60 protein-coding genes and 2 tRNA genes (1 of these 62 cut by a window edge) are annotated in these 54384 nt (G+C 61.2%); 38 read left to right on the forward strand and 24 right to left on the reverse strand.

What is annotated here, in order from left to right:
• Positions 1-43: 43 nt before the first annotated feature.
• Positions 44-119: transfer RNA gene (locus tag AC2YB9_RS02645), tRNA-Glu, on the reverse strand.
• A gap of 91 nt (positions 120-210) precedes the next feature.
• On the opposite strand from AC2YB9_RS02645, the gene AC2YB9_RS02650 reads away from it, so the two are divergent.
• Genes AC2YB9_RS02650 through AC2YB9_RS02670 form a run of 5 tightly spaced genes read left to right on the forward strand, consistent with a single transcriptional unit; the run spans position 211 to position 4344 of the window.
• Positions 211-561, forward strand: coding sequence for a metallopeptidase family protein (locus AC2YB9_RS02650; RefSeq protein WP_487267207.1), 351 nt, complete (start codon positions 211-213; stop codon positions 559-561).
• Positions 554-1228, forward strand: coding sequence for a pirin family protein (locus AC2YB9_RS02655; protein ID WP_487267208.1), 675 nt, complete (start codon positions 554-556; stop codon positions 1226-1228). Before AC2YB9_RS02650 ends, AC2YB9_RS02655 begins: the two co-directional genes overlap by 8 nt.
• A gap of 5 nt (positions 1229-1233) precedes the next feature.
• Complete coding sequence (aroQ, locus tag AC2YB9_RS02660) at positions 1234-1659, forward strand: type II 3-dehydroquinate dehydratase (RefSeq protein WP_487267209.1); 426 nt, start codon at positions 1234-1236, stop codon at positions 1657-1659.
• A gap of 25 nt (positions 1660-1684) precedes the next feature.
• Positions 1685-3058 (forward strand): FAD-binding oxidoreductase, encoded by a 1374-nt coding sequence (locus AC2YB9_RS02665; protein WP_487267210.1) that lies wholly within the window; start codon positions 1685-1687, stop codon positions 3056-3058.
• Entirely contained in the window at positions 3055-4344 is a 1290-nt protein-coding gene (locus AC2YB9_RS02670) for a class I SAM-dependent methyltransferase (RefSeq protein ID WP_487267211.1), read from the forward strand. The genes AC2YB9_RS02665 and AC2YB9_RS02670 overlap by 4 nt, the downstream gene beginning before the upstream one ends.
• Before the next feature lie 80 nt (positions 4345-4424).
• Here the strand turns inward: AC2YB9_RS02670 and AC2YB9_RS02675 are convergent, their stop codons facing one another.
• Positions 4425-5210 (reverse strand): exodeoxyribonuclease III, encoded by a 786-nt coding sequence (locus AC2YB9_RS02675; RefSeq protein ID WP_487267212.1) that lies wholly within the window; start codon positions 5208-5210, stop codon positions 4425-4427.
• Positions 5211-5296: 86 nt separating this feature from the next.
• Between AC2YB9_RS02675 and AC2YB9_RS02680 the strand changes: the two genes are divergently transcribed.
• A complete protein-coding gene (locus tag AC2YB9_RS02680; RefSeq protein ID WP_487267213.1) occupies positions 5297-5887 on the forward strand; it encodes a hypothetical protein in 591 nt (196 codons plus the stop codon).
• A 71-nt stretch (positions 5888-5958) separates the two neighbouring features.
• On the opposite strand, the gene AC2YB9_RS02685 is transcribed toward AC2YB9_RS02680, so the two are convergent.
• Positions 5959-6801 carry an SDR family oxidoreductase gene (locus AC2YB9_RS02685; protein ID WP_487267214.1) on the reverse strand — a complete coding sequence of 281 codons (843 nt, stop codon included), beginning with the start codon at positions 6799-6801 and terminating at the stop codon, positions 5959-5961.
• 118 nt (positions 6802-6919) lie between these two features.
• On the opposite strand from AC2YB9_RS02685, the gene AC2YB9_RS02690 reads away from it, so the two are divergent.
• A complete protein-coding gene (locus AC2YB9_RS02690) occupies positions 6920-7747 on the forward strand; it encodes an exonuclease domain-containing protein (protein WP_487267215.1) in 828 nt (275 codons plus the stop codon).
• A 52-nt stretch (positions 7748-7799) separates the two neighbouring features.
• Positions 7800-8978 (forward strand): acyl-CoA dehydrogenase family protein, encoded by a 1179-nt coding sequence (locus AC2YB9_RS02695; protein ID WP_487267216.1) that lies wholly within the window; start codon positions 7800-7802, stop codon positions 8976-8978.
• Here the strand turns inward: AC2YB9_RS02695 and AC2YB9_RS02700 are convergent, their stop codons facing one another.
• The 4 genes from AC2YB9_RS02700 to AC2YB9_RS02715 form a co-directional block, all read right to left on the reverse strand.
• Positions 8979-9827 carry an alpha/beta fold hydrolase gene (locus AC2YB9_RS02700; protein ID WP_487267217.1) on the reverse strand — a complete coding sequence of 283 codons (849 nt, stop codon included), beginning with the start codon at positions 9825-9827 and terminating at the stop codon, positions 8979-8981.
• Positions 9828-9985: 158 nt separating this feature from the next.
• Positions 9986-10684, reverse strand: coding sequence for a lysoplasmalogenase (locus tag AC2YB9_RS02705; RefSeq protein WP_487267218.1), 699 nt, complete (start codon positions 10682-10684; stop codon positions 9986-9988).
• 49 nt (positions 10685-10733) lie between these two features.
• Positions 10734-11492 carry a lysophospholipid acyltransferase family protein gene (locus tag AC2YB9_RS02710; RefSeq protein ID WP_487267219.1) on the reverse strand — a complete coding sequence of 253 codons (759 nt, stop codon included), beginning with the start codon at positions 11490-11492 and terminating at the stop codon, positions 10734-10736.
• On the reverse strand, positions 11489-11713 hold the full coding sequence (locus tag AC2YB9_RS02715) for a hypothetical protein (RefSeq protein WP_487267220.1): 225 nt from the start codon (positions 11711-11713) through the stop codon (positions 11489-11491). The genes AC2YB9_RS02710 and AC2YB9_RS02715 overlap by 4 nt, the downstream gene beginning before the upstream one ends.
• Positions 11714-11767: 54 nt before the next feature.
• On the opposite strand from AC2YB9_RS02715, the gene AC2YB9_RS02720 reads away from it, so the two are divergent.
• The 4 genes from AC2YB9_RS02720 (at position 11768) to AC2YB9_RS02735 (ending at position 15899) form a co-directional block, all read left to right on the forward strand.
• Entirely contained in the window at positions 11768-12001 is a 234-nt protein-coding gene (locus AC2YB9_RS02720) for an RNA-binding S4 domain-containing protein (RefSeq protein ID WP_487267221.1), read from the forward strand.
• A gap of 713 nt (positions 12002-12714) precedes the next feature.
• Positions 12715-14601 (forward strand): putative nucleotidyltransferase substrate binding domain-containing protein, encoded by a 1887-nt coding sequence (locus AC2YB9_RS02725; protein ID WP_487267222.1) that lies wholly within the window; start codon positions 12715-12717, stop codon positions 14599-14601.
• Positions 14580-15221 carry a 3'-5' exonuclease gene (locus tag AC2YB9_RS02730; RefSeq protein ID WP_487267223.1) on the forward strand — a complete coding sequence of 214 codons (642 nt, stop codon included), beginning with the start codon at positions 14580-14582 and terminating at the stop codon, positions 15219-15221. The genes AC2YB9_RS02725 and AC2YB9_RS02730 overlap by 22 nt, the downstream gene beginning before the upstream one ends.
• Positions 15222-15371: 150 nt before the next feature.
• Positions 15372-15899: an SOUL family heme-binding protein gene (locus tag AC2YB9_RS02735; protein ID WP_487267224.1), complete on the forward strand. Its 528-nt coding sequence runs from the start codon at positions 15372-15374 to the stop codon at positions 15897-15899.
• Between the two features lie 136 nt (positions 15900-16035).
• Here AC2YB9_RS02735 and heR read toward each other — a convergent pair whose 3' ends face one another.
• The 4 genes from heR to AC2YB9_RS02755 form a co-directional block, all read right to left on the reverse strand.
• Positions 16036-16833, reverse strand: a complete 798-nt coding sequence (gene heR, locus AC2YB9_RS02740; RefSeq protein WP_487267225.1) for a heliorhodopsin HeR — start codon at positions 16831-16833, stop codon at positions 16036-16038.
• A gap of 280 nt (positions 16834-17113) precedes the next feature.
• Positions 17114-17977, reverse strand: coding sequence for a class I SAM-dependent methyltransferase (locus AC2YB9_RS02745; RefSeq protein ID WP_487267226.1), 864 nt, complete (start codon positions 17975-17977; stop codon positions 17114-17116).
• A 306-nt stretch (positions 17978-18283) separates the two neighbouring features.
• On the reverse strand, positions 18284-18544 hold the full coding sequence (locus tag AC2YB9_RS02750; protein ID WP_487267227.1) for a type II toxin-antitoxin system RelE family toxin: 261 nt from the start codon (positions 18542-18544) through the stop codon (positions 18284-18286).
• Complete coding sequence (locus AC2YB9_RS02755; protein WP_487267228.1) at positions 18541-18789, reverse strand: type II toxin-antitoxin system Phd/YefM family antitoxin; 249 nt, start codon at positions 18787-18789, stop codon at positions 18541-18543. Before AC2YB9_RS02755 ends, AC2YB9_RS02750 begins: the two co-directional genes overlap by 4 nt.
• A gap of 432 nt (positions 18790-19221) precedes the next feature.
• On the opposite strand from AC2YB9_RS02755, the gene AC2YB9_RS02760 reads away from it, so the two are divergent.
• The 8 genes from AC2YB9_RS02760 (at position 19222) to AC2YB9_RS02795 (ending at position 27561) form a co-directional block, all read left to right on the forward strand.
• Complete coding sequence (locus AC2YB9_RS02760; RefSeq protein WP_487267229.1) at positions 19222-19935, forward strand: AAA family ATPase; 714 nt, start codon at positions 19222-19224, stop codon at positions 19933-19935.
• A 189-nt stretch (positions 19936-20124) separates the two neighbouring features.
• Positions 20125-20574 carry a bleomycin resistance protein gene (locus AC2YB9_RS02765; RefSeq protein WP_487267230.1) on the forward strand — a complete coding sequence of 150 codons (450 nt, stop codon included), beginning with the start codon at positions 20125-20127 and terminating at the stop codon, positions 20572-20574.
• Between the two features lie 685 nt (positions 20575-21259).
• Positions 21260-21916, forward strand: coding sequence for an ArdC family protein (locus AC2YB9_RS02770; protein ID WP_487267231.1), 657 nt, complete (start codon positions 21260-21262; stop codon positions 21914-21916).
• 117 nt (positions 21917-22033) lie between these two features.
• A complete protein-coding gene (locus AC2YB9_RS02775) occupies positions 22034-23185 on the forward strand; it encodes a tyrosine-type recombinase/integrase (RefSeq protein WP_487267232.1) in 1152 nt (383 codons plus the stop codon).
• Positions 23178-25649 carry a tyrosine-type recombinase/integrase gene (locus AC2YB9_RS02780; protein ID WP_487267233.1) on the forward strand — a complete coding sequence of 824 codons (2472 nt, stop codon included), beginning with the start codon at positions 23178-23180 and terminating at the stop codon, positions 25647-25649. Before AC2YB9_RS02775 ends, AC2YB9_RS02780 begins: the two co-directional genes overlap by 8 nt.
• A gap of 5 nt (positions 25650-25654) precedes the next feature.
• Entirely contained in the window at positions 25655-25972 is a 318-nt protein-coding gene (locus AC2YB9_RS02785) for a hypothetical protein (RefSeq protein ID WP_487267234.1), read from the forward strand.
• A 474-nt stretch (positions 25973-26446) separates the two neighbouring features.
• Positions 26447-26755: a ribbon-helix-helix protein, CopG family gene (locus AC2YB9_RS02790; RefSeq protein WP_487267235.1), complete on the forward strand. Its 309-nt coding sequence runs from the start codon at positions 26447-26449 to the stop codon at positions 26753-26755.
• A gap of 374 nt (positions 26756-27129) precedes the next feature.
• The gene (locus AC2YB9_RS02795; protein ID WP_487267236.1) at positions 27130-27561 is read left to right on the forward strand and encodes a hypothetical protein; all 432 of its coding nucleotides are present in this window, start codon (positions 27130-27132) and stop codon (positions 27559-27561) included.
• Between the two features lie 373 nt (positions 27562-27934).
• On the opposite strand, the gene AC2YB9_RS02800 is transcribed toward AC2YB9_RS02795, so the two are convergent.
• Complete coding sequence (locus AC2YB9_RS02800; protein ID WP_487267237.1) at positions 27935-28183, reverse strand: hypothetical protein; 249 nt, start codon at positions 28181-28183, stop codon at positions 27935-27937.
• Positions 28184-28252: 69 nt separating this feature from the next.
• Here AC2YB9_RS02800 and AC2YB9_RS02805 point away from each other — a divergent pair, with 69 nt between their 5' ends.
• The 3 genes from AC2YB9_RS02805 to AC2YB9_RS02815 all read left to right on the forward strand — a co-directional run bounded on the left by AC2YB9_RS02805 (position 28253) and on the right by AC2YB9_RS02815 (position 30189).
• Positions 28253-28699: a hypothetical protein gene (locus AC2YB9_RS02805; RefSeq protein ID WP_487267238.1), complete on the forward strand. Its 447-nt coding sequence runs from the start codon at positions 28253-28255 to the stop codon at positions 28697-28699.
• The gene (locus AC2YB9_RS02810; RefSeq protein ID WP_487267239.1) at positions 28700-29002 is read left to right on the forward strand and encodes a hypothetical protein; all 303 of its coding nucleotides are present in this window, start codon (positions 28700-28702) and stop codon (positions 29000-29002) included.
• A 590-nt stretch (positions 29003-29592) separates the two neighbouring features.
• Positions 29593-30189, forward strand: coding sequence for a GNAT family N-acetyltransferase (locus tag AC2YB9_RS02815; protein WP_487267240.1), 597 nt, complete (start codon positions 29593-29595; stop codon positions 30187-30189).
• Between the two features lie 717 nt (positions 30190-30906).
• On the opposite strand, the gene AC2YB9_RS02820 is transcribed toward AC2YB9_RS02815, so the two are convergent.
• Together AC2YB9_RS02820 and AC2YB9_RS02825 are read right to left on the reverse strand one after the other, a co-directional pair.
• Positions 30907-31950, reverse strand: a complete 1044-nt coding sequence (locus AC2YB9_RS02820) for a transposase (RefSeq protein ID WP_487267241.1) — start codon at positions 31948-31950, stop codon at positions 30907-30909.
• Positions 31947-32405, reverse strand: coding sequence for a transposase (locus tag AC2YB9_RS02825; protein ID WP_487267242.1), 459 nt, complete (start codon positions 32403-32405; stop codon positions 31947-31949). Before AC2YB9_RS02825 ends, AC2YB9_RS02820 begins: the two co-directional genes overlap by 4 nt.
• 822 nt (positions 32406-33227) lie before the next feature.
• Between AC2YB9_RS02825 and AC2YB9_RS02830 the strand changes: the two genes are divergently transcribed.
• Together AC2YB9_RS02830 and AC2YB9_RS02835 are read left to right on the forward strand one after the other, a co-directional pair.
• Positions 33228-33875, forward strand: coding sequence for a hypothetical protein (locus AC2YB9_RS02830; protein WP_487267243.1), 648 nt, complete (start codon positions 33228-33230; stop codon positions 33873-33875).
• Positions 33876-33900: 25 nt separating this feature from the next.
• Positions 33901-34086 (forward strand): hypothetical protein, encoded by a 186-nt coding sequence (locus AC2YB9_RS02835; RefSeq protein ID WP_487267244.1) that lies wholly within the window; start codon positions 33901-33903, stop codon positions 34084-34086.
• 797 nt (positions 34087-34883) lie between these two features.
• Here the strand turns inward: AC2YB9_RS02835 and AC2YB9_RS02840 are convergent.
• Positions 34884-34956 (reverse strand) — tRNA-Lys (locus AC2YB9_RS02840).
• Between the two features lie 244 nt (positions 34957-35200).
• Here AC2YB9_RS02840 and AC2YB9_RS02845 point away from each other — a divergent pair.
• From AC2YB9_RS02845 to AC2YB9_RS02895, 11 genes are all read left to right on the forward strand, one after another.
• Positions 35201-36418, forward strand: coding sequence for an SPFH domain-containing protein (locus AC2YB9_RS02845; RefSeq protein WP_487267245.1), 1218 nt, complete (start codon positions 35201-35203; stop codon positions 36416-36418).
• A gap of 9 nt (positions 36419-36427) precedes the next feature.
• The gene (locus tag AC2YB9_RS02850) at positions 36428-37762 is read left to right on the forward strand and encodes a hypothetical protein (protein WP_487267246.1); all 1335 of its coding nucleotides are present in this window, start codon (positions 36428-36430) and stop codon (positions 37760-37762) included.
• Between the two features lie 16 nt (positions 37763-37778).
• Positions 37779-38057: a hypothetical protein gene (locus AC2YB9_RS02855; protein ID WP_487267247.1), complete on the forward strand. Its 279-nt coding sequence runs from the start codon at positions 37779-37781 to the stop codon at positions 38055-38057.
• Between the two features lie 211 nt (positions 38058-38268).
• A complete protein-coding gene (locus AC2YB9_RS02860) occupies positions 38269-38856 on the forward strand; it encodes a hypothetical protein (RefSeq protein ID WP_487267248.1) in 588 nt (195 codons plus the stop codon).
• A 192-nt stretch (positions 38857-39048) separates the two neighbouring features.
• Positions 39049-39249, forward strand: a complete 201-nt coding sequence (locus tag AC2YB9_RS02865) for a hypothetical protein (RefSeq protein WP_487267249.1) — start codon at positions 39049-39051, stop codon at positions 39247-39249.
• Positions 39250-39329: 80 nt separating this feature from the next.
• Entirely contained in the window at positions 39330-42527 is a 3198-nt protein-coding gene (locus tag AC2YB9_RS02870; RefSeq protein ID WP_487267250.1) for an AfsR/SARP family transcriptional regulator, read from the forward strand.
• A gap of 105 nt (positions 42528-42632) precedes the next feature.
• Positions 42633-43106, forward strand: a complete 474-nt coding sequence (locus tag AC2YB9_RS02875; protein ID WP_487267251.1) for a hypothetical protein — start codon at positions 42633-42635, stop codon at positions 43104-43106.
• 52 nt (positions 43107-43158) lie between these two features.
• Positions 43159-43797, forward strand: coding sequence for a class I SAM-dependent methyltransferase (locus AC2YB9_RS02880; RefSeq protein ID WP_487267252.1), 639 nt, complete (start codon positions 43159-43161; stop codon positions 43795-43797).
• A gap of 1 nt (position 43798) precedes the next feature.
• Positions 43799-44140 (forward strand): RNA polymerase sigma factor, encoded by a 342-nt coding sequence (locus AC2YB9_RS02885; protein ID WP_487267253.1) that lies wholly within the window; start codon positions 43799-43801, stop codon positions 44138-44140.
• Positions 44137-44415 carry an anti-sigma factor gene (locus AC2YB9_RS02890; RefSeq protein ID WP_487267254.1) on the forward strand — a complete coding sequence of 93 codons (279 nt, stop codon included), beginning with the start codon at positions 44137-44139 and terminating at the stop codon, positions 44413-44415. Before AC2YB9_RS02885 ends, AC2YB9_RS02890 begins: the two co-directional genes overlap by 4 nt.
• Positions 44415-45830, forward strand: coding sequence for a dihydrolipoyl dehydrogenase family protein (locus AC2YB9_RS02895; RefSeq protein WP_487267255.1), 1416 nt, complete (start codon positions 44415-44417; stop codon positions 45828-45830). The genes AC2YB9_RS02890 and AC2YB9_RS02895 overlap by 1 nt, the downstream gene beginning before the upstream one ends.
• Here AC2YB9_RS02895 and AC2YB9_RS02900 read toward each other — a convergent pair.
• Genes AC2YB9_RS02900 through AC2YB9_RS02925 form a run of 6 tightly spaced genes read right to left on the reverse strand, consistent with a single transcriptional unit; the run spans position 45787 to position 51075 of the window.
• On the reverse strand, positions 45787-46473 hold the full coding sequence (locus AC2YB9_RS02900; RefSeq protein ID WP_487267256.1) for a TVP38/TMEM64 family protein: 687 nt from the start codon (positions 46471-46473) through the stop codon (positions 45787-45789). The genes AC2YB9_RS02895 and AC2YB9_RS02900 overlap by 44 nt on opposite strands.
• Entirely contained in the window at positions 46470-47513 is a 1044-nt protein-coding gene (locus AC2YB9_RS02905) for an ABC transporter ATP-binding protein (RefSeq protein WP_487267257.1), read from the reverse strand. The genes AC2YB9_RS02900 and AC2YB9_RS02905 overlap by 4 nt, the downstream gene beginning before the upstream one ends.
• On the reverse strand, positions 47510-48289 hold the full coding sequence (locus AC2YB9_RS02910) for an ABC transporter permease (RefSeq protein WP_487267258.1): 780 nt from the start codon (positions 48287-48289) through the stop codon (positions 47510-47512). The genes AC2YB9_RS02905 and AC2YB9_RS02910 overlap by 4 nt, the downstream gene beginning before the upstream one ends.
• The gene (locus tag AC2YB9_RS02915) at positions 48286-49173 is read right to left on the reverse strand and encodes an ABC transporter permease (RefSeq protein WP_487267259.1); all 888 of its coding nucleotides are present in this window, start codon (positions 49171-49173) and stop codon (positions 48286-48288) included. Before AC2YB9_RS02915 ends, AC2YB9_RS02910 begins: the two co-directional genes overlap by 4 nt.
• A gap of 7 nt (positions 49174-49180) precedes the next feature.
• The gene (locus AC2YB9_RS02920) at positions 49181-50425 is read right to left on the reverse strand and encodes an ABC transporter substrate-binding protein (RefSeq protein WP_487267260.1); all 1245 of its coding nucleotides are present in this window, start codon (positions 50423-50425) and stop codon (positions 49181-49183) included.
• 23 nt (positions 50426-50448) lie between these two features.
• The gene (locus AC2YB9_RS02925) at positions 50449-51075 is read right to left on the reverse strand and encodes a CDP-alcohol phosphatidyltransferase family protein (RefSeq protein ID WP_487267261.1); all 627 of its coding nucleotides are present in this window, start codon (positions 51073-51075) and stop codon (positions 50449-50451) included.
• A gap of 233 nt (positions 51076-51308) precedes the next feature.
• Here AC2YB9_RS02925 and AC2YB9_RS02930 point away from each other — a divergent pair, with 233 nt between their 5' ends.
• On the forward strand, positions 51309-52031 hold the full coding sequence (locus tag AC2YB9_RS02930; protein WP_487267262.1) for a hypothetical protein: 723 nt from the start codon (positions 51309-51311) through the stop codon (positions 52029-52031).
• Between the two features lie 39 nt (positions 52032-52070).
• On the opposite strand, the gene AC2YB9_RS02935 is transcribed toward AC2YB9_RS02930, so the two are convergent.
• The 3 genes from AC2YB9_RS02935 to AC2YB9_RS02945 all read right to left on the reverse strand — a co-directional run bounded on the left by AC2YB9_RS02935 (position 52071) and on the right by AC2YB9_RS02945 (position 54221).
• Positions 52071-52991, reverse strand: coding sequence for a haloalkane dehalogenase (locus AC2YB9_RS02935; RefSeq protein WP_487267263.1), 921 nt, complete (start codon positions 52989-52991; stop codon positions 52071-52073).
• Between the two features lie 68 nt (positions 52992-53059).
• Positions 53060-53788, reverse strand: coding sequence for a mycothiol-dependent nitroreductase Rv2466c family protein (locus AC2YB9_RS02940; RefSeq protein WP_487267264.1), 729 nt, complete (start codon positions 53786-53788; stop codon positions 53060-53062).
• 34 nt (positions 53789-53822) lie between these two features.
• Entirely contained in the window at positions 53823-54221 is a 399-nt protein-coding gene (locus AC2YB9_RS02945) for a MerR family transcriptional regulator (protein WP_487267265.1), read from the reverse strand.
• Positions 54222-54324: 103 nt separating this feature from the next.
• On the opposite strand from AC2YB9_RS02945, the gene AC2YB9_RS02950 reads away from it, so the two are divergent.
• Positions 54325-54384, forward strand: partial view of a SulP family inorganic anion transporter gene (locus tag AC2YB9_RS02950; protein ID WP_487267266.1) — the 5' end (the start) only. The gene runs 1527 nt beyond the window's last position; only the first 60 of its 1587 coding nucleotides appear in the window; its start codon is at positions 54325-54327; its stop codon lies beyond the right edge, outside the window.

The following is a 54384-nucleotide window of genomic DNA, read 5'->3' on the forward strand; positions in this document are numbered from 1 at the left end:
TAGAGGCTGAGGGCATCTCCGCAGGTCAGCCGCTCTATATTAGTGGTACCCCCAACGGGATTCGAACCCGTGCTACCGCCGTGAAAGGGCGGCGTCCTAGGCCGCTAGACGATGGGGGCCAGGCGCTTGTGAAGCGGGTCAAGCATAAGCGCATGCGGCCGTGAGCCCCAAACCGGGCATGCCGATTAAGTGATCGGGCAGACTGGACCCATGATCGAAGTCAGCGACGAGCGATTCGACGAGCTCGTGGAGGCCGCATTCGCGGCGATTCCCGAAGCGCTGATCAACCGCTTGGACAATGTTGTTCTGTTCATCGAGGATGACGCGCCCGCCGCCGACCCGAACTTGCTCGGGCTCTATGACGGCATCCCGTTGACCGAACGCGATTCGATGTATGGCGCGGTGTTGCCCGACCGGATCTTTGTCTACCGCCGACCCACGCTCGAGATCTGTACGACCGAGGCGGACGTGATCCGAGAAGTCGGTATCACTGTCGTGCACGAGGTCGCCCACTATTTTGGCATCGACGACGAACGACTGCATGAGCTCGGTTATGCCTGAAATTACGGTTCACCGCGCCGAGGATCGCTTCCTCACGGTCGGCGACGGCAGCTCGACGCGACACAGCTTCTCCTATGGAGCGCATTACGACCCCGATAACGTCGGCTTCGGCTCGCTGCTCGCGGTCAACGAGGAGACGATCGATCCGGGTCAGGGTTATGACCTGCACCATCACGCATACGTCGAGATCGTCACCTGGGTACTTGAGGGCGAATTGCGCCATGAGGATGCGATCGGCAACAGCGGTGTGATCACGCCGGGACTGATACAACGACTCAGCGCTGGCGACGGCGTCCAACACAGCGAACGCAACGCGTCCGAGAGCGAACCGCTGCATTTCGTCCAGATGATGCTCCGCTCGGACAACGCGGGCGAGCCGGCATACGTACAGCGCACGGTCGAGCCCGGCCGCCTCGTTCCGACAATTCCGGTCAACCGAGAGCACGCGATGCTGCTGCTGGTGCGTTGCGGGCCGGGCGAAATGGCGCACATTCCCGCCGCCCCGCTGTCATATCTGCACGTCACGCGCGGCCGGGTCTCGGCGGCCGAATACCTGCTCCGCCCGGGTGACTCGCTGCGCCTGACCAGCGCCGGTGCGTACGATGTCTGTGCCGCCGGGATCGGTGGGCAAACGACCGAAGTCTTGATCTGGCAGATGCAAAGGTGACCTCCATGACCGTCCACGTGCTCAACGGGCCCAACCTCGGTCGATTGGGGATCCGTGAACCCGATGTCTACGGCTCGGCGACGTATGCCGATCTGGTCACCCGCTGTGAAGCCGTCGCCGATGAGACCGATCAGACCATCGATGTGCGTCAGACTGATGACGAGGCCGAAATGATCGGCTGGCTGCATGCGGCCGCCGATGCGGGCGAGCCGGTGATCCTGAACGCGGGCGCCTGGACGCATACCTCAGTGGCAGTCCGGGACGCCGCGGCACAACTCTCGGCACCGTTGATCGAGGTCCACCTGAGCAACGTTTACGCGCGTGAAGCGTTCCGACATACGTCCTATTTGAGCGATATCGCGACCGTGGTGATCGTGGGTATGGGAATTGAAGGCTATGCCGCAGCGTTGAGGTTCCTGAAAGTTGCATAACGCACCGATGTGAAAGAGTGGGGCTATGAAGGGTTGGGAGTCCCATCGGACCGCCGTAGCTGTCTTGGTCGAGTCGTATCGTGCGATCGGCCCGGATGCACCTATTCGGCTGGCCAAGAAGACGTCAAATCTGTTTCGCCCGCGCGTGGCCACCGATCAGCCAGGCCTCGATGTCACGGGTCTTGGCGGGGTCATCGCGATCGATGTTGCCAACCAGATCGCAGACGTCCAAGGCATGTGTACTTACGAAAATCTGGTCGACGCGACGCTGCCACACGGACTCATCCCCTATGTCGTCCCGCAACTGCGCACGATCACCCTCGGCGGTGCGGTCACCGGTCTTGGCATCGAGTCGACCTCGTTCCGCAACGGCCTGCCGCACGAATCAGTGCTCGAGATGGACATCCTGACCGGCAGCGGCGAGATTGTCACCGCGACGCAGGAGAATGAGCACGCCGATCTGTTCGACGCGTTCCCCAACTCATACGGCAGCCTCGGCTATGCAACGAGGCTGCGGATCCGGCTTGAGGCCGTTCCCGACTTCGTCAATCTGCGGCACGTGCGCTTCAACGATCCGGCCGAGACGGCCAAGGCGATCGGGCAAATCATTGCCGACGGAGCCTGGGAAGGCGTCCGCGTCGACGGACTGGACGGTACGTCGTTCAGCCCGACCGAGCTCTATTTGAGCCTCGCAACGTTCGTCGAGACACCCGACTCCGGCGGTCAGGGAACGCCCAGCGACTACACCGGGCAAAACATCTATTATCGCTCGATTCAGGCCCGTTCGCTCGACACATTGACGATGTATGACTACCTCTGGCGTTGGGATACCGACTGGTTCTGGTGCTCGAGTGCCTTCGGCGCCCAGCAGCCAATCGTCCGCCGGCTCTGGCCGCGCAAGTGGCGGCGCAGCGACGTATTCCACAAATTGATTGCCCTGGATGGCCGCTTCAACATCAGCGGCAAACTCGATCGGATCAAGAAAGTCGAGGGCCGTGAGCGAGTGATCCAGGACATCGAAGTGCCGCTGGACGCGCTCGGCGAATTCCTCGAATGGTTTGATGATTCGGTTGGCATGCGCCCGGTATGGCTCTGCCCGTTGCGGGTCCAACGACCATGGCCGCTTTATCCGCTCGGTGTTGGCGATATCTATGTCAACGTTGGCTTCTGGGGCACCGTCGAGGTCTCGGCCGACAGCCCCGACGGCGCCGTCAATCGCATGATCGAGTCGAAGGTGTCGACTCTCGGCGGGCACAAATCGCTCTATTCGGAATCTTTTTACGACCGAACGACTTTCAATTCTATGTATGGTGGCAAGACCTTGGCCGCGGTGCGCAAGCGCTACGACCCGCACAGCCGCCTGACCGACCTCTACGACAAAGCGGTGAGAAACACATGACAATCGACCTCGACACAAAAATCAGCATCGCTGGGGCACTCGAACGATTGATGAAAGGCGGGCTGCCGTTCCGGTTCTCGGCCTATGACGGCAGCAGCGCCGGTCCGGCCGACTCGCCGGTCGGGCTGAAGCTGCTCAACGAGCGTGGACTCTCCTACCTGATGACTGCGCCGGGCGACCTCGGCTTTGCCCGTGCGTATGTCTCGGGCGACATCGAGCTCGAGGGCGCGCATCCGGGCAATCCATATGACGCGATGGTCTTGTTGCAGAGCAATCTGAAGGTCAAGATGCCGCCGCCGGCAGAGATGCTGCAGATCATCCGCAGCCTAGGGTTCAGCAATCTCAAGCCCCCGCCGCCCCCGGCAGAGGAGCACCTGCCCAAATGGCGTCGTGCGCTCGAGGGTCTGCGGCACAGCAAGACCCGTGACGCCGAGGCGATTCATCACCACTACGACGTATCCAATCGGTTTTACGAACTCGTGCTCGGATCGGCGATGACCTACACCTGTGCGGTGTTCCCCACTCCGGATGCGTCAATCGAGGAGGCGCAGTTCGAGAAGTACGACCTGATTGCCCGCAAGCTCGATCTTCAACCGGGCCAGCGGTTGCTTGACCTTGGTTGTGGTTGGGGCGGCATGGTGCGGCACGTTGCGAAGCATTATGGCGTCAAAGCAATCGGGGTGACACTGTCTGAGGAGCAGGCTGCCTGGGCACAGGAGGCAATCAAACGTGACGGCTTGGACCATCTGGCCGAGGTCCGTTTCATGGACTATCGCGATGTCACCGAGATGGGATTCGACGCGATCAGTTCGATCGGGCTGACCGAGCACATTGGCATACGCAACTACGACTCCTACTTCGCGTTCATCCACGACCACCTCAAGCCAGGCGGCCGTATGCTCAACCACTGCATCACGCGGCCCGATAATCACTCGACCGATACCGGTGCGTTCATCGATCGGTATGTGTTTCCTGACGGCGAGCTCGCCGGTGTTGGCCGGATCACGACGTCGGTTCAGAACAGCGGACTTGAAGTTCGGCATGTTGAGAATCTCCGTGAGCACTACGCGTTGACGCTCAAGGGCTGGAGCGAGAATCTCGCCGCGCATTGGGACGAGTGCCTCGAAGAGGTCAGCATCGGCCGGGCCAAGGTGTGGGGGATCTACATGGCCGGCTCACGCTGGGCATTCGAGACCAACGACATCGAGCTGCACCACGTACTTGCGGTCAAGGCCGATGAGGCCGGCAATTCCCATTGGCCGCTTCGCCCAACCTGGGGCAGCTAAGCCACGTCGACCCCCCGATTTGAAGCCTTTGGCGCCTAAAACGTCGATTTATAGGTGTCAAAGGCTTCAAATCGTGTCGGCTAGTTCAGGTCGACTATCACCGGGGCGTGATCGCTGGCGCCTTTGCCCTTCCGTTCGTTCCGGTCGATTGAGGCCGTCTCGACGCGGGCCGCGAGCGCGGGGGAGCCGAGAACGAAGTCGATGCGCATCCCCTGCCGCTTGGGGAAACGCAGTTGTTGGTAGTCCCAGAACGTGTAGACCCCCGGGCCGGGCGTATGCGCGCGCGTGACCTCGGCGAAGCCGGCGTCGATGACGCCTTGGAAGGCGGCCCGTTCGGGTGCCGAGGTGTGAGTCGTCCCGACGAATATCGAGGGGTCCCACACATCCTCATCAAGCGGCGCGACATTCCAGTCACCGGTCAGCGCAATTTGCGCCTCGGGGTTCGCCGCCAGCCAGCCGGCTGCTGATTCGGACAGCTTCGCGAGCCAATCAAGTTTGTATGTGTAGTGCTCATGCTCAAGGTCGCGGCCGTTGGGGATATACAGACTCCACATGCGGATACCGCCACAGGTCGCGCCGATCGCCCGCGGCTCAAGCACGTCAGCGAACTGCGGCTGATTGTCGGCAAAGGATCGGGCGACATCTTCGAGCCCGACACGGGAGATGACAGCGACGCCATTCCATTGATTGATGCCGAAATGGGCGACCTCGTAGCCGAGTTCGTGCAGCCGGTCGAAGGGGAACTGTTCCTCCTTACACTTCGTTTCCTGGATCGCCAAGACGTCGCAGTCAGAGCGTTCGAGCCAGGCCGCAACCCGGTCGATTCGCGAGCGGATGGAGTTGACGTTCCAGGTAGCAATGCGCACGTGCCCAAACTACCGGGTTTCACAACGCGCGGCTTCGAGCGCCCGTCAGACTCGTCAACGGCACCAAATCGCGACATGATTACCGTATGAGCGAAGAATCGTCCGACAGAGTCGAGCCATCCCCGCGCAACCCGTCCGCGTATGATCCGGGCAGGATTGGGACGCAGAAATGGGTACGTCGGGCGGTGGTTGGGCTACTGGTGATCGTTGCGGCAGTCATCATCTACAAGATCGCTGCATCGTTCCTCCCCAGATGGTGGGCGCAACGGGTTGCCGATCAAACCGGTGGCGGTATGGGCAATGGCACGATGTGGGGCTTCTTCTACGGCTTCGTCTTCACCTTCATCCCCGTTCTGCTGATCTTCCAAGCCCGGCGCAAACTGTTCAGCTGGAAGGCGAAACTTGGCGTTATCGTCGTGGCGCTCGTTCTGGCCGCACCGAACTGGCTGACCCTCGGGGTGGTTGTTGGCACGAACAACGCTGCCCACGCAGGTGAGCGCATCATGGATGTCGAGGCACCCGGGTTCCGCTGGGCGACCCTTATCGGCGTGATCGTCGGCGGCCTATTGGCGGTTGTCTTCTCGTCCACGTCGATCATGTTGTCCCGGCGTCGCAAGCAGGTCAAAACACTCAAAGAGGAGATCAAACAGGGACGTACGAAACCGGATGAGCACTGATCTCCAGTGTCGGCGGTGCCTCAGCAACCTTATAGGGCTCGGTTACGTTGCTCAGACACCGCCCATTGGGGTTAGCCTGCCGCGAGTAGCCCAGCAACCTTCGCGTTGAGTTTGCGCATCGCCTTGCGATAGCCGTATGGGAACCAGCGCTGCGCCCAGTGCCCGATCCGGATGTCATTCGACGTGAACACGAGATAGGTGCCGCGCTTGACGCCTTTGATGATCGATCCCGCCGCCTGATCGGGCGTCACAGAATGCTTCTGGAAGTCCGCGGCCGCACGCTGCAACCTCGGATCGTCACGGTCGATGCCGACAATGTCGACAGTGCCGACCAGCGGGGTGTCAACAGCGCCGGGGCAGACCAGCGTGACGCCGATCCCGTATTGTTCAAGGTCGAAGCGAAGTACTTCGCTGACACCACGTAGGCCGAATTTCGCGGCGCTGTATGGGGCGTGCAGCGGCAACCCAAACAGGCCTGCGGCCGATGACACGTTGACCAGATGGCCGCCCTTGCCGGCCGCGATCATCGGCGGAATGAATGCCGACATGATGTGGATCGGCCCCATGAGGTCGATGTCGACCGTACGGCGCCAATGCGAGTGATCAAGGTCCTGGATGCGTCCCCAGGTTGAGATGCCGGCGATGTTCATCACGATATCGAGCGGGCCGACTTCGGCGTCGACGTGCGCGGCAAAGGCGTCGACGGCGATGTGGTCGGCGACGTCCAGGGCTTCGGAGCAGGCCACCGTGCCACCGGAAGCGGTGATCGTGGCGACGGTGCTGGCGAGCAGTTCAGCGTTGATGTCGGTTAGGACGAGGATTGCGCCCTCACTGGCGGCCTGGCGCGCGGTCGCTTCGCCGATCCCGCTGGCAGCGCCGGTGATCAGAGTCTTTTTGGCGGCAAAACTGGTCATGTGTGGCCTTCCGGTGTGACTGGCCGGTCTGGCCGAAACGAATCTGTACAAATGTATCACTTGATTGGTTGTCTGCACTGTCGGCAGGTAGCACTACGGTGACCTCAGGAGGTTCGTCATGGCGACCAACAAGTTCCGCAAGCAGTGTTCCGGGTGTTCGACCTGGGTCGAGGTGGGGGCCGGCATCATCGTGGGTCCGCACGGTGGTTGGAAGACCTATTGTCCCAGCTGCAAACCGCAGCCGCCGGCTCGTGCCGATCACCCGGGCTGGCATACGGCTCCGCTGGCGTCATTCGACTTCGAGACGACCGGTGTCGATCCATTCACCGACCGCGTCGTGAGCTACGGCCTACTGGATGATCGAGGCGAAGAGTTCGTTGGCCTGATCAATCCAGGCGTGCCGATCCCGCCACAATCCTCCGCGGTGCACGGCTTCGGCGATGCCGATGTCGTCGATGCGCAATCGGCCGCGGCCGGCATCGCCGTGGTGGCCCAATGGGTTCAAGGTGTCATCGACCGCGGTGCGGGCCTGGTCGTCTTCAACGGGGCATACGACCTCACCATGCTGCGGGCCGAGGCTGAACGGCACGGCGTCGAGCAGCCCGACTGGGACCGGCTCTTCGTCGTTGACCCCTACGTCATTGACTGGGGGATCGAGCGCGGCCGACTTGGCGCACGCAAGCTGACCGCCGTCTGCGACTACTACGGAGTCGTCATCGACAATGCGCACGACGCGGCCTGTGATGCCCGCGCCGCCCGTGACGTTGCCCGCGAGATGGGCGCCCGCCACCGCGAGCTGGCCGCAATGAGCTTCCCCCAATTGGTCCAACATCAGCGCCAGATGTATGCCTTGCGCGCCGCCGACTGGAATGCCTATGCGGCCAAAAACAACCGAACCCTTGATGATCCCAAGGGCTGGCCGCTCGGCCGAGTCCAGACCGGTTGAGTCGTTGACCGCCCGGTCTCGACGCGGTCACCACAACATGAAAGATTTGACCATGGCCACCAATACATCGCAGACACCGCTCGAGTTGTTCGGTACCGACGCTCTTCTCTCCGACGACGAGCGCGCAATCGCCGCGTCGGTCCGTCGATTCGTCGATGATCGGGTCAAGCCCAACATCGCTGATTGGTTCGACCGCGCCGAGATCCCGGCGCGCGAACTCGCCACCGAACTCGGCTCGCTCGGAGTGCTCGGCATGCATCTGGAGGGTTATGGCTGCGCTGGTATGAGCGCGACGGCATACGGACTTGCCTGTCTTGAGCTCGAAGCCGGCGACTCAGGGTTGCGGTCGCTGGTGTCGGTGCAAGGTTCGCTGGCAATGTTCGCGATCTGGAAATGGGGCAGCGAGGAGCAGAAATCCGAATGGCTGCCGCGCATGGCCAGCGGCGAAGCGATCGGCTGCTTCGGTCTGACCGAACCCGACTTTGGCTCCGATCCGGGCGGCATGCGCACCAATGCGCGCCGTGATGGTGACGACTGGCTCCTCAACGGCAGCAAGATGTGGATCACCAACGGCTCGATCGCCGATGTCGCGGTGGTGTGGGCGCGCACTGATGACCGCATTCGTGGCTTCGTCGTCCCGACCAACACGCCAGGCTTCTCGGCGCCAGAGATCACCCACAAACTGTCATTGCGGGCCTCGGTCACGAGCGAACTCGTCCTCGAGGATGTGCGCCTACCTGCCTCGGCGATGTTGCCTGAAGCTGCGGGCCTACGTGGGCCACTGTCATGTCTTGATGAAGCCCGATTCGGCATCGTATTCGGCTCATTAGGTGCAGCACGTGATTCGCTCGAGACGGCACTGTCATATGTCCGGGATCGCACGATTTTCGACAAGCCGCTCGCGGCCTATCAGACGACGCAACTCAAATTGGCCGACATGACACTCGAACTCGGCAAGGGCATGCTGTTGGCGCTGCACCTTGGTCGGCTCAAAGATGCTGGCACGCTGCGCTCCGAACAGGTCAGTCTCGGCAAACTCAACAACGTACGCGAGTCGATCAAGATTGCCCGGGAGTGCCGCACACTTTTGGGAGCCAATGGCATCTCGCTGGAATATCCGGTGCTCCGGCACGCCAATAACCTCGAATCGGTCCTCACCTACGAGGGCACATCTGAGGTGCATCAGCTCATCATCGGCCAGAGCTTGACCGGCGAATCGGCGTTCCGCTGATCAGTTCCGGTCGACTGAGTCGATTCGTTTGATGATCGCCGCAGCGAGTGCTTCGGGTGCTTGCTCAGGGATCCAGTGGCTGATGTCTTTGAGCTCGACGAACTCATACGGCCCCGTCACGAAGCGGCCGCACTCCTCGGCACCTGCGCGCGCGATCGCCGTATCGTCGTCACTCCATACGAATGTTGTTGGCACGGTGACCGCAGGGAGTTCGCCCAAGTCTGCGGTCATCGCCCGGTACCAGTTGAGCACGGCGGTCAGTGCTCCCGGCGCGGCCAGCAGCTGGACATACTCCTCGACGTGATCGGCGGGCACGATGTCCTGATACATCGCGCGGAGTTTGGCGGCATCGTCAGCGAGAAGAACGTCCTCGGCCTTGCCTGGCTGGCGGAGCAGCCCGATGTAAGCGCCGCGCTGTTGTTGATCAGAATCTTCGCGGAGCGCCCGTCCGTAGGCGGCCAGGTGCGGGATCGAAACCGCCGTCAATGAGCGGACTCGATCGGCGTGTGCGACTGCGAACGGCCATGCGACCGCGGCGCCCCAATCGTGACCAACAAGATGGACTGCATCGAGGTCGAGCGCGTCGAGCAGGCCAGCGATGTCACCGACGAGGGCCGCGCCGGAATAGGCAGCCATCTCGGTCGGTCGGGCGCCGGCCGAATAGCCGCGCTGATTCACGGCAATGACACGCAACCCTTTGGCGGTGAGTAGCGGAGCCACGAATGACCAGCTCAGCGCAGTCTCGGGGAATCCGTGCAGAAGCAGGACCGGTGCGCTATCGGCCGGACCATCGGTCCATACGTCGAAGGTCAGATCGCCGACCGCGACCTGGGCGAGGGTGCCGAACATTTAGTCGCCGAATTCGTTGGAACCGCAGCGCTTGCACACGGTGGGACGTTCTTCTTCGGCGAGGGCACCGCAGTTTTGGCAGACACGATACAACCAGCAGGCGGGATCCCCACCAGTGTCACCGTCAGGTTCGAAGTCGCTCATATTTCCAGTATGCGCTACCGCGCGGCGGGCAGGCGGGGCCAGCAGTCGGTGCGGGTTGTCGGGTCGAAGCCGTCGCCCGCCGATTGGGTGGCGTGTTCCCGGTTAAGGATTCCGGCCGATAGGAAGAACAACCCGAGACCATACATCGCCATGATCCAGACACCAGGGCCTGCCGGTTGCCACTTGTTCGCCTCGCCCATCGCAATCAGGCCGTCGGAAAACAAGAACAATGCGCCGCCAAGGCCAGCGCGATTGTCGAGGGCGAGCGAGGTCGCCGCCGTCGTGACGAGCAGCAACGCATACACCGGCACGAGCGGTTTGATATCGGCCGGCAATCCGTCCCACAGATAGCCAATGAGCGCGGCGGCGACTACGAGATAAGCCACCGCGATTGGCCACTTGCGTCGAAGTTGTTCGAGCGCGCCGCGCTGGATGAAGAAGTAGATGAAGCAACCATGGCCGATCGCGAATGCTGCCATGCCGGCGGTGAACAGGTTGTCCCAGATCAGGAACAGGTCGCCGAGCGTGCAGAACGCGAGTGCGACGATGATCAGTTTTGGGCCGTTCTGGGTCCAGACCCAGACGATGAGCATCGGGATGATCATCACCTTGGTGATGCCGACCCACGGCGAAACGTCCGCGCCGTTGAGAATTAAGTGGATGGCAAGGATCGCGGCGAATGCGATGATCCATGGGCTACGGGCAGCAGTCATGAGGTCAGACTATTGCGCCGGAGGGGTCTACGTCCCGTGGTGCAGCAATTCAGTCGTCGATTGAGTCGCCGATTCGGGTCAACGCTTCGCGATCGAGGCGCGCCGCTGTTGCTGGATCGGGTGCGGTGCCACCCTTGCTGGCCGGCAGCCACCAGCGGTCGGCCGCATTGCTTGGCTGTTGTGGATAGCTGTCGATCGCTTCATCGAGGAGCGCTTCCATTGCGGTATGAAGACGAGCTGACAGCGCGTCGATCGATTCACCGGGGGTTGGTACGAGCGGCTTGCCGAACAGGATCGAGACCGGGCGGTGGCGGCGCAGGCTGCGGTGGCTGTCGACTGTGTAGATCCGATGCCCGCCCCAAACGATCGCGGGAATGACCGGAATCTGCCGCGCGGCAGCCATGCCGGCGGCGCCACGCTTAAACGGCTTGAGCAGCCACGACCGGCTGATTGTTGCTTCGGGAAAGACGCCGACGATCTCGCCGGCGTCGATCAGCCGCAATGACTGCCGGTAGGCGATCGCGCCGGACCTGCGATCCACCGGTATGTGCTTCATTGCGCGCATCAATCGGCCGATGATCGCAAGCTCGAAGATGCCACGCTTGGCCATGAACCGAACATTGCGGCCACGCGTCCGAGCAACGCGACCGACGAAAGTGAAATCGAGGAAGCCAATGTGATTACTGGCGATCACCACAGCTCCGGAGGTCGGTACATATTCGGCGCCACGAATGTCAAAATCGATCGCGAGCGACCAGTGGAAGATCGCCAATAGCCGACCGACAACCCGATAGGTCCGGTCGGTCACACCGGCGACCAGTGTGCATCGCGGCCGGCCCGGCCGAGCAGCTTGTCTTGTGCGGATGCGTCGGCAGCGACGGGCAGCGCGGGAGCACTCGCGCCGTAGTCGTAGAACATTTGACCCATCGAGTCGAGGAAGGCGTTGGCATCAACAGTGCGCTCGATTAACAGCCCTACTAGGGTGACGAAGTCGGCAGCAAGGCGACGATAATGTTCGGCGAGGATCATCATGCAAGGGTAATCGACAAGACAGACGGAATCGGTCGGTGGCAGACTCGGGGCATGAGCGCTGAGGATATTCCGACGGTAGAGGTCGCCGATGGCACGATCCGGCTGGGCCAATTTCTGAAACTGGCCAACTTGGCCGAATCGGGTGCGCAGGCACGGGAACTCATTCAGGGCGGCGATGTCCTTGTCGACGGCGCAGTCTGTACGCAGCGCGGCCGACAACTCGTTGCGGGCACGTTGGTCGGAGTGCAACATCCAGGCGAGACGCTGAGCGCCAAAGTCGGATGATGCGGTCTGTGTCCTGATCGTCGTCACGCATAGATGTGGCCGGGCATAATGCCCGGCCACATCTATGCGCATGCTTGTCGGTGCGGTCGGACTGGTTCTGCGAGGACGAGCTGGAGTGGTTCGTCAGCGTTCCCGCCGGGTCGATCGTTATCGGGCCGCTGGAGAATCCGAACGCATTTGAGGATGAATCCTTCGTCGAGTCGGTGTTCGACTCACTCTGTCCGGTGAAGCTGTTGCTGCTGTCGGCAGAGGCGCCAGCAGCACCGGCGAAAATGAGCCCGCCAGCGATTGCAGCGGTGCCGAGTGAACGAATTATCACGTTGGACATATGTGACCTTTCCATTGCTGTGCTTGGTCGCCGGTCCACGGGTTTTGGTTCGAACCCGAGGTCGCTGGCCAGCCGCTGCTTCGTACCTCTGGCGTTAACGAGTCGCAAGCGGCCGGCAATCCGACGGACAGTGATTGGTTTAAAGCACAGAACTTTTCTGAGAATCCGGTGTGACCTGAAGATCGGCCCCGCTGACCTGCGCGTATGTGTATCGTGCGTCAACAGGTGGAGAGCAAATTGGTACGTTTTTGACGCTCGGCCCGCACTAAATTCCTATTTGGATGGATGCCCCTAGAGCACAAAGCCGTCGTACGCTGTTGGTCGACAAGAGAACAAGAAGGTTGGGACCCGATGGCTGTCAGATTCGAACCGCTGGACCAGTCGAATGCGCCGTCGGCCGCCCAAGACGACGATTCGGTTCCACGCTCGACGGTATCTGCGTGACCTGATGCAGGAATTCGCAGATTTTCTTGGCAAACAGTCTCCGTATGACGCGCTGAGCGGCGATGACCTAGAGCGGGTCGCGGCGCGTGTGGAGACTGAATATTTCGCCAAGGGAACCGTGATCGTTGCGCCGGATAGTCCAAGGCTGGAGAGTCTCAGAGTAATCCGCAAGGGCAGCGTCCAAATCGTCGATCGCGGCAGAGTCGTCGACGAGTTGTCGGAAGGAGACACGTTCGGTCATGTCTCTCTTCTGTCGGGGCTTGCGCCGGCACTTTCCGTCGTGGCTGTCGAGGACACGCTGTGCTACCGGATACCCGATCCACGCACATTTTTGGACGCTGCCGAACGATTGGCATTCGCCCATTTCGGAACAATGGTCGATCATCCGAGAACGACATCTGCCAGACATGACTTTGCGTCCAGAAGCGTCACAGACTTCCTGCGGCCAGTGCTGGAGTGTGCCGGGGACACGCGGGTTCGGGAGGCAGCACGTCGGATGAGTGATGCGGGACTTTCCTACATCCTTGTCCGGTCAGCTAACGGACTCGGAATCGTGACCGACAGTGACTGCAGGTCGAAGGTAGCGACGGGTCAAATCCCGGTCGACGCTCCGGTATCAATAATCGCGACCACGCCCGCACGTGCTGTGAGCGACTCCTTATCCGCCGGAAGCGCCTTTCTCGAGATGGTTCAGGGCGGCGTGCATCATCTGATTGTCGTGGCTGGTTCGGGCGAACCCGTTGGCGTCGTCCGTGCCGTGGATCTCTCGTCATCAGCCATCAGGGATCCGCTGATGATCCGTGCCGCCATCAATGATGCTCACACGATGGCCGACTTGGCCAAGGCCTCTAATCTGCTAGGGCTGACGCTGGCCGAGCTCTACAAGGCCGAGACTCCGGCCATCCGTATCGGTGCCCTGCATAGTGCGATCGTAGATGCTGTCATCGAGCGGGTCGTCGCGTTGAGCCCCAGTTTCGCTGTCATCGGGGAGGACGTGTCCACGTCTTGGTTGGTCCTCGGTTCGCTGGCCAGGCGCGAGCCGCTCCCGCTCTCGGACACCGATACCGGCTTGGTCTGGAGATCGCTGTCTTCCGATGTCGGGCCCGACCCAGAGCGACTCCAGGCGATCGCCGAGGGTGTCATCAAAGGTCTCGAGCGCTGCGGCTTGCGTCGATGCCCTGACGGGGCCAATGCCACCAACCCGCTCTTCAATCGATCGCTCGATGCCTGGCTCAGCGCGGCGCGAATGTGGCGCAGCGAGCCGGATGGTCCGGGCGCGCTCTTGCTGAGCTCGGTCATCGCGGACAGCCGACCGGTCACCGGACTTGGGTTGGGCAAACAATTGGCCGATGAACTGTCGAACGAGGCGTGCAGCAAGCGTTTCCTGCGGGAGATGATGCGGTTGACGCTCGCGCATCGACCACCGACAGGATTCGTACGGGAGTTCGTGGTGGAGGCAAGCGGTGAACACCGTGGCGAGCTCGACCTAAAACGCGGCGGACTTCTGCCGGTCGTTGCGATCGGTCGTTGGGTGGGTTTGACCACGGGCGACACGTCGGGCTCAACGTTGGACCGTATCCGCCGGGGAAGTGCGTCGGGCCTGTTGACCTCCGACGAGGGCGAAGTCCTCGGACGAGCTTTTGAAGATATGTACGAATTGTTGTTCGAGCGTGAACTTGATTCGATGCAAACTGCGTCCCCGGTGTCGACCTACATTGCTCCGGCAGATCTGGACACGCTCGCTCGACGGCATCTCCGTGAATCGTTCCGAGCGATTGCTCGCGTCCAGTCGAGATTGGAGAGCGAATGGGTATCGCGGCTAAAATGACGCGCGGCTGGTCGCGGACGGTTGCATGGGAGGAGCCGGTCGACCTTCCGTGGAAGCATGCAACATTTTGCGTTATCGATCTCGAAACGACCGGTCTTGACCTGCGTAGGGACGAGATCATCTCGGTGGGAGCCGTCAAGGTCCATGAGGGCCGCATTGCTGCCAAAACTTTGTATCTGCTGGCACGCCCTTCATGCGAAATCTCCGCGGACTCCATAACGGTCCATTCGATCCTGCCCAGCGAGGTCGAGGACTGTCCGCCGATTGACGACGTTCTTGAAGACGTCCGGCGTTTTGCCAACGGCGCCGTTTTGGTCGCCCACTCTGCATGGTTCGAGCGGGCGTTCCTCAATCGTGCGCTGAGGCCGAGGGGCGAGCGATTGCCTTCCATCATGATCGACACGGCCGGGCTCGCGAAGCATCTGGGCCTGGCGTCAGGCGGAGATCGCGAGCCATCGCTGGAGCACCTTGCGCGTTGTCTCGATTTACCGGCAGTTTCGCCGCATCATGCCCTCGGCGACGCCATGACGACGGCGATGACAATGCTGGCGATGATTGCCAAACTCGAAGAACGTGGAGAGGACGTCTCTGTCCGTGGGCTTGCGCGGCTCAGCCGCTGATTTAATTCCGGTCGGCCGCGCTGTTGATGCGACTGCGGTTGCTGGAGGCTTCGTGTTCGGTGCGCCGGAAGGTCAACATCCACCATGGTCCTCGACATCGAGGACCTGCGACACTTCTCAGGTGGCTGAGAGAAGCGAGAGCATGAGGACATGACCGAAGAACAGGCCTACGACGTCGTGACCAAGTACCCCGACTTCGAGTTGCGGTGGTATCCAGAGCATGTGGTTGCCGAAACACGTGTGAGGGGATCGTTCGAGCGCGTCGGAAATGAATCGTTTAGACGCTTGTTCGGTTATATCGGTGGCCGCAATGCTCGGTCGCAAAAGGTCGACATGACTGCCCCTGTGATTCAGGAGGCCGAGGATGAGAAGTCTGGAAGCTACGTCGTCAGTTTCGTGATGCCCAGCGGCTTTGACCTGCAGGATTCTCCAAAGCCGACGGACCGTGACGTCCATCTGCGCATCATTCCGCCTCAGACAGCGGCCGCACTGAGGTTCTCCGGACGCTGGTCACGCGGACGCTACGAGGAACACACCCGCCGGCTCCTGATTGCCCTGGAGGCAGCGGGCCTCGAGGTCAACGGTCCGGTGCGGTTTGCGCGCTTTGACCCGCCGTGGACCCTTTGGTTCCGGCGGCGAAATGAAGTTGTTGCGCCAATTTTGCTCCCAGCCGAGTGATCCGTGCATCTCGTCGACGAAATCACAACGTCGGAAGATCCACTCCTCGTAGGCCGTAGCCGCACTTACCCAATCTCGCCCGCCCGTCGTCATCACGACGACCTGTGATCGACCTGCCAGCCTGAAGCCGTTGTCGTTAGCTGGCGAGGGAGCCGGCGAAGATCTGCCATGCGAGAGCGCTCTTCGCGACCAAACTCAGGACGAGGTAGCTTTTTTCACCGAAGGCGTAGCTCTTCCACGGCCCGATCTGCCGATACTGCAGCCACTGGTTGAGGGCAAAGCTCATGAAAAGCACGAAGAGCGAGACGAAGATGCCGATGACAAAACCGGGGATTGATGAGCCAGCCCCAGCGAAGTTGATGCTGATCACCACCCAGGGTGCCGCGCCGGCGATGGTGCCGAACCAGAACGGCATCATCGTGGTCGTAGTTCGACCCGGCGGGTTACTGACTTCTTGAATCCAGCCGAAGAGAATCATGGCGACATTGGCTCCAGCGATCACGACAACCGCGGAGATTCCGGTGATCCCGCTATAAAGGCCGATGAGTAGAACCATGATGGTCGCGCTGAAGGAGTACTCGATCCAACGGAACCTGTTAAAGCCAGCCTTCAGGTCCCGTTCGTAGCGGGCTCTGCACAAGGTGGCAGTGAGCAGGTGATCGATGGCAGCGAGTCCGAGGAATACCGCGATAGCGGCACCAATTCGCACATCGAACAGAGCGTCGGGCGCGGGCACGTCGCTGCCCGGCGGGCCTTGCGGGAATTGCGACGTCACGGTTATGGCGAAGCCACCAGCCAACAGCAGTATCGCGACGGCCTGCACTGTGTGCAGGACACCCAGGCCAACGTTCCAGCGGTGCAGATCGCGCAGACGCGTCGCCGTCACTCCGGAAGCCGTGGCTTGCCGCGGCGCAGGAACGTTCGCAGAAGTCATGATCATGATGATGATGAGATAGGGCGACCGGCAACAATCTGCGCCCATCGCCGGATAACTTGGTTTTATTCGGAGGCTGAGGCAAAGCGCGGCTTGCGGAGATGTGAGCAGCGAAGCGATCGAACTGATTTCACGCGTGGGGCGTCCGCGGCTGCGATTCGGCACACGGGATAGCAAGGATCCCCCAACATCGGGAACAGCGGGATCCCGCTGTTGACAGTCATACGCGGTAGAATGACGCAAACTGGCCGGCTCATGAAGGCTGCCTTATGGATCGTTCCTATTTCGTTCCAATGATGCCGCGCGCGACGCCCGGAACCCGAATCTTCTTATTCTTTTCGTAAGCGCCTACGCTGACGATGACATTGGCCCTGATCCGCTCGCGGGTCGACTTGTCGACCTGTTCAAGAGCAACAACTGCGGACGAGATGTGTTCACTGACAACGTCCCAGTACTGCTCGGCCGAATCCGTTGTCAGTACGACGTCGACCTCCCACTCCGCGATGTCGCGCAGTGCGGCGGCTTCGTACAAGGCACTGACATAGCCGGGCGCCGCGCATCGGTACATGCTCGGTCCGTCGGGGTCGGGAGATGCCAGCGACGTCTCGGCAGCGATTGCCTGCATGGGGACCGTTGTCCAGGGGTTTGCATCGGGCTTTATCCATACTGATGAGCAGATGCGCCCGCCTGGCTTGAGCACCCGCACGAACTCGGCAGTCGCTTTGGCTAGGTCGGGGAAGAACATGTACCCAAAACGGACTGAGATGCTGTCGAATGTGGCATCCGCGAACGGCAGATCATCAGCGCTGCAGACTTTCGTACTGATATTGGTGATGTCCTGCCGGTCGGCTCGGCGCTGTGCGACAGCCAGCATTTCCGGTGCCAGGTCGGTCAGCACCACGCAACCCGTGGGAGCGAGTCGGGCGATGCTCAGCCCCGGCTCGCCCGTGCCAGCGGCAATATCCAGATGGTGTTGACCGTCCACTATGTCGAGACGGTCGATGAGGGCTGCGCCCACCGGGCGTAGCTGATCACTGATGATGTCGTCCCATTTGTCCCACCCTGCAGAGCACTTTGCCCACGTCGCTCGTTGGACTTTTTGGATTTCTTCAACACTCGGCATCGGCCGTCCCGTCGTTGACACACACCCCAAAGTAGAAGACGCTCATTCGCGCGAAGCCAGTATGGCAGTTGCGGGCGGAACTCAGGCCGTATCGAACAAGGACGCTACCCAGAATCCCGAGCTCACGATCGAGTGAACTGACTACGGACTCGCCTAGCGGCATTCGCGGCAAAAAGACGCGGTTCGCTGGACGGTGGAGCGACACCACCTGGCTGCGCAGGTTTGGCGTTCATCTGTGCCGGAACCTATGGGTTTCAAGGCGTGACGGGTTGAGTAGAAGCTTGGTAGGCGCGCGAGCTTCGTCGGTTTGAGGCGGGATCCGCGGATCTACCTGCGCTCGTAGATGTCGCGTCTATGCCCGAGAGACACGACCACGACCAGCAGAACATCATCCTGAATCGTGTAGATGATGCGGTAATTGCCCACACGAACCCTTAGCCCTTGTCGACCTTGAAGTGACTTGGCTCCGGGCGGCCGCGGATCCTCACCGAGCAGAGCGATCGCACCACGTATGCGGTCGCGGTCTTGATGATCTATTCGCTTCAGCGCGCGGACAGCGGCAGGTCGCAGCTCGATCCGGTACGTCATACCCAGCCCAGGTCCGCCTTGACTTGTGCCCAAGGAATGTTCGAGCCTTCTTCGGCCATCGCCTCGTCGAACGCCGCGGCATCCTCGGCGTCCTCGAGTGCTTCCAGCATTCGCTCATACCGTTCGGGGCTGATCACTACTGCGGCACGTTGTCCGCGACGTTCGATGAATACCGCCTCGCCCTTGGCGCGAGCGATCACGCCTGAGAAGTTATTGCGGGCGTCCGCGACGCTGACGTTCGACATGGCCCAATTGTACATCGTGGACCGATCGATGTACATGGCAAGGCGAGGCCACGAACTGAATTCCCGCTTTCTATCCATGCGATGTCTCGTAACCTCAGTGTCTCGAAACAGATAGGTTTCAAGGCAGCCTGAAGCCGATTTGCGGTGCTCGATCTGTTCCAACGAGCCCGCGACAAATCACCGCTCGCGATGAGATACCTCGTATTCCTAGGGTTACGAGACACCGATGCAGCGTTCTCGAGCTCGCGGGTAACGCGCCCCGAATACAGCTCATCGGTTGCGGCGAACACTAGAAACCGCGATCGGTTTACGAGTGCACTGCGGCCGTATCAGGATCGGCTTCTGGAGAACGCCGGTGTCGGCGGGCCTCGGCTCTAGAAAAGCTGCGACTGCCTCACTCAAACCGCCGTCGCGGTGTCGTAGCCTCAACGCATGTATATCGATCAGCCACCGGTAGTGCGCGCCTGGGTCGACCCGGGCGATGGCTTCGATTCGACGGAATGGCCGGTAACGGTGCCGGCCGTGGCCCAACTGGTCAAGGACGGACTCGTCGTGCCGCCAGGGATCACCTTTCTAGTGGGCGAGAACGGGACCGGGAAGTCAACTCTGGTCGAGGGGTTGGCGGTCGCCTACGGACTCTCCCCGGAGGGTGGTACTGCTTTCGGGCGCCACTCGACCCGACCAACCGAGTCGCCATTGTCGAAGGTGCTGCGTCTGCAGCGCGGTATCGGGAGCGAGCGATACGGTTTCTTCCTTCGGGCCGAGACCATGCACGGCTGGTACACCTTCAGTGAAGACAGCGGCGGAACTTCGTTCCACGAGATGAGCCACGGTGAGTCGTTCCTGGCTGTCCTGCGCGCTAGGTGCGACTCGCCAGGCTTCTACTGCCTCGACGAGCCCGAGGCCGCGCTCTCCTTCACCGGCACCCTGGCTCTGATCAGAGTCCTTGCCGATCTAGCAGCCCACGGTGGACAAGTCGTGTGCGCCACTCACTCACCGCTTCTTGCCTCACTGCCGGGAGCAACGGTCCTTGAGGTTGGCGACTGGGGCTACCGCGAGACAGTGTGGGATGAGCTAGAAATCGTGTCCCATTGGCGCGCCTTCCTCGACACTCCGGACCGCTACCTGCGCCACGTGTTGGACTGACTGCGTTGACTCTGCAGGCCACACGAATCCCACCTGACTCCTTCGCCTGCGTGACAGGTTGAGCCGGGCGAAGGCCCCGAGAACGCCTCCCGATGGCGCATCGCGCCACGGCGCACGTGCCGGCGTCGCACTTCGTGCCCGAACCCCGACGCTCAGTTGGGCTGAGCGTCGATCTGACAGACTGCCGTCATGGTGCCCGAGTTGATCGTCGACGATCTCGCCGCGAGCATCGCCTTCTATACGCTGCTCGGCTTCTACGTCGTCTACGAGAGGCCAGCCGAGCGCTTCGCCTACCTCACCCTCGGCCACGGGATTGACCTCATGCTCGAGCAAGCCGCGGAGCATGACCGGCCCGATCCCGGCCCAGCACTGGACCGCCCGTACAGGCGCGGACTGAACCTGAGCATCGATGTCGAGGACGCCACCGCAATCCACGATGCAATGGTCGCCGCCGGGCACAGTATCGGCCATCCGATCCAGGAACGCTGGTTCGCGCGCACCGACGACGAGGTCGGCGTCCGCGAATTCACTGTGCCCGATCCGGACGGGTATGCGCTGCGCCCCACCCAACACATCGGCACCCGCCCAACCAGCGAACTGAGCACTCACGACGCCCCGTTCGGCGACACTCCGCAGTAACACCACCAGCCCTCACTCCGAACGCGGCACCGTCCCCCGGAGGAACCACAAACGACGACAGCACAGGTCAACCAGGACGCTGAACAACGAGCGTCCCGTTGGAGCCGTTCGGAGGGGCATTCCGGGACAGGGGTGTTATGCGGGATGTTGAACTGGGGCCGTTATATAGCGTCGCCAGAACATCGCAGATGGAAGCTATTTCCATTCCACCTGCTCCGCATGTGTCTCGTAACCTATGTGTCTCGAAACCCATAGGTTTCAAGGCAGCCTGAACTTGATTTGTGGTGCTCGACCCGCCTCGTCGAGCGGCGGCGGCTTTGAGCCCGCGGCTGGGGTTAGAAAGGTGAGCGATCTGGGGAAGCGGGTTCTGGGGGGCTCGCAACGGGTTCTAGGCTCGATCCCCTTGGCCATCTGGCGGGGGCTGTGTTGAGCGCCTCGGATAGTAGCGAGGGATCAATGCCGGATCTTCACTTTTGAGACCCTCCCCGTCCGTCTGAAGCCTGGTTTTTGTGCCGCCGGAGGCGGCGCTGTTGTTGTGCCAGCCAGGTGTGGCCGGCAAGGGCGTAGGGATCTGATTGGCCAGCCTTCGGCTGGGCTGTGTGTGTGCACCTTCGGTGTCCTTGCCTAACGGGCAGGCAGCGAAGCAGCCGCCCGGCCCAAGTCGGACACCGAGAAAGGCATCATCATGGCACGTAAGATCGGTAAGTCATCCGAGCAACGCAAGGCAGAAGCCGAAGCTCTCCACGCCCAACTGGCCGAGCAGGTCGAGGCGCTTGCCTCTTCCGAAGCGTGGCAAAAATTCCTCACGTTCGCGACCTCGTTTCACGCTTACAGCCTGAACAACGTTTTGTTGATCTTGGCTCAAAAGCCGGATGCGTCGCAGGTGGCGGGGTTCCGCCAGCGGCAGGCTAAAGGTCGGCAGGTCCGCAAGGGACAGAAGGGCATCAAGATCCTTGGATATTCGACCAAAAAGATTACCGATGAGGACGCCAACGGCGACGAAACCGAGCGCCTCATTTGCCGGTTCCCGATCCTGAGCCTGTTCGACATCAGCCAAACCGAACCGATCGAGGGAGCCGAGCAGGTAGATAATCGGGTCGAACTGTTGACCGGCGACGACCCCGACGGCATCACCGACGCTGTTACAGCGTGGCTGGCTGGCACCGGGTGGACGTTGACCCGCGAACCCATCGAGAGCGCGGCGAATGGTTACACCACCACAGACGGCACCCGATCCGTGGTCGTGTCCGATGGGTTGGAACCGGCAGCAGCCGCCAAAACGTCACTCCATGAACCGTTGACCGCACTACCGACCCGGAATCTGGTCCTTTTGGCCGGGTAGTGCGCATACGGCACGCCGGTGATGGGCGTCGTCTTCTGGTTCTGGCTGGACATGTGCTCAGGTCGTTCCGACGGCCCTATAAAGGAGTACATGCACGTGAATGATCAGGAACAGAGGATGACGAGAGAGGTGACGCGACTGGTTATCCCCTCAATCGGCCAGGTCGCTCAGATTGGGGAGTCTCCGGGGACAGTGCTACTGGATGCGTCGGGTTTACCTGTGCCGGAGGTGAGCGAATTCTTCCGCACGATGCTGGCCTCGGGCTCGAGCGTTAGCTCGTTGCGCTCTTATGCTTTGGCGTTGTTGCGGTGGTGGAGGTTCCTCGCCGCAATCGAAATCCCATGGCAGCGGGCGGGGCGCGTCGAGGCGCGGGACTTCGTGCTGTGGATGAGGCTGGTCGGCCCAGCTGGCAGATCGGCAGGGTATGCACCTGCGACGATCAACCACTCGTTGGCGGTGGTGAAGATGTTCTACGCCAACCGCATGTCCGCTGGTGAAGGCCCTGTGGTCAATCCGATCCCAGAGACATCACATCGCGGCGGACGGCGAGTACAAGCGAACCGCAATCCGATGCAGGCATTCGCGCCGGGGATTCGCGCGCCGCTGCGACAAAAACTGCCTGAACTGCTTCCGCGGAGTTTGCCTGACCATCTGTTCGACGCATTGTTCGCGGCGATGGGGTCGGATCGTGACCGAGCTTTGTTGGCGTTCTACGTCTCGACGGGAGCCCGTGCATCGGAGTTACTCAATGTCACGGTTGATCGGGTTGATCCGGGTGAGCAACGTATCGGTGTTCACCGCAAAGGTTCGGGCAGGTTGCAGTGGTTGCCAGCCTCAGCAGACGCTTTTGTGTGGCTGCGGCTCTACGAGCAGCATGTGGACCGGCCCGACGGTGAGAAGGCGCTGTGGTTGACCCGACGCCGGCCGACAAGGGCGTTGACGTATTCGGCGGCGCGGCGGATGCTGCAACGCGCGAACGGTGCGTTGGGCACCGAGTGGACGCTGCACGATCTGCGGCACACCGCCGCGCAACGGATGATTGACGATCCGTCCCTGTCGTTGTCGGACGTGCAGTGGGTTCTGGGGCATGCCCATCTGACGACAACGCAACTGTATTTGCGGCCTCGCGCTGAGGAGGTCGTCGCCCGAGTATTGGAGCATCACCGCACCCGCACCGAGAAGGCTCCTGTTCCGATAGTGCCACCAGGTGGGGCCGGCTACCGGCCTGAAGTGCTGGACGTGCTGCTGGGAGGTGGCAGCCATGGTTGATCATGTGGACGCGGTGGCATTTCTGCCCCGAGGAGCTCGCCCGTCGCGCAAACTGTCTGGCGAACATGACTTCTTCACCCCATCGTTGGCAACTCCGGCGATCGCGCGGCCCACGGTTTGGACAGCGTCGCAGCAAAGTGTGGAGGAAGTCCTCACCGCCGTCCAGGAACTGGAAGCCGGCGCTTCTTCCCGCAAGGAACTGGTGCGCCGTCTGCGAGGCGTCGAGATGATGCTGGGCTGGCTGCAAAGGTTCGAGGGTGAGTCATGGCAGCAGCGCTGGCTTGCATCGGGAGCCGACGCTGCGGGCAAGACTTGGCCTGATTTGATTAAGGTCGATGACTCACTAGCTGATCTGACGGCGAGTCGTGCGCAGGCCACCGGTGCTGTGGGCCGACTGATCCTGATTGACCTGATCCGTCCCAGCTACGACTGGCTATACAGTGCCCCGTCGAACAGGCTCTATGCTCGATTTGAGCACCTGCGTGACCCGGACGGTTTCGCGGCGATCGGTTCCCGCTGCCAGGCTGATCAGCGAATGGCGTCGACTGATCGACGTGCTGCGTTGATCCAGTTGTGTCGGATTCTGATGCACAACGGCGGGACCTTGGCCCAGATAACTTTGGACGACTGTGTCGAGGCCTATCGGGCACAAACCGGATATGCCTCTCGTCTGCATTCACGCTGGTACACGTTGCTGCGCGAAGAACGCATTCTCTCCCAGGACACTGCGCCGACGATCCATGCCGCCAGCCGTCGCGGGCAGCTCACTGTCGAGGAAATTGTCGATGGTTACAACATCACCTGCACGCCGGTGCGGGACCTGTTTGTGGATTATCTGCGTGAGCGTCAACCCGGGTTGGACTACTCCACGATCCGTCAGCTCGCCTCAAAACTGATCCTGCTGTTCTGGCGTGATCTTGAATTGCACGAGCCGGGTATTGAGTCGCTGCATTTGAGCTTCTCCGCGGCACGCGCCTGGAAGGAGCGCCTGGGGCAGGTCCGTTACGGCAACCACCTCCTCGGCCAGAAAAGGCAGGATCCATATGGGATCTTGATGGCGGTGCGCGCGTTCTACGCCGACTTGTCTCACTGGGCACTCGAAGACCCGGCCCGCTGGGCTAGATGGGCTGCGCCGTCCCCGGTGGACTCACGTGATTTGGCGGGAATGGCCAAGGCCGCCAAGCACCGTCAGTCTCGGATGCATCAGCGCACTCGAGAACTCGCACCGTTGCTGCCTCGGCTCGTGGACGCAGCCCGAACCCGACGGGACAGCACTGCGGTCGTACTCGCTGCAGCCGCCCAGGTTTTGCCCGGCGAAGAATTCACCGCCGCGGAACAGACCTTGCGCCGTGCAGTGCTGGCTTCCGATCCCGCACTGGGCGGCACCGGCCGTCCCGGCGTCATCTACGCCACTGACCCAAAAGCGTCGGTTACTGAAGGGAACGGGCATGTCCAGAAGCAGCTTCGGCGGAATCTGACGCTGGAAGCCGACAAAGCGTTCTGGGCCTGGGCGTGTGTCGAAGTGTTCCGTCACACCGGTGTGAGGATCGAGGAGATGCTGGAAATCACCCACCGTTCCTTCGTTTCCTACACTTTGCCGACGACCGGTGAGGTGATCCCGATGCTCCAGATCACCCCCTCCAAGACCGACAAGGAGCGGCTACTGGTCATCAGCCCCGAACTCGCGAGCGTTTTTGCCGAGATCATCAGCCGTGTCCGCAACGGACAGGAGCATATTCCGCTAATTGCCCGCTACGACCAGGCCGAACGCCTCCACAGTCCACCACTGCCGTTTCTCTTCCAACGGCGCTGGGGACTACAAGACGCTCCCATCACACACATGCGGGTCAAAGAGCTCCTCGGAGAACTGCTTGCCGCCGCGAAGATCACAAACACCGATGGCAGCTCCGCGCACTTCAGCCCACACGACTTCCGCCGGATCTTCGCCACTGAAGCCGTCGCCTCAGGCCTGCCGGTTCACATCACTGCGAAGATCTTGGGCCATGAGTCGCTGGCCACGACCCAGACCTACATCGCCGTCTACGACCAGGACGTCATCGACCACCACAGGGCATTCCTCGCCCGCCGCCGCACGACCAGGCCATCGGAGGAATACCGCGAACCCACCGACAGCGAATGGGACGAGTTTCTTGGCCATTTTGCAGCCCGCAAGATCGAGCTTGGCACCTGCGGACGCGCCTACGGCACCGGCTGCCAACACGAACACGCCTGCGTCCGCTGCCCCATGCTCCGCCCAGACCCCGCACAACAAACCCGGCTAGAAGAGATCATCGCCAATCTCGATGAACGCCTCACCGAGGCCCACGAGCACGGCTGGCTCGGCGACGTCGACGGCCTCAACACCAGCCTGACCGCAGCGAAGCAGAAACACGCCCAGATGCGCCGCACCGCCACCAACCTCGGCCTGCCCACCATGCCGCCCAGGCAGGCAAAGCGCACCTGAACACCATGACCACCATCAACCAGATCGCCGAACCGGCTTGGTGCAGAAAAGAAGCCGCCCACGTCATTTTGCATGCTGATGAGCCGATTACAGAGTATGTGCAGCATCGGGGGGTGAAGGAAACAGAAGCTGAATCGGTGGCCTACGTGGTGGCAGGAATGGCCGAACTAGACACTGCCGCCTATAGCGTCGGCTATGTGGCCGGCTGGACCCACGGTGATGTGACCGTGGTTCGAGCGGCCGCCGAAAACGTGATGCGGGCGGTGCATGTCCTGGCCCCGCTCGTCGAGGCGAGCGCTGGAGAGGCCAGCACTGCGGCCTGAATAGAGGGGGGCGGCCTTCGGGGCGCCAAACCCCCGGTAACGGAGACGCCAACGGCGACACAATCCGTTCCGGCCACCCAGGGCCGGCAGGGGGATGGGTGGCTGCCCAACGGACGGGTTGCCGACCAAGACCCTATTTGTGTACTACACAATTAAAGGGTTTGAGAGTACACTATTAGATGTGGCGATCACGTGGGCAGACAGTTCGGCAAAGCATGGGATTGCCCGTGAAGATGCGTTGCACGCGATCGAAAACGCCTACTACTTAGAACGGGAGTTCGATGAGCCACGGCCACCGTCCTAGGTGAGGCCGTGGTTGTTCATTGGTCCACCGCGACAGGTGGGAGGCCCGCTCCTTGAGGTCATGGCCGAAGTGACGCCACCGCGTGGCATGGTGATTTTTCATGTGATGGTCGCCAGGCGTAAACATCTGGACAGGATGGACAAGAAATGACCAAGGCGAAGGAGAAGACGATGGCTAAGACAGCAACCGATTACGACGCATTGTCGCACTGGGCTGAGAAGGATATGACGCTGACCGGCGGGTCGACCACGGCCAAGCGGGGCGACGCTGCGGCCGCTGCTGGCCGGGAGCTCTTGCGCCGTAGCGCCGGCCGTCCGTCGCTGGGTGCCAGTGGGGGCAAGGTATCGCCTCGTAGGCAGGTGCGGCTTCCCGAAGAGATCAGCCAAAGTATCGACGCGTTGGCCGCCCGTGACGGCCGCAAACCCTCAGAACTGATGCGTGAGGCAATCACGACCTACGTCCAAACCCGAGCAGTCTGAAGTTCTAGGGAGGGCGACGCCGCTCCCCCAGAACCTCGGTGCTGCATCGAGTGTGCGCCGAGCCTTGGTCCAGCACGATCTGGACGAAGCGGTCTGACGGAGGCAGCGGGCGGCGCTCATCGGCGCGCTGGCGGGAGTGAACCGTTTGTGCGTTCCTGAGTTCAGTAGCGGTTGCTGGTTTTCCACCGGTTGAGGTCGCTGAGGGTGTAGCGGGCGGTGCGGCCGATGAGTCCCCAGTCGGGTCTGTTGCTGGCGGGCTCGGAGCCGGGTGATGTCTGCGGTGCTGAGATGCAGCATGTCGGCTGCCTCGGTGGGGTAAGGACTTTGTTGATCGGACCCGGATGAACATAGTTCAGACGTGGCAGACTGCTGAAATGATCCGAGTTCGAAGCTTGGTAGTGCTCAGCCTTCTCGTTGCCTCCTGCGGGTCGAATGCTCCGGGCGTGCCAACCGAAGGCCAGGTCGCGATCTATGAGGCCACGGGTGAGGGCGGAAACTCAGCACTCCTGAAAGGGCGGCTCGAACTTGTCGCGGACTGTCTAACCATCGCAACGGAGGATGGGTTAGCAGGTACGGTCGTCCCGATCTTCGCCAACAAGTCTTCTGTCAAAATTTCACCAAGAGGGCTGCTCTTCAATGGTGAAACCTACCCGTTGGGCACCGAGGTGGCACTTGGTGGCGGGTTCACCCCCGACACCGTCGGGGATCGGGCCGGTGTAGACGGTGAGTACATTCCGGCTCGCTGTTCACCAAAGCTCAAGACGTACATCGTCTCGCAGAATGTCGAGACGCTCCGACCGGATTGAGCCCCGCCAGCACGCTGTCTCACACTCAACTAAGCCTGCTTGTGTTCACCTGGCCCGCCGCCTGAGCTCCTCTTCGGAACGCGATCGTAGAAGCCTGCAGTCTCCGATCTCATCTGCCGAGTCCGGTTAGAAATCCTCAAACGGAAGGTGTAGCGACCATTTGCGGCAGTTCGGTGTCTCGAAACCTATGTGTCTCGAAACAGATGGGTTTTGAGACACATAGGTTATGAGGCACCTGCACCGATTGTTTCGATCGACCTTGGCCCATATCGCCGTCGCGCTCAAACGCTCCGCTCCTAACCTGACCTGACCTGACAACCGTCAAGCCTGTGACACGCCAAGGTGTCAACCAAATCGGGCCAGTCCCTAGTTGTCAGGCAAACGTGAGAGTCAGCCAGGCCACGAAGCCGACTAGGATCACCGCTTCAAGCACATGGGCCAAGCCCCGCGGGAGATCGATAGCCATCGAGACAATCCACGCACCGAAGACACCAGTTGAAACAATCTGACTTGCGTCCCTTTCGATCACGGCGCCGATGACCAGAACGACGAGAGCGAGAGCAACCGCCGACCGGATTGCGATGTCGATCTGAGGGCGACTAGTGATCGCGGTGAACTCCATCTGTCCATGTTCTCAGCCGGATAGGCACCTTGGGGGCGGGTGGCAGCCGGCTGACGTCCGCGCCAGCGTTTGACTGCGGCGTTTCGGGCACGAGACGCCAACGGAGCACAAGTTCCCACCCACTACGAAATCAACGGCACCACACTCACCCAAGTCGTCGACCACCACGGCGGGAATTGGGCCTACGGAATCACCGCTGACCCAAGCTTCTGGTGGTGGACCGCGAATATCGCAAAATGCACGGCCGGCATCGTTTCGTCCGTCGGTCCGTTTGCAGTCGCCAAGATTGCTAAAATTAAATCTTTCATTTCCAAGAGCGCAAAGTTGAAGAAAGTCATCAGCGACGGTGGCGGGTTGTCGAAAGTCCTGCGCACGTTAGGGAACTTTGTGAAGAAACGGGGGCATGTGAGCGCAACGGATCGTAAGACCATCCAGAATCTCATGAAGTACGGTGGAATAGGATTGCTCGGCCTTGTCTCGGGCAGCTGTTGGAATATTGTGAAGGAAGTCTTCTAGATGCCAGCGCTGATCGTTCTATTGGCGGTGTTTACGGTCGTTGCAGCGGTGGCGTTCGGTTTCTTGTTCCAGGATGTTTGGGCGGGGTCGGACCACGAGCCGAGAAGTTACAACACGATTTGGTTTCGCCTCGGTCTGTTCGCGGTGATGATTGTCGCCGGTGTCTCGGCCGGGAAGTTGGACGATGGTGCCCATCCGCGGCTGTTCTCCTACTGGGTGTTGGTTTTCATTCCGCTGATGTTGGTCGCGACAGTGGTATTGATTAGGAGCCTGCTTCAAGGTCGGAGCGGTGCCGAATCGTGATGTAGCGATCAGCGTGTGAGGACAACACGTATCAAGTCAGGGCCGACCCGAAGGCCCACCCGTCCGGCAAGCCTTGACTGACCTGTTTGCGGTCGCACAACCACCGATCGACGAAGCCCCGCCTGCTCACACTTGATGCGTCGACACACAGTGCTTTGTCGACCGCATGCCATCGATGGAACGTGCTCCGATGCCCGATCGGGATACGGCCGGAGTGCACTCGTACGTCGATGGCGGTTTCTAGTGGTCGTCGCAACGGATGAAATGGATTCGGGTTGCCTTACCCACGAGCTCGAGGATGCTGCCTCTGTGTCTCTTAATCCCTAGGAATACGAGGCGTCGCATCGCGGCATTGATTTGCCGGGGGCTCGCTGGAACAGATCAGACACCGCAAATCGACTTCAGGCTGCCTTGAAACCTATCTGTTTCGAGACACATAGGTTACGAGACACATAGGTTACGAGACACATAGGTTACGAGACACCGAACTGTCGCAGTCGTCGCTTCAGCTGCCCGGTATGACGCCGGCTCGCGGAACCGTCACCGGTGGGGAAAGACCGAACATTCTGCTCCATATATCGTGGCTGTCGATGTGTGATCTTCGACGATGCCAGACTGACCGGCTTGAGCTAACGGCCATTGAGGTCAGTGATATCGACGCCGTCTATGGATTGGAGTCCGATCCTCGGTTATGGGCACATCTTCCATCCGGTGTGCACACCGACCGCGCGAAAACTTCTGAGTGGTTGGTTGAGCAGGTCGCAGCCTGGGAACGCGACGGGCTCGGGTACTGGATCGCATCTGAGCACGCCGGCGGCTTCGTCGGTGTCGGTGGTTGTTCGGTCAGGCCCGGCATCGGGTGGAACGTGTACTACCGCTTGTCGCCTCATGCACACGGACACGGCTACGCCAGCGAGCTGGTTGCTGCAGCGCGCGCCGGGGCTGCAGCGTTGCGGCCTGATCTGCCGGTTTACGCGTCCCTGCTCGAACACAACCGTGCTTCGAAAGCCGTGGCTGAGAAGTCAGGGCTGCATCTGGTGTGGCGTGGTGACGATGTGGGCAATCCGGATCGCGACGCCGTGCGGTTGATCTACTCCGATCATGACATCAACGTCGGCGTGCTGGAGCGGTTGACGCAGGGTGCCGGGCGTTCCCTCCCACAGAGCCATAGTGGTAAACTGATATAGGCACGCCAGGGCAGTATAAGTCGATTGCCGCGATCGTCTCGTATCCCGGATCGGCGATGACCTCGACTGCCAGGTTTGGCCATCCGATCAAGCTTCTCAACTGAGCCACGCTCACAGTCGCTGCTCTACGCAGCTCTTTGCTCGGAAGAAAGTGCACAGTTGTCCCGCTGGTCCCGTCGGCCTCAATCGGCGCCAGATCGGTCACAGGCACCCCATTCTCGTAGCGCTGCGCCCACGCTCCGTTGTGGCGTCGATTGGTATGGATGAGCCACTCGCTCAGCGCAGCGACGACGGACATCCCCCGGCGAGGATGACTATCGGGAAGAACTTGAGCGTCGGGGAAGTCAAAGAACCGGAGGTCTCTGGTCGCCATGACTGGTTTCTTGATCGACTGGCCGCGATTGTCGTGACGGGTGTCGGTTCCTCGACCGTTGTCCGTCACAGAAACCGAGCCGTCGGCATGCAGCCTGACGGTGCAGAGCCCTGATGGCGTACTTTCGGCTTCGTCAACCGGGTACGCAATGACCTCGAGGATCAAATGCAGGATGCCGCCTGGCGCGAACTCAGTCGGGCGGTTGCGGATATTGGCGAGGTGTTCGATGTCGACAGTGTTCGCCCAGTCATGCGTTGTGTTCTGCCAGGACCTCCCCGAATCGGTCACGCCGAAATTTTACCTGCGCCGTGCGGTAGTTGTCAAGTCAAATGAGACGTTCTGGCCTATTTAGTTGAGTTCATGCTCCTTCTGGTTCCGCTGTGTTTGGCGGGGTCGTTGATGGTGACTTGTTCGGGCAGTCGGGGTGCGGCGGGTCGTCGGTGGAACCGCTCGGGATGGGCGGCATGTGCCGTGTCGAGGACGCGTTGCCGGGCTGCGCGGATGTCGGCGGCGGTGCCGTAATGCACCGACGCGGGCGTGTGTAGTCCGATGCCGGAATGTCTGTGTTCATGGTTGTACCAGCTCGTGAACGCCGCCATCCAGGCTCGTGCTTGGCCGATGCTCGCGAACCGGTCGGGGTAGTCGGCCATGTACTTCATGGTCTTGAACTGCGACTCGCTGAAAGGATTGTCATTGCTGGTGTGTGGCCGGTTGTGTGATCGGCGGACATCGAGGTCGACCAGCAGCGATGCCAACGGTTTGGAGGTCATCGCGGCACCACCATCGGCGTGGAGATAGCCCGGTGTGGTGCCCTGCTCGGCGACGATGTCGACCACGAGGTCCGCGGCCAGATCACCGTCCTCCACGTGTTCGATCCGCCAGCCCAGCACATAACGGGAGAAGATATCGATGACCACGTAGGCGTGATACCAACTACCCTTGCCCGGCCCCCTCATTTTCGTAATATCCCATGACCACACGGCGTTCGTGCAGGTCGCGACCAGCTCCGGGATCGTCCGTGGTGGATGGGTGGCCTGACGGCGACGTTCCCCGCCCATGCTCGCTGCGGCCAGAATGCGATACATCGTGCGTGCCGAGCACCAGTAGCGGCCCTCGTCGAGCTCGCGTGCCCACACCTGGGTGACCGAGGAGTTCGCGTAGGCATCGCTGTTCAACAGCGCGAGGACCTCCTCGCGCTCGACGGCGCTCAGCTCGCCCGGATGCACCGGCCGGCGCCGGGGCCCATGGGCCCGCGCCTTGGGGTGGGCACCACGGTGATGGGTTGCCCGGGAACGACCGACCAACCGACACGCCTTCACCACACCCACCAGCGGCGTGAGGTCCTCGACGGACTCGGTCTGCCAGGTGGCGTACGTGGTCTTGGTCATCGCGCGTTCTTCGAGGACAGTGCTTCCAAGAACGCGACACCTTTTCCCAGTACCTCCAAGGCATCCTCACGGGACGCGATGACCTCATCCTTCAACTCAAGCTCGCCCTGGAGCCGCGTGTTCTCCCGCTCCAACTGCGCGATCTGGACCTGCTCGGGACTACGACCAGTGCCGGACGGGCGACCCCGCCGGACACCACCGTCGAGGGTGCCCGCTGCGATCGCGGCCCGCCACTCCTGAAGATGGGAATCGTAGAGCCGCTCGCGGCGCAGCACCGCACCCTTGGAACCCTGTGGTGCCACGTCATACTCAGCCACCACCCGCCGTTTGAACTCAGCCGTAAACGTACGCCGCTTCGGCCGGCCCGCACGCGGCCCAACCGGCACAGCCCGCTCGACAAGGCCCTCGTCGCCATCAACCACAGACCGGGCCTGCGATGAATCGATGTACTCCATAAATCCAGATCTCCTATTCCACCCCAGCCTAAATACCGGCCAGCTTCTGCGTCTCACACAAGTCTGTCGGAGAGGGGTGGCCCGAGATACCGGGCACGGTTGTCTCATCGCTGTGATGTTTTGTCGGTGGCTCGACGGCACCGATCGAGCACAGCAAAGCCAGCTTCTAGCTGCCTCGGAACCTATGGGTTTCGAGACACATGGGTTTCGAGACACCGAGATGCCGCGATTGTCGCGTCACGTGCCCGTTAGAGGATCGGTGAATTCGGGCGGCCGGCTGTCGTCGTGAACTGATTGATGAGGTAATCCCGTCGTCGTGCGGGATCTTCTGCTTGTTGACCAGCCTTAACAGGGATGCTGAGGTCAGGTTCGTGGCGATTTCATTTCGTCGGTGCTCGGCGAAACATGTTTGCTCGTGAGCCGCTGGGCTGACGGGCAGGAAAACGGGTGTTAGGCCGTATGTGCACGTTACCGGCGTTACGTTAGTCTGACGCTTACTCTTTCGAATCTGATCGAATTTGAGCGCCGGGGGGCAACGTGTTTACTAACCATGAGACTGCATCATCAAGACGATTTCATCGACGTTGGCTAGCGATGGTGATCGTGTCAACGACGGCAATGTTGACATTCGCAGGCCTGCCAGCAATGGCTCAGGAACCTGCCAACAATCCTGTCCATGGGTCTGTCACGCAAACCATTCAACAAGCAGTCGACGAGCAAGGTGTCGCGCCGTCTGTCGAGAACCCGGATCTGGTCATACCAGAAGACGCTTCCGAACCCCTCTCGCTCGCCTCCGATAATGAGGCAGAGCCAACTATCGATATGGAACTGCCAGTCGTCGGCGAGCCGACCATGGCCGGTGATTCAACCGTGTATGAAGGCAAACAGGCCGACACGTCGGTGGCTGTCCAACCGTTGGCCAACGGATTGCGAGCATTGATCCACATTGACAATGCACAAGCCGCAGAGACATTCGATTTCAGACTTTCTGGCGATGTCGCTGAACTTGAATTGAACGATGACGGCGGGTTCAGCGCCTACGCGGCCGATGGTGAACTCATAGCAATCGGCGATGCCCCGTGGGCACGAGACGCCAACGGATCAGAAGTTCGCACCCAATACGAAATCAACGGCACCACACTGACCCAGGTCGTCGACCACGACAATCCGAAAGTCACCTATCCCGTCGTCGCAGACCCCAGCGTCCACTGGTGGGGCGTCGAATGGCTCCTGTCGAAGTCCAGAACCAACAAGCTCATTCTCGCCATGAATAGTGGCGCTGGTACCGCTGGCGTGATCGCAGCGGTATGTGGCGGAACGATTGTAGGAGCGATTCCCTGTGGCGTGGGCTACGGTGTATTCGCCGGACTGACAGTTGTCGGTACTGGATTCATCGCCTACTGCAACCGCGGGAAAAAGGGCATCAAGCTCCGCTACAACTGGGTCGCCTTCAGCTGCGCGAAGCGCTGAACTGCTAGGGACAGGAGTCAAACGAATGGGAACTTTCCTGACCAGATGGGGTTGGCTGATCATCATCGTCGTTGCGGTGGTGGCCTTCTTCCTCATTGAGCCGACCGACAGCGCGATGCTGGCAAGCAGCGTGCTGTTGGCGTTGGGTCTTCTGGCCGCTGGTGTCGGCATTGCGCTCAAGCGCAGAGCCGGGAGGCGCGAACTCACCTGAACACTGCCACTCATCCACAACCACGGCACAATCCGACGGCCCCTCCTAGTTGAGTAGGTGGGGCCGTCGCCCTGTGCGAGACCCACCCCGCCACTGCGCTTGTCACCGTATGGCGAAAGCAACCCTGCCCATCGTCCCCGATCAACCAACCCCATACGACCGCAGCGCGCTCGTAAGTCGATGGCAGTTTCTAGTCGTCGTCGCAACCGGCGAAGTGTATTCGGGGCGCCTTACCCACGAGCTCGAGAACGCTGTCTCGGTGTCTCGTAACCCTAGAGATACGCGACTGTCTCCGTGATAGGCGAGGCTCACACCGCGAACTGCCGGTTTGTCAAGGGTCGACGATTCTCATAACTATGTGTCATAACCAAGTCGCCGAATTTCATCACTCACCGTTAGTTACGAGACACCTGAAACATGGTGCGAAGTCGATCGGGTGCACAGATCTGTCGGCTGACGATGACGCGGACGAGGCCGAATTGCGACCGCGCGGGCCGGCGGTCCCAACTCTCTTGCGCAAGTGCCCCAATTTGGCCGGTATGACGCTGTTCCGTGGCGACGTGTCCTTGAAGCGTGTAGGCATTTCGTTCGTGAAGGGTTCCGTCATGCTTCCCAGAATTGATCGCCGGGTAATGAACCTGGCGTTTCATCTTGGCGATAATCGCCGCAATTCAAAGAGAATACGACGGAAACCCTCGGGACATCTTGTGAGAGAGCTGTGAGAGGAGCGGCTAACGAGGCTTCCGCCCGTGTAGGCCGGCCGCGCTGTTGATGTAGGTCAGAACAAAAACGATGGGTGGGCCCTGTCGGGCTCGAACCGACGACCCACGGATTAAAAGTCCGTTGCTCTACCAACTGAGCTAAAGGCCCCAACATACCGACAATAATCCAAAGAGCTTTCGGGATTATTACCGCTGTCCAAGAGAAGAGTATTGCAGAAGGCCAATGGCCTAGTTGCAGGCACCTAGCGACAACCTTCGAGATGTTAATCGTCCGTTTTCTCGGGCGGTTGAAGAGCTGCGTTTGCGTGATTACGCAGCCATGCGCTGGATGGCAAGGTGCCCCATGATAGAACAGGGCAACGACACGGTCGCCGACACTGGAGGATATAGCCATGGGATTCATCAGGGCGTTTGCCGGAGCGCTTGGTGGGACACTCGCAGATCAGTGGAAAGATTTCATTGTCCCGCCCTCGGGTCTAGCGCCGACCGCAGCGATTTTCCCGGGCGTGCCACAGGGCAAAAACGCTGGCCGCGGGTCGAACACCAAAGCCTCTGAGAACATCATCACCAACGGTTCGAAGATCCTCGTCCCAGAAGGCACTGGCTTGCTGTCGTTCCAAGACGGCAAGATCACTGGATTCATCGCCGAGCCCGGGGGCTACGAATGGCGTTCGGACGACCAGAACTCGCAGTCGATTTTCGCTGGCGACGGCATCGTCAGCCCGCTTGTCACGACCTCGTGGGAACGGTTTAAATTCGGCGGACAACCCGGCAGCCAGCAGCTCGTCTTCTATGTCAACCTGAAGGAACTGCCCAACAACCGCTTCGGCACACAGTCTGAGATCTACTGGGACGACGCCTATCTAGGCGCACAGGTGGGTGCGGTCACACGAGGCACCTACACCCTGCGCATCGTGGACCCCATTCTCTTCGCGGTGCAGTTTGTCCCGTTGAGCTATCTGCAAGCCGGCGGAGCCGCCTTCGACTTCACCGATCTGGAAAATGATGCCGCGACCCAATTGTTTAATGAGGTCGTAAGTTCACTCGCGCCAGCCTTCTCGCACTATACGAATGACCCCGAAAAGGGCAACCGTATGGCTCGTATTCAAGGCGACGCCATGGGCTTTGCCAAGTCGTTGTCCGCCGCGGTCGAAGACGGCTACCAGTGGACGACCCAACGTGGCTTGACCATCATCTCGGTGGCGCTCCAAGCCATTGAATATGACACAGACACCCGCGCACTCCTTTCGGACGTCAAGAAGGCAGACGCACTTGGCGGCGCTCGTGGCAACTCCTTCATGCAGCAATCCGTTGCGCGTGGTTTTGAAGCCGCGGGTTCGAATCCTTCCGGCGGCGGCGCTGCCGGAATGGCCTTTATGGGCATGGGTATGAACGCCGCGGGGGGTTCGTTGGGCGGTTTGCAACAGCCAACAACCCAACAGCAGCAACCGCAGCAGGCACCGGCGGCACCGGCGGCACCGGCGGCACCGGCGGCCTCGGGCGGTGACGACGTAGCAGCAAAGCTCACCCAACTGAAGAGTTTGCTCGATCAGGAACTCATTACCCAGGACGACTACGACGCGGCTAAAGCGAAGGCACTCGGCCTCTAAAGGGTAACGATGAACCAAACACATGATGCTCCCCAGCCAGAGAACGATCCACCAATGGGAACGCCCGCTGACCAGTTCCCTGATGCAACCTGGGATGAAGTAAAACAAACCCGTCAGGCCGAACAAGACGCGGGCGTTCCGGCAGGTGAGACTCCAGAGCCAATACTCGAAGCGCACGATGGTCCGCAGATCATCGATACGTCGACCGCCGGCGACGGTATCCGCAAATGTCTGCGCTGCGGATCTGGTGATGTCATATTCAACGTCGCGAAGGGCATGCTGGCCTGCCAGTTCTGTCGCTTCGAATGGCAAGAAGAAAACGCAGAATTAGCGTTCGGCTTGGATGCGCCAATCAGCCAATTGCGCGGCCGCGTGGTCGGTTCTGGGACTGCAGCAATCGTTCCTGGTACCGACGAAGTGCTTACCATTGAGTGTTCAGGGTGCGGCGCCGAAGTTGTCATCGACACAAACGACGCAATGCAGGCTCGCTGCCACTGGTGTCGACAGAAGCTCTCCGTCGGACAGCAGTTGCCCAATGGAGCAGTTCCTGACGTTGTACTCCCGTTCTCACTATCGCGGGAAGAAGCGGTGGAAAAGATTGGCAAATTCGTCAAGTCCCGCAAGTTCTTTGCGAATCGTCAGTTCAAGGCGGAGTTTGAGGCCAACAACGTCCTAGGGGTTTATTTGCCGTACTTCTTGGCAGATTTTAACGCCGAAATACAGTTCCGCGGCAAGGGGCAGCATACGACCCGTGAATACACTGTCCGGATCAGCGACGACGAAACAGAGACCCGTTACGACTACGACGTGTACGACGTAGGTCGCGACTTCTCGCTCTATGTCGACGATCTCTCACTGGAGTCCGCCGCGGACAAACGAAACACCAGCCCAAGCAAGAACACCAACAATATTATTAACTCGATCATGCCATTCGACACGAAAAATTCGGTCCGGTATGACCCGAACTACCTCGCCGGTTTCAGTTCTCAGAAGCGTGATCTCGATGTCGACGCGCTTTTTCCGGACGCTCGGCTTCAGGCGCAAGATGTTGGCCGTTACCGGACGCTCGAGACGATTAAAACCTATGACCGGGGGGTGCGTTGGGACACGCAAGGAATTGAGATCGTCGGTGACCGTTGGGTCTCGGCGTATCTGCCAGTCTGGCTCTACAGCTACCTGGAGAAGAAAAGCAACGGCAAGGAACTTTTGCACTATATCGCTGTGAACGGCCGCACTGGAGAGACCATGGGCTCGGTACCGGTCAACATGCGTCGGCTCTGGATGGCTTCGGGTGTCGCCGAAGTCTTCGGCATCATTGCTGCGACCTTCTTCTTCTGGCTATAAGGTGAGTTGGATGCACATGACGTTGATCCAAGATGTCACTGACGTGATCATTGCTAGCTCTAGTTCGGATGGCGATAGTTCGTGGTTTGGGCTCCTGTTCCTCCTGTCTGGACCGGCCTATTTCATGTTCATGTATATGCGTTATCGGAATACGAATAAGCGACACTTTCATGAGCGCGAGACACTGGCAGACGTAGAAAAACTGACGACGATCGACACAAAAATTGATTCCGTGAAGGGATCTCGCCAGTCGTCGATGAGCGGCGCCAATCATCGCGACGTGCACGGCAAGTAGACAATAGCCTCGTTACCGGAGCCCAATACCGGACAATGTCGCAGTCCGATCTCTGATGCCGATGCGATACCGTCCCGTTTCGCGCTGTCGTGCTGTCCGGTTGCGGTCCGCAACCACGGCACTAGCCCAATCCGAATTTTGTGAGCTGATTGTGAGCGTTCGCTGAGATGGTTAATCAGACATAGACCAGCATTGGAAGGTAGCGATGAGTATGAGGGAACGGCTCCGACAGGCCATGGGGTCGAGACGAGCCGCGACGGAGCAGGGGATCGCCACGGTGTGGATCGTTGCCATTACTGCTCTTGTGGTCGCTGGCGGCGGTGGAATTGCCTATGCCGTGACCGACGGATTCGGCACCAAGACCGCAGATAAGCCGGTGGCGACTGAAACGCCAACCGCTCAGCCGGAAGCGACCTCCGATTCCCCTGACGCTGCCGACGATAGCCAGACTGTGGGCACCCCCGCTCCGGATGCGTCGGCGTTACCGAAAAATCTTCCTAGCGGCTTCCCCGACATCGGTGTGCCGTTCTATTCACCGACAAAGCAGATGACTGCACATGCCGGTGGTGATCGCCTGTGGGTTCTTGAATATGTCACCCCGGATAAGCGTTCGGCCGTCAATAGTTTTTTCAAAAACGAGTTGGCCAAAAACGATTGGCAGGTCGTTAACCGAAGTGTTGAAGGCCAGAAAGCGGTAACCAAGGCAAAGTCGCGCGGATACTTGCTCATTCTTGTGGTGCACCCCAACCGCGACAGCGACGCCAAGACCTCAATCCATTACACGCTGCGCAAACTATGAGATTTCACTGATTGGATCGAAGAAAAATGCGTTTATTCACGGCAATATCAGTCGCTGCACTCTTGATGGTCGCACTCACCGGGTGCGGATCGGATGAATTGTCAGGGGCCGATATCGCTGATGTGACGGACGCAGTGGGCCAGCAGGAGGCAGAAGACCCCGCAGCAAAGAAGAGCATATCCATCATCATTGGTGGTCTCGATCAAACCCACTAGGGCCGACAAAGAACTCGACAAAGACGTTGTCAGCGCGATTATCGGCTCGCACACAATGCCCCAATGCGTTCAAGATTTCGTGATCGTCAGTCAGGAAGTCATCACCCACCTCGATGCCAACGGTGACGGCAAGGTGGCCACCGCCGACGACTTGCGTGAACTCATGAGCAGTCAATGAGGCCTCGGCTCCTGCGAGATCTCCTGTCGGCAACGACCGTCATTGTTATGGTGAGGGAGGTTTCGGTTTAAGGAGATCGGGTGTTGGACGTTTTCGTACTTGGCGCGCTGCGGACAAGTATGGACGGGCGAGACCTTTCCTTGGGCGGGGCTAGACAGCGAGCGCTGCTGGCGCGACTCGTAGTCGCCAGCGGTCGTCCGGTGCCGCTAGAGCAACTCATCGCAGACCTGTGGGACGAGTCCCCGCCACGCGATCCTGCCCATGCATTGCAGGCGAGAGTCTCCCGGCTGAGGGCGGCACTCTCGGTCGAGATCGAATTCGTGGCTGACGGCTATCGGCTCGATCCGGCGGATATCCAGACTGATTCCGCGCTTTTTGAAAGCCTCTGCGAGCACGGCAGCGCGCTGCTCACTGACGGTGATCTCGCGCAGGCAGCCGAGTGCCTCAACCGTGCGCTCGAACTTTGGCATGGGGAGGCTTTCGCGGGCCTTCCTGACATCCAAGCGTTGCGCGCGGAGACGGTGCGGCTGGACGATCTTCGCGCTACTGCACTCGCTGATCGGATTGACCTGGATTTGGCGCTCGGCAACAGCACTGCGGTTATCTCCGAACTGCATGCCCTCGTCGAGGAGAGCCCGTTTTTTGAACGGCACTGGGGCCAGTTGATGATGGCGCTGTATTCCAGTGGTCGCGCAGTCGAAGCCCTCGAAGTGTTCTCCCAGGCCCGCGCAATGTTCGCCGATCGTCTCGGGGTTGAGCCGAGCAGCGAACTCGGGCGGTTGCACCTAGGCATACTGCAGGAGCAGCCGGCCGAGACGCTACTTCGTCTGCCCGTGCCGACACCGGTGCTCGACGCCGCTGATGCGGCAGAGGTCAGTGCGAATGACTCGCGCGGTCGCGTTGTGACATCAAATCAAGCCGATGCGCTCGTCGCGCTGCTCCGCGCTCATCGGACACTGCTACTCACAGGGCCCGCAGGTATCGGCAAGAGTCACCTCATGCGAGCGGTCAGCGCTCGCTTTGAGGCCCAACATTGCTCGGCGCCCCTCTTGACTGCTACTCCGCTCAGCCAAGCAGTTCCACTCGGGGTCTTCGCGGGAATCGGTGCTTCGCTTCCACAGGATTGGACGTCGCCGGCCGCGCTGGTCGATCATTTCGCGCGCCAACGGTCGATGGCTGTCTCGCTGGTGGACAACGTCGACCAGCTGGATGAGGCCTCGCTCTTTGTTGTCACCCAACTCATTCGTGCCGCTCAGGTGCCGACGATCCTGACCGCTCGCGATCTCACCAGCGCACCGCAAGAAATCCGATCGTTGTATGACAGCGGGGAACTTATCGAGGTGCAGGTCGACGCGCTTTCGGACACGGCCGCCGATGGCCTCGTCGCTCAGCTGGTCGGCGGTCCGCTCACCCCTGACGCACGGCCACAGATTTTTCGGGCGGCGAGCGGGAACCCGCTGTATCTTCGCGAGATCATCACTGCCTCGTTGGACGAAGATCGGCTCGTGTGGACCGAACACGGCTGGGAGTTGTCTGGCGCTCCGGCCTCGACGCCACGACTCACCCAGGTTGTTGGCGAACGTTTCAATGGCCTGGACCACGCCGGTATTGAAGCCGCGGCGCGGGTGGCCATCGCCGGTGAATATCCATCGGGTGCGCTCGGAGCGGGCGACCGTAGGGCGCTGACGCGCACTGGCGTGGTGGAGTATTCGGTCAACGGGCGGCTTCGTCTTTCACATCCGCTTGATAAAGAATTCCTTCGCGCGCAATGTTCCGCCGCCTTGTGGCGCGATCTCAGCAATGAAGTGCTGCAGGTGCTACTCAGCGACGCGACGGCTAACTGGCCGGCAGGGCGCCGCCGGGGGCACATCCTGGCGCTTGATCTTGACCAGCCGATCGACGTCGAAGCGACCCTTGCCGTTGCTGAGCATGCGCTCGGCGCCTTCAACGAGCGGCTCGCACTCCGTGCCGCCGAGGCGGTCGTGAGTTCCGTTCCGAGCAGCGTTCATGCGCACCGGATTGCCGGCCTTGCTGCGTCGTCGCTGGGTATGTCCGAGGTTGTTGTTAAACATTTTGAGACTGCTCGCGCCAATTCCACGACTGCGTCCGAGCAGGCGGCGGTGGCGCTTGCTCATGCCAAACATCTCGGGCTCCAACACCATGATGCTGCTGGCGCGCTCGACGTCGTCCAAACCGCGCTAATCACGATCGATGACGCCGATACTGCTGAGCACCTCCGGCGTGATGCGATGCGGTGGGCAGCCATTGCGGGCCAAGCCGGCGAAGCGGTCGACGCACCCCAGGAGACAACCGATGCCGCAGCGACACTTGGCTTGATCACCGTCGCGATGTCTGGCGTGATCACCGGGCCGCTTGATGACGCAGAGCGGGCGCTCGCCCAATTGCATCGAATACCCGAGGACATCATGGAACTCGTGCCCGGCGGCGCGGCACTCATCAACCTCACTGAGATCATGATGTTGTCCAATACCGGTGATGTTATGGCGTCACGGCGCCGATTGCAGCAGATGATCACCGACGCGCAGGAGCGCGAGCCTGAGTCGTTGGGTATGTGGGAGTACGCGCTCGGCTTTAGCGAGTTGTTCTCGGGCGATGCAGAACGGTCGTACGAGCTGGGCCTATCGGCATCGGCTCATCTCGAGTGGCGCGATATTGCCGGGCTGCTTCCCGCCGCCCTAGCACTTACCGGTGCCGCCGCCCACGCAACTGGCCGGGCCGCTGCGGGGGATAAAGAATTCGATGCGATTCCGCCAGCAGCCAGCGGTGATCCCAAGGTGGTGATGCTGCGTGCTTGGGCTGATGCCTGGCAGGACAATGTCGACGCGCGCACTGGACTGGCTGCGCGCACGCTCCTTGATACGGCTCGGTGGCTGCTCAACGCTCAGCACAGTTATTTCGCCGGCATGCTTGCTCATTGTGCGGTCCGCATCGGCGCGGACGTCAGCGCGTCGGTAGCGCTTTTGGAAGAAGCAAAACTGGTTGCCGGAGGTGGACTGCTAGAGCTTTTTGCGCGCCACGGCATAGCAACTATCGCCGGCGATAGCGCGGCCCTTGACGCGATCGCCCATGACGCGCAGGAATTGGGAATTGTCACCACCGCTGCCGACACGTGGTTTTCGCTGACCCGAATTGCAGGCAGCGGACCCGCCACCGACCTGGACGTGAGCGGACATCAGCGCTCGGCTGATCGACTGCGTACCGAGCTGCCGACGATGGCGTTGTGGGCGCAACCGGTGGCTGATCCGCTGATCAAGTGACCGGAGCAGAACTGGCTTCGGTGACTTGTGTGAGGCGTATGTGAGGGGTCATTGCGATACTCCTCTGATCGGGTACGCAGTATTCATCGTTGGGAGAAAATTCGAATGGCGATCGACGTCAAGACACTCAGCAAAATTGACCAGGGCGCGCTTATTGCTGGCGGGCTCACCATCCTGCTCTCGTTCTTTACCGCCTATATCAGTGTGAGTTTCAAGGGCAGCAAAGCTTTGAGCGGTATGAACCTCTCAACCGGCACCAGCGCTTGGCACAGTTATGCGACGCTGGGCATCCTGTTGATTGTTGCCGCGACGGCGCTGGTCGCGGTGAAGGCGTTCGCCAAGGATCAGCTGCCGACAACTGTGCCGTGGAATCTCATCGTTCTCGCGGCTGCGGTTCTTGGCACGCTGTTGCTGATCCTTCGTCCGTTCACGATCGGTGGCGGCGGATTCGGTGCCAGCGTTGGTCCCGGCTGGTCGGCCTGGATCCTGTTCGTCGCGGCCATCGCATTCACGGTCTTCGCGTTCTTGTCGTTCAAGGAGTCGGGCGAAAAGATCCCCGAAATCAAAAAGGCCGCTTAACCACCGCGGGTGAGAATGGCTGCCCCGCTCACCCGTGCGTCATGCTGGACTCATGAGGCTCCCTGACATTCCGCGCTACAAAACGGGGGCCGCCCGCTACGACACGCTTTCGGGTGAGCGGCCGATCTACCGTATCGGGCGTGTCCGAGCGATCGACCAACTCGCGCTCCAAGCGGGCGACTGCGTCCTTGACGTGGGGTGCGGAACTGGACTCAACTTCCCCCATCTTCGCCAACGTATCGGCCCTGCCGGGCACATCGTAGGCGTCGATGCGAGCGACTCGATGCTCGCTCAGGCTCGACGGAAGTTTCAGCCGGGGGAGAACGTGACCCTTGTGCATGGCGACGCCGGCCAGCTCTACGATCTCGTTGCGCCGTGGACGTTCGACGCCGTCATCGCCACCTACTCGTTGTCGATCATCCCCGACTGGCGTTCAGCCTGGGCGGGAGCTCGCCGCCATACGCGAGTCGGGGGACGTATCGCGGTCGTCGACCTCGGCCTACCGAAGGGTTTCGGCCGGCTGCTGACGCCCGCCGCACGGTTCGCTTGTTTTGCCGGGGGAGTGGATCTGGATCGCAGGCCGTGGATGCTCGTTGCGGACGACCTCGAAGACACTAACGTTGAGTTGCACCGGTGGGGCCATGTTGTGGTGGCGGTCGGAACGAACTGGTCGACCGAGGAGACGTCCTGACGTGGTTACGCCCGACGGGAATGATTCGGAGCACGCACCGGGTTCTTCTGATGTGGAACGAACCGCAATGCTCGATGCGACCGAAAGCTCGGCAGCGTTCGCGCGGTACGTCGAACCGGAGGTCGAGGTCATGCTGCGGGTTGCGCAAAGCCTCGCTGGGTCATGGTCCGAGGCAGAGGACCTCGTGCAGGAGACGATGATCCGTGCCTACAAAGGGATCGACTCATTCGATGGCGCCTATCGTCGTGCCTGGCTTCTGACGATCATGTCCCGCCTAAGCCGCGCCCGCGCCCGCATGCGCAAACAGCTCAACCGAGCGTCGAATACTAGGCGGCAGCGATGATCGGCCTAATCCACATGATGGTCACCTGCCGGTGGTCGGCCCATCGGATCCAGCGCTATATCGACGCCGACCCCGCCGCCCCGTTGACCGTTGAGGAACTACGCCGGCTTGAGACCCACCTCGACGTATGCGAGCGGTGCACCGCCATCGTCAACGAGAGCCGTGGGGTCAAATCGGCACTTGCTCGACTAGCTGATCGTCGTACGCCCGACCCTGCGCGCGTAGCTCGGCTGAAGGTTCAGGCCCACCGTTTGTCGCACGGCGATGTCGGCTGATGGTTATCCCGATCGACTGGGCTTCAGACTCGCTCGCCGACCGTCGAGAGCCATGGGATCTCGTGGTGCTCGGAGGCGGCACTGCCGGGATTGTCGCGGCAAAAACCGCCGCCGGGCTGGGATCTGACGTACTCCTGATCGAACGTCACCGAACTGGTGGTGACTGCCTCTGGACCGGGTGCGTTCCGAGCAAAGCGCTGCTGGGACGAGCCCATCGACCAGATGCTTTGCCGACCGACTTCGCAGCCGCGATGGCGCACGTCCATGCGTCGATTGCGGCCATTGAGCCGGTCGACTCACCCGCTGACCTACGTGCTGCTGGCGTGACCGTCGTCCACGGCGACGGTGAGTTCACCGGCCCGAGATCGGTGACGGTCAACGGCATCGAGGTGCGCTTTCGGCATACCGTTCTCGCGACCGGATCGGCGCCGGTAGCTCCGCCGATCCCTGGCCTCGCAGAAACCGACGTGCTGACGTCGGACTCCGTGTGGTCGTTGACGACCCGTCCGGAGCGGCTCCTTGTGATTGGTGCGGGGAGCATCGGCTGCGAACTGGGCCAGGCGTTCGCGCGGCTCGGAACCGCAGTGACGATCGTCGAGTCGGGAGCACGGATCCTGCCGCGCGAGGACGCCGACGCTGCCGCCATCTTGTTGTCGGTGCTCACCGCTGACGGTGTCGCCGTCCGCACCGGCGTCTCGGTCACCGGATTCGACGGTGCGATCGCGGTTCTCAGCGACGGCGGAACGATCGAAGCAGGTCATGTTTTGCTGGCGATCGGTCGACGACCCAACACCAGCGGATTCGGGCTGGACCGTGCAGGGGTCGAGCTCGACACACACGGGCACGCCATCGTCGATAAGCATCTGCGCACGACAAACCGGCGTATCTGGGCAGCGGGAGACGTGACGGCCAACCCCGCATTCACCCACGTTGCAGGTGCACACGGCAGTCAGGCCGCGACGAATGCGGTGCTTGGACTGCGGCGGTCAGTGGATCTGGCCACGGTGCCGCGCGTGACCTATACGCAGCCTGAGGTGGCGGCCTTCGGGGTTGGTCTTGATGGGATTGGCAGCGGACTCACCGTTCGTACCGTTCTGCACGATGAGGTGGACCGGGCGATCGTCGAGGAGCGCACCGAGGGGTTCAGTCGACTAGTGCTGAATCATCGCGGTCGCATTGTCGGCGCGACAATCGTCGGTCCACGGGCTGGCGAGTCACTGGCCGAGGTGGTGCTGGCCGCCCGTCACCGATTGCGCGCTCGCGACGTAGCAGCCTCAATGCATGCCTACCCGACCTACGGCGATGGGGTGTGGAAGGCCGCACTGGCGCAACTTCAGGACGATCTTGCAAGTCCGTGGGTGCGTCGTGCACTCAAGGTTTTGCAGTCGGTGCGTCGCCTGCTGCACCGGGCGTAGCAGCCTCGACGGCACGAACGTGGCGGGCATGGATGATGCCGCTGATGCTCAGCACGACGACCCCGACTATTGCGATCACGAATGGCCAGGACCCTGGCGAGAGGCCATACGCCCCGACCGCGATGTAGACGACCGTGCCAGGAATGATGCCGACTGCCGTGGCCGCGACGTATGAGCGGAGCCTGACGGCGGTGAGGCCAAAGAGGTAGTTGACCGTCGTGAACGGCACGATCGGCGCGAGTCTGGCCAGCAGCACCGTGACGAAGCCGCGCCGGCCGATCTGCTCGTCGAGTCGGCGGACCCGATCAACGGTTAGTCCGCGTATGGATTTGCGGCCCAGCCATCGCGCACCCGTGAACGCGGCCGCCGACCCCACCGTGGCTCCGATCAGAACGATGATCAGGCCGGCCCAAAAACCGAAGATCGCACCGCCGGCGATCGTGCAGATGGATTTCGGGAGCGGAAGCAGCGTCGCGGCGGCGTAGAACACGACAAATCCCGGCAGCGCTAGCCAGCCGAGACCGTCGAAGTAACGGCGCAGTTCGGTACCGCTCGGGAGACCGATTTGGGCCTCGAACACGATGAAGGCGACGACCACGAGAACAAGCGCCGTGACCCGGACGATGATTCCGCCTCGGGTCATGATCGGGCCGCCGCGAAGACGGTGCATCGTTCGGGCGCGACCGCCACCCCGGCGCGTTCACCGACTGTAACTGCGGTGCCAACCGCGACGTGGATCGTCACGACCTGCTGATCATCGGTGCGCGTGGCGACCGCTAAATGGGTTCCAGCGAAGCGCACCGAGTCGACGGTCACCGTGAGTACGCCGTCAGCCGCCGGCGACGTAAGCCAAAGCGCTTCAGGCCGAACGACGACGACGGCAGCGCCGGTGACTGTGTGCGGCCCTACATCGATTGTTTGGCCAGCCACCGTGAATGACCAGCTCGTTGCCATTCCATGGAGCTCGTTGCCGGTGCCCAGAAAACGAGCGGTGGCAAGGGTCGGCGGTGCGGTGTAGAGCTGCTCGGGGGTCCCGACTGCCTCGACGGTGCCATCGAGCATCACGACGATGCGATCAGCGATCTCCACGGCTTCGGATTGATCATGGGTGACGAAGAGGGTGGTGACGCCGGATGAGTCGTGGAGATCACGGACTAAGCCACGCATCTCGGCCCGCAGTGCTGCATCTAGCTGGGAGAACGGCTCATCGAGCAGGATGAGTGATGGGTCCAGCACGAGCGCGCGGGCCAGCGCGACGCGCTGCTCTTGTCCGCCGGAGAGTTCGTGCGGGCGCCTGTCTCCGAGTCCGGTCAGCTGTACCTGCACGAGTATCGCGGCGACGCGATCCTTGATCGTCGAGCGCGTCAGGCGTCGCATTCGCAGACCGAAGCCGATATTTTGGGCGACCGTGAGGTGCGGGAACAGCAGCGGTTTCTGGAACACCAGCGAGAGCGGTCGGCGCTCGGTCGGAACGCGCGAAATGTCGAGCCCGTCGACTTCGATCCGGCCCTGGTCCGGGGTCACGAGCCCGGCGATCATTTGCAACGTCGTACTTTTGCCACAGCCGGATGGACCCAGCAGGGCGGTAAATGACCCCGGGGAGAGGGTCAGATTCAGGCCAGCGACCGCGGGCACCCCGTCGTACGACTTGGTTAGGCCGGTGATTGTCAGAATTGCTGTCATGACCGTGCCATGCCCAACAGCATGCCACCGCGCACAAAGCTGGATGCGAAGAGCACGAGTAGGCCGGGAGGAACCACCACAAGCAGCCCGAGCGCGGCGGCAGCGGTGGTGTCCGATGAGCCGATCGCGGCGAACAAGAGCAATGGAAGGGTCTGGACCTGGCCACCACCAATAAGGAGAGTCAGGATGTATTCGCTCCAGGAGATCAGGAACGTCAGCAGGAGACTCGCGGCCAGAGCCGGTGCCAGCGTCGGGATTGTGACAAGTGTGGTGGTGCGCCACATGCCGGCCCCGAGGACATGCGCTTGGTGCTCGAGGTCAATATCGAAAGACTCAAATGAGCCGCCGAGGATCGCGGCGGCATACGGGACGGTCAGAACTAGTTGCACGAGAACGACGCCCAAGACGGTCTCCGATAAACCCCAACGGATGAAGAACACTTGTAGTCCGAGGATGACGGCCAGGCCCGGCACGATGACGGGGGCGAGGAGCAAGAATTGCACCAGCCGCCGGCCACGGAATCGGTGTAGCCCAATCACGCGGCCGGCCGGCAGCCCGATTGCGCAGGAGAGCAGGGCGACGGCGGTGGCAATGACGACTGACGTCGCGAGTGCGTGCCACGACTCAGGCGACACGATAAGCGCGAGCCCACGAGCCGTGCCATCGGTTGGCAGGAGGTCCGGGTAGGGCCACGATCGAGCTCCGGACCACAGGACCAGCGGCACCAACGGCGCGATGACCGCGCCAGTGATGAACACCGCGAGCAGTCGCCTCACGACGCCCTCCGATTGCCGAGTCGTATCAACATTAGATAGAGCCCCGCGATAGCTGTCGTTAGCGCTGCGAGCAGCACGGCGACGGCCATCGCTTGCGGACGGCTGGTCAGATCGATGGCGTTGAACGATTGATAGGTCACGACGGAAAGTGGAGCCGGGAACGGCTGACCCAGCAGCACCGGAACTTCGTAGGAACCCATTGTGAAGGCAAGGACAAGGATTGCGGCCGCGCCGACCGGAGCGGCCAGCATCGGGAAGGTCACGTGCCCGAGTCGTTGCCACCGCCCAGCGCCCAGCGTACGAGAAACGGCTTCAAGTCGCCCCAGGTTCGCACTCATCGCCGCGAGGGTGATCACCGCGATGAACGGCGTCTCCTTCCAGACGTACTCCGCGATGATGCCCCAACCGAAACTGTCTTGAGTCAGGACCGGAAACTGCTGGACCCCATCGCTGAGCCCGACCGCGCTGGCAGCACGCGACAGGAATCCCGATGGCGACAGCAACAGGCCGATACAGAGCGCTCCGACCAGATGTGGCACCGCCAATGTGCCCTGAAAAAGTTGTGTCATCCACGCGCGACCGGCACCGAGCCGTCGCACCACAAGCGCGCAGCCGACGCCGAGCACGGTGGCCATGATGGTCGATATGATGCCGATCCGCAGGGTGAGCACGAGCGATGAGCGTACGGCCGGATCTGCCGCGGCCGCCCGATACGCATCGAACGACCAGCTGCTTTGCCCCACCAGCGGCGCGTGTCCAAGACTCTGGAGGATCGCCTGGACAAAGCCACCGATGAAGAAGATGCCGATCACCAGCATGGCCGGTGCCAAAAGAAGTACGCGGCTAATCACCGGGGAGCGCAGAAGCGCGGAGCTTGGCACCATGGCGCAGCTATTTCTGCAGAACCTGTGCGGTCCAGTCTTTCTCAATTCTGGACGGGTAGCCGCTGGCGAGTTCTGGCTGCGCCTTGGCAGTCAAATCTGCGAGTGACAGCACTGACGGGCTCTGGGGCACGGCCGCAAACTTCTGCTGAACGCTTTGACTGCTCCGTGAGACCTCGATGCCGGGGTATATTCCGGTCGCCTCGAAAAGGGCCAGTTGGACCTCCGGATCCTGCAGCGTGTTGGCGAGTACGAATGCTGCGGATCGGTGCGTCGCGTTCTTTGGAATGCTGACGAAACTGTAGTTGCTGATGTTGCCGCTAGCCGGAACGGCTTCTCGGGTCGACTTCGGGAAGGAACCGTTGGCCACCTTGGTCGCCACGGCGCCCGGGCCGTAGGTGAAATAGGCACTGATCTCGCCATCGGCGAACAGCTTCTCGACCGCTTCCTGGCTGTTCGGATAGGTCTTCCCACGCCGCCAGAGACTCGGTTCGATCGCGTTCAACTTTTTGTAGAAGCCTTGTGTGGCATTGGCGTACTTCTGCTCGCTGAAGCCACCGGTGAGCGGGGCTGGTCCACCCATGTGGGCATACAGCAGCGAACGGACCGCCATTGATCCGGTGAAGTCCGGCGGCGCCGGATAGGTGAATTTGCCCGGATGAGCCTTCGCCCAAGCGAGTAGACCATCCACGGACACGACGTCCGATGCGTCGAGGTCCGCGCTGTTGTAGACCAGCGCGGAGTTGGCCTGCTGCCAGACGGCTTCGCAACCCTTTACCGGTACGCCAAAATCATTTGCGACGGCGGGGTTTTTGAAGTCGACATATTTGGCGTTGGGCAGGCCACTGGACCAGCCGCATGACCAGATATCGGCTTGGACGCCGGTGGCGAAGTTCTCGCCGTTGATCCAGATGGCGTCGACGGCGCCGCCGCTGGTCCTGCCAGCCTGCTTCTCGCCGAGTACTTTGTTCAACGCGTCGGCGGTGTCGGTGATCCGAATCTGCTTGAGCGTCACGCCCAGTTTCGCCAGCCGCGGGGTCACCTCGTCCTTGACGAAGGTATTGAGCAGGTCGTCGCCGCCATACATATACCAATTGATGGTCTGTCCGTCGGCGTCAGCGAGGACCTGGGACCAGTTGTTCACATCGATCTGCTGGGCCGCCGAATCATCGCTGGCGCCACAGGACGAAAGTGACAAGGCCCCGGCGACGGCTAGGGCTGCGGCCAGAAGTGAATAGCGACGCGGCGTGCGCACAGCAGGGCTCCTGAGAGTCGAATTCATGCGGTCGTACGAAGTGCGGGGTGTCGCCGAAGCGTGACGATACCTTCGGCGAGACGTTGCAGGGCAGTGAGCGCGACGGCTGCGGCGAAGACCCAGATGATGATCTCGGCATGCTGGGGCAGGAGCGCGATCAGCGCGTATGCGATCACTGTCTCGGTGCCCTCGGCAAGTCCGCCGATGAAGCGCAGGGACCGTGCATCGCGGTACTGCTCGAAGTGAAGCCGTTCCAATATCGACGACAATGCCAAGAATGCCGTGCCGGAGATGTAGTACGACACCAAGAGCGCAACGCACGCAAGACGAGCCGTGGGGATTTCGATCGCTATCGCCAGAACGAAACCGGAGTAAATGCTGAAATCAGCCAGGATGTCGAGGAATCCGCCGAGATCGGTGGGCCCCACCTGGCGGGCAACGGCGCCGTCGAGCCCGTCAAGCACGCGGTTGAGGAGCCACAACACCAGGGCAAGGCTCCAGGCACCACGTGTCACCGCGACACAGGCCGCAACGCCAATCACCCAGCCCACGACCGTGATGGTCGTTGCGCTGATGCCGACGGCCGAGATTCGCTTCGCAGCCTGATCGAGCACAGGACCGGTAAGTCGCCGCGCCGCGGTATCAAGCATCTAAATCTCCTCGGCATCGACGATGGGTTCTGTCCACTCTTACGCATGTATGGCAGTCGTGCAGTGTGGACGGCATTGAATGTTCTTAGTACCGCATACCCAAGGGAACCCGCTCACGTGCGGGTTGCATTCCCGTTCGATCCAGCTTTCCGGTGATGACTGAAGGGATCGAGGAAACGCGCAGAAGTCGGGCAGATCAGCATAACGCCGAACACTTCGGGTACTTTTTCACTGTGACGGATAGTTCGAGCGCAGCGGAGCGTCGGGAGATCCGCACGCGCCGGGTTGCCGATGGCGAGCACCGTTTCCCGCCGGCATTCGCGGTGGTCGTTGCCGGTCTAACGTATGCGTTGTTGCCAAGCGAACTGCTCTTCGTGCCGCGTTATGCCATTCTCGGCCTGGAGATTCTTCTGCTGGTGGGGCTGATGATTACCAACCCGCGCCGGCTGACTCGAGAGACGCGCTGGTCCAGATCCGCGTCGATTGTTCAGGCAACGCTCGTGATTGTCACGAACATGATCGCGCTTGGAATGCTGGTGGCGGCTATGTCTCGTGCGTCCACCCCGGGAGGGTCGCTGCTGGTTGCCGCGATGCAGGTGTGGCTCACCAACGTGATCGGGTTCGCGCTCTTGTTCTGGGAACTGGACCGAGGCGGACCGGTGGCGCGGCGGTCGGTACCGCGCGCAAAGATGCAGGCGGCTGACTGGCGCTTCTCGCAGGACGAAAACGACGACACTATCGACGAGGTGGCTAGGACGTCGAGTAGGTCTGCCGGGTGGACCCCGACTTTTGTGGACTACCTGTATGTCTCCTTGACCAACTCCAGTGCGTTTAGTCCCACCGACACGATGCCGCTGTCATCGCGAGCGAAAATCCTGATGGGGATCGAAGCCACGGCCGCATTGTTGACCTCCTTGCTGGTCATCGCGCGCGCCGTGGGTTCGCTGACGGGTTAGCAGGCAAACTGTCGTATGAGGCGACGCTTCACCAGTCGGTCAGCGGGTCGCGGCCATGAACTCCGCAACGATGCCGCCGAGCACATCACCGGCATCTTCCTGGAGGAAGTGGCCGGCGTTGGTGACGACGGGATGTTCCAGTTCGCGTGCGCCGGGGACGAGTTTGCGCAGAATTGGGGCCATCGCGCCGGTGATCGGGTCGCTGTCGCTGAACGGTGCAAGAAATGGCTTCTCCCAGCGCGCCAGTTGATCCCACGCGGCACGATTGGCCGCTGAAGCCGGGTCATCTGGAACATTGGGCACCAGGCTGGGCATCACGCGTGGTCCGGCCTTGGCTTCCTCAACGGGGAACGGCGCATCGTAGGCCGCCCGCACTTCGGCGCTCATACCGCGGACACACCCGGACTCGACGAACCGCCCGACGTCGAGGACCTCGGCCTTCTCCACCGCGTCGCGGAACATCCACCAGATGTCGGGCATCTGCTGGTCCCCGGTCGGCAGGCCGGTGTTCGCGGCGACGACCCGCGCAAAACGGTCGGGATGTTCGGCCACCAGCCGCAATCCGATCAGGCCGCCCCAGTCTTGGCCGACAACGGTCACGTCTACCAGATCCAGCTGGTCGAATGCGAGTTCGCGAACCCATTCGACCTGGCGAGCGTAGGTGTGGTCCTGCATCGACAGTGGCTTATCCGAGCGGCCGAAGCCGATCAGATCTGGGGCGATACAGCGGAACCCCGCCGCGACCAGAGCCGCGATGACGTGGCGATACAGGAATGACCAACTCGGCTCGCCATGGAGAAGGAGCGCCACGGGCGCGTCCGCAGGACCGGCATCGATATACGCCATCCGCAGCGGTTGGCCCGACTCCCCGTCGGGCTGTGCCACTTCTGCGTAAGACGGCGCCCAGGGGAAGTCTGGGAGGTCGTCGAACTGGTCATCGGGAGTGCGATAGAGATCCATGAGCCATTCCTTGCGTTCGTTTGGGTTGAGCCGAATGAGTTGATGGTGAGACAGCCGTTGGCTAGCGGCTACTTCTTGAGTCTTCGGCTGCCGCCGTGCCAATCTTCCTGGGCGCCAGCCTCGTCTTCACTCACCCCGAGGGAGCGGAGTTGAGGCACCTCGCGCAGGCTGCGTTTGAGCTCGGCGAAGCCCTTGAACGTCGCAAGGCCCACAACGTGGTCCCAGAGTTCTGCGGCTTCCTGCTCGGAAGGGAGCCGGCTGATGACGGGGCCGAAGAATGCTGCGCCGTCCGGCGGGGCGATGTGCAGGATCGGTGTGCCGACATCTTTTCCGGTCAAAGCCAAGGCCTCATCGGTGGAGGCTTGGATCTGTTCATCGCAGCTCACGTCATCGAGAAAGTCAGCGAAATCAGGGCTGAGGCCGGCGTCGATCAGTGCCGCCTCGACCAGAGTAGGAGTCTTGCCGGGGATGTCCGTTCCGTCTGTGGGGGAGACGTCGAAGATTCGTGAGCTGAGTGCTGGATACAACTTTGCGACGGCTTCGGGGCCATGAGCGGCCAGGACATGAGTACATACGCGCAGCATTCGGAGCCCCGCGGTATGCCCGGCTTCGTACTCTGGCGGGAAATGTGCGTCGTAGTCAATGTCTTTGTTAAGCAGACGCAGGGAAATGAAGCGCCACTCCACGGTGTAATCGCGTTGTTCCTGCACCATCCGGACCCATTTGCTGGTCAGCCAGGCAAATGGACACACCGGATCGAACCAGAAGCGGATGTCTGGCATGGCGTTGTCACTCATGGGGTTCCCCTCGTCGTCCTTCTCGTTGCGCTTCTCATTGCGGCAGTTGTGTCCTGAATAAGTCGATGAATTCATCGGCCATTGCCAGCTGGCGGAGCAATTTCTCGCGCCGCTGGATGGCCTCGTCCATTATTTCAGCGTGTTTGGCATGCAGTTGAGCGTCGGGCTCGCCGGACGCGTCACGCAGGGTCTCGATGAGACGCATGACGTCATGCATTTCCTCGAGACTGAATCCGAGTGGCTTCATCCGGCGGATAACCAGCAGCTTCTCAACGTCTTCGGTTGTGTAAAGCCGGAAGCCGCCATCACTGCGACCGGTCGGCTGGAGCAATCCCACGTCGTCATAGTGGCGCAGGGTCCGAAGCGACAGGCTGGTGCGTTCGGCAACCTCGCCGATCTGCATCAGCCGCACCTGAGCCTCGTTGTCCGTCACCGTGGCGCCTTTCACATGCCGTCAATTGCAACTCTACCCTTACGTGAGGGTAGGGTTGTCCACGAGTTTCCCGCCGAACCCATCGGCAAGCATGCCGCATCGCATGCGGCGCCACCACCTGAACGCGGCAATCACGCCCGCGTCGGTACGCACCTCAACCGGC

Source organism: Aeromicrobium changchenzhani, from assembly GCF_057586615.1.

What these genes read in the sequence shown, in the direction of transcription:
- AC2YB9_RS02790 (WP_487267235.1), top strand. Translation starts at nt 26,447, where the DNA reads ATGGCTAAGACAGCAACCGATTACGACGCATTGTCGCACTGGGCTGAG.
- AC2YB9_RS02750 (WP_487267227.1), bottom strand. Translation starts at nt 18,544, where the DNA reads ATGACGTACCGGATCGAGCTGCGACCTGCCGCTGTCCGCGCGCTGAAG.
- AC2YB9_RS02690 (WP_487267215.1), top strand. Translation starts at nt 6,920, where the DNA reads ATGGCGACCAACAAGTTCCGCAAGCAGTGTTCCGGGTGTTCGACCTGG.
- AC2YB9_RS02890 (WP_487267254.1), top strand. Translation starts at nt 44,137, where the DNA reads ATGATCGGCCTAATCCACATGATGGTCACCTGCCGGTGGTCGGCCCAT.
- AC2YB9_RS02795 (WP_487267236.1), top strand. Translation starts at nt 27,130, where the DNA reads ATGATCCGAGTTCGAAGCTTGGTAGTGCTCAGCCTTCTCGTTGCCTCC.
- AC2YB9_RS02895 (WP_487267255.1), top strand. Translation starts at nt 44,415, where the DNA reads ATGGTTATCCCGATCGACTGGGCTTCAGACTCGCTCGCCGACCGTCGA.
- AC2YB9_RS02720 (WP_487267221.1), top strand. Translation starts at nt 11,768, where the DNA reads ATGAGCGCTGAGGATATTCCGACGGTAGAGGTCGCCGATGGCACGATC.
- AC2YB9_RS02785 (WP_487267234.1), top strand. Translation starts at nt 25,655, where the DNA reads ATGACCACCATCAACCAGATCGCCGAACCGGCTTGGTGCAGAAAAGAA.
- AC2YB9_RS02800 (WP_487267237.1), bottom strand. Translation starts at nt 28,183, where the DNA reads ATGGAGTTCACCGCGATCACTAGTCGCCCTCAGATCGACATCGCAATC.
- AC2YB9_RS02810 (WP_487267239.1), top strand. Translation starts at nt 28,700, where the DNA reads ATGCCAGCGCTGATCGTTCTATTGGCGGTGTTTACGGTCGTTGCAGCG.
- AC2YB9_RS02665 (WP_487267210.1), top strand. Translation starts at nt 1,685, where the DNA reads ATGAAGGGTTGGGAGTCCCATCGGACCGCCGTAGCTGTCTTGGTCGAG.
- AC2YB9_RS02760 (WP_487267229.1), top strand. Translation starts at nt 19,222, where the DNA reads ATGTATATCGATCAGCCACCGGTAGTGCGCGCCTGGGTCGACCCGGGC.
- AC2YB9_RS02830 (WP_487267243.1), top strand. Translation starts at nt 33,228, where the DNA reads ATGGAACTGCCAGTCGTCGGCGAGCCGACCATGGCCGGTGATTCAACC.
- AC2YB9_RS02825 (WP_487267242.1), bottom strand. Translation starts at nt 32,405, where the DNA reads ATGGAGTACATCGATTCATCGCAGGCCCGGTCTGTGGTTGATGGCGAC.
- AC2YB9_RS02725 (WP_487267222.1), top strand. Translation starts at nt 12,715, where the DNA reads ATGCGCCGTCGGCCGCCCAAGACGACGATTCGGTTCCACGCTCGACGG.
- AC2YB9_RS02670 (WP_487267211.1), top strand. Translation starts at nt 3,055, where the DNA reads ATGACAATCGACCTCGACACAAAAATCAGCATCGCTGGGGCACTCGAA.
- AC2YB9_RS02905 (WP_487267257.1), bottom strand. Translation starts at nt 47,513, where the DNA reads ATGACAGCAATTCTGACAATCACCGGCCTAACCAAGTCGTACGACGGG.
- AC2YB9_RS02695 (WP_487267216.1), top strand. Translation starts at nt 7,800, where the DNA reads ATGGCCACCAATACATCGCAGACACCGCTCGAGTTGTTCGGTACCGAC.
- AC2YB9_RS02900 (WP_487267256.1), bottom strand. Translation starts at nt 46,473, where the DNA reads ATGACCCGAGGCGGAATCATCGTCCGGGTCACGGCGCTTGTTCTCGTG.
- AC2YB9_RS02735 (WP_487267224.1), top strand. Translation starts at nt 15,372, where the DNA reads ATGACCGAAGAACAGGCCTACGACGTCGTGACCAAGTACCCCGACTTC.
- AC2YB9_RS02880 (WP_487267252.1), top strand. Translation starts at nt 43,159, where the DNA reads ATGAGGCTCCCTGACATTCCGCGCTACAAAACGGGGGCCGCCCGCTAC.
- AC2YB9_RS02915 (WP_487267259.1), bottom strand. Translation starts at nt 49,173, where the DNA reads ATGGTGCCAAGCTCCGCGCTTCTGCGCTCCCCGGTGATTAGCCGCGTA.
- AC2YB9_RS02855 (WP_487267247.1), top strand. Translation starts at nt 37,779, where the DNA reads ATGACGTTGATCCAAGATGTCACTGACGTGATCATTGCTAGCTCTAGT.
- AC2YB9_RS02820 (WP_487267241.1), bottom strand. Translation starts at nt 31,950, where the DNA reads ATGACCAAGACCACGTACGCCACCTGGCAGACCGAGTCCGTCGAGGAC.
- AC2YB9_RS02835 (WP_487267244.1), top strand. Translation starts at nt 33,901, where the DNA reads ATGGGAACTTTCCTGACCAGATGGGGTTGGCTGATCATCATCGTCGTT.
- AC2YB9_RS02765 (WP_487267230.1), top strand. Translation starts at nt 20,125, where the DNA reads ATGGTGCCCGAGTTGATCGTCGACGATCTCGCCGCGAGCATCGCCTTC.
- AC2YB9_RS02850 (WP_487267246.1), top strand. Translation starts at nt 36,428, where the DNA reads ATGAACCAAACACATGATGCTCCCCAGCCAGAGAACGATCCACCAATG.
- AC2YB9_RS02875 (WP_487267251.1), top strand. Translation starts at nt 42,633, where the DNA reads ATGGCGATCGACGTCAAGACACTCAGCAAAATTGACCAGGGCGCGCTT.
- heR (WP_487267225.1), bottom strand. Translation starts at nt 16,833, where the DNA reads ATGACTTCTGCGAACGTTCCTGCGCCGCGGCAAGCCACGGCTTCCGGA.
- AC2YB9_RS02655 (WP_487267208.1), top strand. Translation starts at nt 554, where the DNA reads ATGCCTGAAATTACGGTTCACCGCGCCGAGGATCGCTTCCTCACGGTC.
- AC2YB9_RS02755 (WP_487267228.1), bottom strand. Translation starts at nt 18,789, where the DNA reads ATGTCGAACGTCAGCGTCGCGGACGCCCGCAATAACTTCTCAGGCGTG.
- AC2YB9_RS02815 (WP_487267240.1), top strand. Translation starts at nt 29,593, where the DNA reads ATGTGTGATCTTCGACGATGCCAGACTGACCGGCTTGAGCTAACGGCC.
- AC2YB9_RS02925 (WP_487267261.1), bottom strand. Translation starts at nt 51,075, where the DNA reads ATGCTTGATACCGCGGCGCGGCGACTTACCGGTCCTGTGCTCGATCAG.
- AC2YB9_RS02940 (WP_487267264.1), bottom strand. Translation starts at nt 53,788, where the DNA reads ATGAGTGACAACGCCATGCCAGACATCCGCTTCTGGTTCGATCCGGTG.
- AC2YB9_RS02650 (WP_487267207.1), top strand. Translation starts at nt 211, where the DNA reads ATGATCGAAGTCAGCGACGAGCGATTCGACGAGCTCGTGGAGGCCGCA.
- AC2YB9_RS02775 (WP_487267232.1), top strand. Translation starts at nt 22,034, where the DNA reads ATGACGAGAGAGGTGACGCGACTGGTTATCCCCTCAATCGGCCAGGTC.
- AC2YB9_RS02780 (WP_487267233.1), top strand. Translation starts at nt 23,178, where the DNA reads ATGGTTGATCATGTGGACGCGGTGGCATTTCTGCCCCGAGGAGCTCGC.
- AC2YB9_RS02845 (WP_487267245.1), top strand. Translation starts at nt 35,201, where the DNA reads ATGGGATTCATCAGGGCGTTTGCCGGAGCGCTTGGTGGGACACTCGCA.
- AC2YB9_RS02770 (WP_487267231.1), top strand. Translation starts at nt 21,260, where the DNA reads ATGGCACGTAAGATCGGTAAGTCATCCGAGCAACGCAAGGCAGAAGCC.
- AC2YB9_RS02730 (WP_487267223.1), top strand. Translation starts at nt 14,580, where the DNA reads ATGGGTATCGCGGCTAAAATGACGCGCGGCTGGTCGCGGACGGTTGCA.
- AC2YB9_RS02700 (WP_487267217.1), bottom strand. Translation starts at nt 9,827, where the DNA reads ATGTTCGGCACCCTCGCCCAGGTCGCGGTCGGCGATCTGACCTTCGAC.
- AC2YB9_RS02715 (WP_487267220.1), bottom strand. Translation starts at nt 11,713, where the DNA reads ATGATCCTCGCCGAACATTATCGTCGCCTTGCTGCCGACTTCGTCACC.
- AC2YB9_RS02685 (WP_487267214.1), bottom strand. Translation starts at nt 6,801, where the DNA reads ATGACCAGTTTTGCCGCCAAAAAGACTCTGATCACCGGCGCTGCCAGC.
- AC2YB9_RS02935 (WP_487267263.1), bottom strand. Translation starts at nt 52,991, where the DNA reads ATGGATCTCTATCGCACTCCCGATGACCAGTTCGACGACCTCCCAGAC.
- aroQ (WP_487267209.1), top strand. Translation starts at nt 1,234, where the DNA reads ATGACCGTCCACGTGCTCAACGGGCCCAACCTCGGTCGATTGGGGATC.
- AC2YB9_RS02860 (WP_487267248.1), top strand. Translation starts at nt 38,269, where the DNA reads ATGAGGGAACGGCTCCGACAGGCCATGGGGTCGAGACGAGCCGCGACG.
- AC2YB9_RS02705 (WP_487267218.1), bottom strand. Translation starts at nt 10,684, where the DNA reads ATGACTGCTGCCCGTAGCCCATGGATCATCGCATTCGCCGCGATCCTT.
- AC2YB9_RS02680 (WP_487267213.1), top strand. Translation starts at nt 5,297, where the DNA reads ATGAGCGAAGAATCGTCCGACAGAGTCGAGCCATCCCCGCGCAACCCG.